Raw genomic sequence first — 57,671 nt, 5'->3', positions numbered from 1 at the left:
TCGCCCTGGACATCGCCACCCCAACCAGCGCGGGTCTGTCGGTCACCGCGGTAGTGGGGAGTGCCCTGACCTTGGTTGCCGTCGGCATCGCCACCCGCTCGCACAGCTGACGCCGATCGAGTGGCACACGGTGGCGAGCAGCGCTCGTCGTGGTGTGCCACTCGCGCACCTGGATGCGCGTGCCGTTAACTCAGCTTGCGCGACCGCAATTCGTGACCCTTCGACGTCTTGCAACGTCCCGATTCCAGATCCCACTGCCAGCCGTGCAGGTTGCAGGTAAGCGTATTACCTTCCACCACACCGAATTTCGACAAATCCGCCTTGAGGTGCGGGCAGCGGCGCTGCACCTCCCAGCCGGCCAGCTCGGTCGAGGCGGAATCGTCGTGCGCCTCGGAGAACCAGCCGTCGGCGTAGGCGATGCGCTCGTCGGTAAGACATTTGAAGAAGGTGTAGAGGAATTCGTTGTAGCCGCCGATCCGCCACGCCTGGAAACGGGTGGACAGGAAAATGGTGTTCACCCAGTCGGGTTCGTTGTCCCGCAGCACGGTACGCACCAGTTCGGGGGCGATGCGGAAACCGTAGCGGTACTTGCCTTCTCCCTCGATGGCCCCGCGCACCACGCGCTTGGGGAAGTCGAGCACCACGGTTTCGTCGCCGATCACCAGGCCGACGGGATAGCCGATGCCGTCGCAGATCAGATCGCTCTGCGCCATGATCGGCTCGAACAGTTTCTGCAGCGGACCCAGCAGCGGCCCGTCACCTGCAGGAGCGGAGCCTGCGGAGCGACCAGCAGGCCATGCCCAGGATTCCTTTTCTTTTGCGAGCACCGGCGCGAGACGCTGCGCCATCAACTCGATGTATTCGGCCTTGTTGTCGTAGACCAGCCCTGGCTCGAACGGATGGGTCAATTCCAGCTCGGCCCCGCGCACGTCGGCGACGGATCCGGGGATCATCAGGATCCCGCCCTCGTTGCCGTGGATCCGCATCTGATCCAGGAACACCATCTGGTCCGGGAAGATATTGCCCTCGTCGCCGCGATCGTCGTTCAGGTAGCGCAGCTCGTCGTCCAGGAACACCGGCGGCCCGGCCGACGGCACCACCCAGGTGGCCCCGACCTGCTCGATGTAGCTGCGGCACCGGTCCATGCCGCGCTGTCGTTTCTGCTTGCCGAAGTTCGACTTGGTCCGGCTCGGGATGTCGTAGACCATCGGGTACCAGATGGCGCCCGAGTACTGCAGCAGGTGGATATCGATGTGGCCGAACGAGTCGTGCAGCACGTCCATGTCGACCGGGCGGGCGTCGTTCATGTTGAAGCAGGTGGTCTCGCCGTCGGAGACGACCAGCCCGGAGTCGCCGATCGGCCCGTCGGCGGGCGCGCGCAACGCGATGATCATGATGTCGAGCTCGGCGCCGTTGCCGGTGATCGTGTGCTTGACCGAGTCCTCGGTCTCGAAGAACTTGTGGAAGCCGAGCTTCTCCAGCTCGCGCTTCAGATCCGGCACCGGGTAGTCCGGCAGCAGCACCGTCGCGTCCTTGTTGACGTGCTCGGCCAGGTTCGCCGCGTCGAAGTGGTCGCGGTGCAGATGCGAGACGTAGAGGAAATCGCAATTGCCCAGCTCGTCCCAGTCCAGCTGGGTGTTGTCGGGAAACGGGAACCACGAACCGAAGTACGCGGGGTTGACCCAGGGGTCACAAAGGATCGACCCCGCCGCGGTGCGGATGTGGAATCCGGCGTGTCCGACGCTGGTGATCTGCACGAGCTGCTCCTCCTACCGTTACCAGCCATCCAGGGTAATGGCTGTATGGAACTACCAGGCGCTCGCGGTGCCCATGCCGAGCGCGGTTTACGGGGAGACGTCGCCGATGCAGTAGCCCTGCGTCCCGGAGATCAGGGTGAACGTGCGGGTCTGGGTTGCCCCCGCGGCGTTGGTGACCGGAACAAAGACGGCGATGTAGTCCCCGCGCAGTGGTTCGGACCGGATCTCCTGGTCGGCGAACTTGGTGACGCCGGTCAGCTTGCCCGGGTTGTCGGCCAGCGGCGCGGCGATCGACTTGCCGGTGCCGGTGGGATCCCAGCTCGCCGGGGCCGCCTTGCAGACCAGCGGGTAGGTGCCCTCCTGGTCGGCGGCGTCCAGCGGAGCGCCGACCAAGCGGGCCAGGTAACGCCGCACCGTGTGCCTGGCGTCGGCGTCGTCGTACTCGATGTCCGCGCCCGCCGTGGCGACTCGGGGGCAGGCGTAGCCGGTGTCGAGCGCGGCCCGGTCGACGGCGACGGTGGTGGTCCGGGACTTCCAGGTGATGGCGTCCGGCGTCGCGGTGCCCGGCTGGGCGAGGGCGGCCAGGATGGGCTGGTCGTCGGCGTACATGGTGGCCACGGTCTTCGGCGCGATGGTCCAGCACTTGGCCTGCAATTGAGCGACGGTGCTCGTCTTCAGGTCGGCGGCCCAACGCTGCACGGCGGCAGGCAGTTCGGCGACCGGGCCGACCGAGGGACTCGCCGAGGTGGTCGGTGCCGGAGTGCTCTGGGTGGACGGGACGGCAGTCGCCGGTGTTCCGATCGAGGCCGTGGCCTTTACCGGCTCTTCGTTCGGAATGCCGACCGCCGAGTCGCATCCCGCAAGCACCAAGGCCCCGGTGATCGCCAAGCCGCCGGCCAGTACCCGCCGACCAAGTGCGCCCGGCGTCCGCTCTGGTCGCGAGGTAGTAGCACGAATCGCGGCCGAAATCGGGTGGCTGATTCGAGGGGAGGCGGGCGCTGTCCTGCCGAGGTGATCCGGTGTTTTCCGGTCGCGTCCAGGTGGATTCAGATGGGCGCTTGGCACTTCGACGATCCTCTTCTCTACAGCGTGCGACGGGCCGATCGAGCCGCCCTAACCCTGATGTGACCCTATAAAGCAGCGGCCCACTGCCGGATGGGACAGTCAGCGACTACGCTAGCGGAATTGTGGAACCCGTCTACCGGACGATCATCGGCCTTGCCCGTACCGTCTTCTTCGTCGAAGGCCTGAAGTTCACCGTCAAGGGCGCTGAACATATCCCCGCGCAGGGTGGTGCCGTGCTCGCGGTCAACCACACCGGATACATGGACTTCACCTACGCGGGCCTACCGGTGCGCACGCCCAAGCGCTACATCCGGTTCATGGCCAAAAAAGAGGTCTTCGACGACAAGATCTCCGGCCCGATCATGCGCGCGCTCAAGCACATTCCGGTCGATCGGGGCGCGGGCGCTGACTCCTATAAAGCCGCGGTCGAATACCTGCAGCGCGGCGAGCTGGTCGGCGTATATCCCGAGGCGACCATCAGCCGCAGCTTCGAGATCAAGGACTTCAAGTCCGGTGCCGCGCGGATGGCCATCGAATCCGGCGTGCCGATCATCCCGATCGTCATCTGGGGCGCGCAGCGGGTGTGGACCAAGGGCTTCCCGAAGCGGCTCGGCCGCACCAACACGCCGATCTCGATCGCGGTCGGCGCGCCGATCCCGCCGTTCGAGCCCGCATCCGAACTGACCGCCAAGCTGCGCTCGACCATGCAGGAAATGCTGCTCGACCTGCAAAAGGACTACACCCACGAGCCGGGCGCGTACTGGGTACCGGCCCGGCTCGGCGGCAGCGCTCCTACCCTGGAGGAGGCCGACGCGCTCGATGCCGCCGAGGCCGCGGAAAAGGCAGCACGGAAGAAGACAGCCTCGTAGTAGCGGAGATTCGGATGGCGCGGGAACCGGTTTACGACATCCTCACCGGCTTGGTTCGCGCCATTTTCCGGTTGCAGGGGCTGCGGATCGACATCGCCGACCAGCACCGGATTCCGAGTGCGGGCGGCGCGGTGCTGGCCGTGAATCACACCGCGTACCTGGACTTCATGGAGGTCGGGCTGGTCGGCCGCAAGTCCGGCCGCAACGTCAGATACATGATGAAGGCCGAGCTCGAGCACGGGATCGTCGGCTTTCTGATGAAGCACTGCAAGGCAATCGGCGTCGACCGCACGGCGGGCGCCGAATCCTATAGTCGCGCGGTACAAGCGCTGCGCGACGGCGAGCTCGTGGTGGTCTATCCCGAGGCGACCATCAGCCGCAGCTTCGAACTGAAGGACTTCAAGTCCGGCGCCGCCCGGATGGCGATCGAAGCCGGCGTCCCGATCATCCCCGTCGTCATCTGGGGCGCCCACCGCGTCTGGACCAAGGACATCCCGAAACAGCTCGGCCGCCACAAGTTCCCGATCAACATCCGCATCGGCGACCCCATCCCACCGGCCGAGCCCCCGGAAACCCTCACCGCCACCCTCCGCACCCACATGGCGGACCTGCTCGCTGAGGCCCAACACGACTACCCCATGGAACCCGGCGCCCGCTGGGTCCCGGCCCGCCTCGGCGGCACCGCCCCCACCCTCGCCGAAGCCGCCGTCCTCGAACAGGAAGAACTAGCCCGCCGCCGAGCCAAGTCCCCACGCCCGAACCCCTGAGCTCGCGCGGTCAGATGCGGTCGAGCGGGCGGCAGGGGGAGGGGGTGGGGACGGCGCCGCGGAGGAATGCGCTCGGCGGGACGCCCATGAGGGTGCGGAAGTCGGCGGTCAGGTGGGATTGGTCGTAGTAGCCGTTGTCTGCGGCGAGTTGCGCGAGGGAGTGCGCTGGCTCGTAATCGACTGTGCTGGCAGGGAATTGAGCTGACGGGGTGTTTCGCGCTTGCGCCAGAATGCGGCGCAGCCGATCGATGCGCGCGAAATGCTTGGGGGAGACGCCTACTCCGGCGGTGAACAGGTTGCGGAGTTGGCGTTCGCTGACGGCGAGGTCGCTCGCCAACGCACGCACCGAACGCCCGTGCGGATCCGCCGACAGCGCCGCGACGGCCGAGCGGAGTACCTCGCGTTGGGTGCGTCGGGTCGCATCCTCGGAGATGCGTTGTGGCAGATTATCTTCCAGGAATCCGAAGACTTCGTCGGCGCTCAGCTCGATCAGCTCGTCGGCGAGATCGGCGGCGACGCCGGGCAGCTCGGCGAGGCGGACGACTCGATCGGTGAGCAGCATCGCGGGCACGCCGAACAGGGGCCTGGCCGCGCCGTGCGTCAAGCGCAGTCGCAGGCAGGACGCGGGCTTACTCGGATGGGAGTAGAGCGCCTTGGTCTGCGGCCCGATGACGAGCGCCTCGCGCGGCCCGCCCTCCTGCGAGCGCAGCACGATCGTGGTCGCGGCCTGCGGGACATGCGCGAACGATTCGGCGAGGTCACGCACCGTCGGAATGCGTCCGAGTTCGGTGAACCACGGCCGCAACGACTCCGGCGCGGGGACCGTCGTCTCGACGAGGTCGGCGGTCACGACGGGCGCCGTGCGCAGCATGGTGGTCACCGAATCCACTGTAGGCACTCGGCGGCGCGGCGGCTGTGCCGAAATCTCCTAGAGAACCCGGTGGTCCGCACGGCAGCGTTGGGCTCATGATTCTGATCACCGGTGCCACGGGCACCATCGGCAGCGAAATCGTCCGGCAATTGGTGGCGCGCGGCGAGCAGGTCCGGGCCGTCACCCGCGACCCGGCGCGGGCGCAACTGCCCGCAGGTGTCGAGGTGGTGCGCGGCGACTACCACGACCCGGCCTCGATCGAGGCGGCCGCGAAGGGCGTCGACGCCGCGTTCATCGTCGGCATCCTCGGCCCCGAATACGTCGACGCCGATCGAACCTTGATCACCACCGCGCGGGACGCCGGCGCCCAACGCATCGTGAAGCTCTCCGCCATCGGCACCGGTGCGGACGCGGTCGGCCGGATCGGGACCTGGCATCTGCCCGGCGAACAGGCGGCGCGCGCGAGCGGCGTCGAATGGACCATCCTGCGCCCGAGTTCGTTCGCCTCGAACACCCTGAGCTGGGCCGACGCTATCCGCAACGGCCAGCCCGTGCCCAGCATGACCGGCAGCGGTCAGCAGGGCGTCGTCGATCCGCGCGATGTCTCCGCGGTCGCGGTGGCGGCCCTGACCTCGTCCGATCACGCGGGACAGATCTATACCCTCACCGGCCCGGAGCTGCTGACCAGCGCGGACCAGGTGGCCGTGCTGGCCAGGGTGCTCGGCCAACCGCTCGAAGTCGTCGACGTACCGGAAGCGGCCGCCCGCGAGCACCTGCGCGGCGCAGGACTGTCGGAGGCCTTCATCGACGGCGCCCTCGCCGGTCAGGAGTATGTCCGCAGCGGCGGCAACGCCATCGTCACCGACGATCTGCGCCAGGCCCTCGGCCGCGCACCACGCACCTACGCAGAGTGGGCCGCCGACCATGCCGCGGCGTTCCGCGAAGCGCCGCCGGCGGGTTCCCGTGGCCGAGGAACTATCGCGTAGCTGCGCATTGTCTGCGCCGAATCGCCGGCTGTGAATCGGCTGGCAATTGCGCGGGAGGTTGCCGAGAGTTCCGCGGCGACCATTGTGGAGTGCTGTTGGGCGGCAGTAACTTTCGCTTGCCGATCAATGGCTCGATGGAAGGTCGAAATCATGCTTGCTCTGCTTGCCCTATTGGGTGCGACTGGTAGCGCCGCCGCGGCGTGGGGTACTGGAAGTGCCGCAATGGCATTGGGAAACAGCGGCGTCCTGCAGTAGCCCGAAACGCCGAACGGGACGGCACCTTTGGATGCCGTCCCGTCGGGTTTCCCAGCGTTACCGCGCGGTGGAACGGAACGTGCGCAGCCGCAGGCTGTTGCTCACCACGAAGACCGAGGAGAACGCCATGGCGGCGCCCGCGAGCATCGGGTTGAGCAAGCCGGCCATGGCCAGCGGGATGGCGGCGACGTTGTAGGCGAAGGCCCAGAACAGGTTGCCCTTGATGGTGCCGAGGGTCCGGCGGGACAGCCGGATCGCATCGACCGCGGCGCGCAGATCGCCACGAACCAGCGTGAGATCGCTGGCCTCGATGGCCACATCGGTGCCGGTGCCCATGGCCAAGCCGAGATCGGCCTGCGCCAGGGCCGCGGCATCGTTGACGCCGTCACCGACCATCGCGACGACCCTGCCCTCGGCTTGTAACCGCTTGACCGTATCGACCTTGTCCTGCGGCAGCACCTCCGCGATCACCTCATCGATGCCCACCTGCGCGGCGATCGCCGCGGCGGCGGCCGCGTTGTCACCGGTCAGCATGATCGGCGTGAGCCCGAGCGCCCGCAGCTGCGAAATCGCTTGGGCCGAGGTCGGTTTCACCGCATCGGCGACGACGAGCACGCCGCGCGCCTTGCCGTCCCAGCCCACCGCCACCGCGGTCTTGCCCTCGGCCTCGGCGGCCCGCATGGCCTGTTCCAACTCGGCGTCCAGGTGCTGCGCCCAGTCGGCGAGCAGCCTGGCCCGCCCGACGATCACCGCGTGACCGTTCACCACGCCCTGCACCCCGAGGCCCTCGACATTCGCGAAGTCCTCGACCGCTTGCAGCGCACCGACTTTGTCACTGGCACCCTTGGCGATCGCCTGCGCGATCGGGTGTTCGGACGAATCTTCCAGCGCCCCAGCGAGAGCGAGCACCTCGCCGCTGTCTTCACCAACGGCCGCAACGACATCCAGCAGCGTCATCCGGCCGGTGGTGACGGTGCCCGTCTTGTCGAGCACCACGGTGTCCACCCGCCTGGTCGATTCCAGCACTTCCGGCCCCTTGATCAGGATGCCGAGCTGCGCGCCGCGACCGGTGCCGACCATCAGCGCGGTCGGCGTGGCCAGCCCGAGGGCGCATGGGCAGGCGATGATCAGCACCGCGACCGCGGCGGTGAAGGCCGCCGCGACGGAACCGCCGGTGCCGAACCAGAATCCGAGCGTCGCGACCGACAGCGCGATCACGATCGGCACGAAGATGCCGGAGATCTGGTCGGCCAACCGCTGGGCCTGCGCCTTTCCGGTCTGCGCGTCCTCGACCAGCTTCGCCATCTGGGCCAGCTGGGTGTCCGAGCCGATCCGGCTGGCACGCACCACGATCCGCCCGCCGACGTTCACCGTGGCGCCGACCACCGCGTCGTCCGTCCCGACCTCTACCGGCACCGACTCACCGGTCAGCATCGAGGCGTCGACCGCCGAGGAGCCCTCGACCACTACACCGTCGGTGGCGATCTTTTCACCGGGACGAACCACGAACTGATCGCCAACGGCCAACTGCTCCACCGGTATCCGCTGCTCGGCCCCGTCCCGCAGCACGGAAACCTCTTTGGCGCCGAGCTCCAGCAGGGCTCGCAGTGCCGCACCGGCCCGCCGCTTGGACCGCGCCTCGAAGAAGCGTCCGGCCAGGATGAACGTGGTGACGCCCGCCGCGGCCTCGAGGTAGATGCTGCCGGTGCCGTCCATCCGGGAGATGGTGAACTCGAACGGGTGCTTCATGCCCGGCATGCCCGCGGTGCCCCAGAACAGCGCGTACAGCGACCAGCCGAATGCGGCGAGCGTGCCCATCGACACCAGCGTGTCCATGGTGGCGGTGCCGTGGCGCAGATTGGTCAGCGCGGCCCGGTGGAACGGCAGCGCGCCCCACACCACGACCGGCGCGGCCAGCGTGAGCGACAGCCACTGCCAGTTGGTGAACTGCAGCGCGGGGATCATCGCCATCGCGATGACCGGCACCGTCAGCACCAGCGAGACGAGCAGCCGGGTGCGCAACGCGGCGGTCGGATCACTCTCGGCGGCAACGGTTTCCGCGACCTTCGGGGTGGGCAGCGTCGCACTGTATCCGGCCTGCTCGACCGTCGCGATCAGTTCCGCCGGCGAGACATCGCCGGTGACATTCACCCGAGCCTTCTCGGTCGCGTAGTTCACCGTCGCGGTGACACCGTCGAGCTTGTTCAGCTTCTTCTCGATGCGATTGGCGCAGGACGCGCAGGTCATGCCGCCGATCACCAGTTCGACCTGCCCGATGCCGGGTGGTTGTGCCGTGGTGGTCATCATGAGCTCCGTTCTGTGCGGCACGGTAGTGGATGCGGGGCGGCCCCGCGACGATCAGTGGCTGTGCGCCGGTTCCGGTGCGGGCGCGCCGTGTCCGGTGTGCGCCGGCTCGGGAGTGGGTGCGCCGCCGTGCCCGTCGTGTGTCACGGGCTCGGCCGCCGTGGTGTCCTGGCCGACGGTCAGGGTGAATTCGGCCGTGCGAACCACTCCTTCGTGCTGGAAGTCGAGGAACAGGCGGTAGTCGCCCGCGCTCGGCGCGGTGACATAGAAGGTGATGCCGGGTCCGGCCGGGGTGACGCCGTCGCCGGGGTGGCCGTCCGGGTGTACGTGCAGGTAGGCGAGGTCGGCGGTGCGCAGCGCGACCAGGTGACCGTACGCCGCCAGGTAGGGCTGCAGGTCGGTGACCGGCTTGCCGTCCCGGCTCACCGACAGCGTGACCTTCGAGGCCCGGCCGGCGGCGACGGTGCCGTCGAGGGTGACCGTGTAGCCGCCGACGGTTGTGGTGGTCGACGCGGCAGGCAGCGGCTGCGGGTCGTAGTTGCCCGCGACGCGCAGATCGGCGCCGAGGGTCAGGTTCCGACCGCCCTCGGGGATGAAGTCGGCGAACACTCGGTAGTCACCCGCGCGGGTGAGATCCAGTGGGACGCTCCAGGTTCCGTCGTCGCCGAGGACCGGGTGCACGTGCTGGAAGGCGACCATGTCGCGCCGGACCACGATCAGGTGCAGGTTCTTGTCGTGGTTGGGCTGGTAGTGGGTGACCGGTGTGCCGTCCTGGTTCAGGATGCGAAAGCGCAGCGGGACATTCGGCGCAGCGGTGGTGCGCGCGGTGTCGAGCTGCAGGGTGTATCCGCTTTCGGTGGTCATCGTTCCTCCGGGTGTCTGGTCGGGGCGGGCGCTGGGCTCGTCCTCGTGAGCGGGTGATTCAGGGGCGGCGGGATCGGGGCCGATCGCCGCGCCGGTGGCAATGGCGATCCCGAAGACGGCGGCCAGGCCGAGGGCGAAGCCGGCGAACTTGGTGGATGCGTTCATCGGATGCTCGGTTTCCGGGTGGTCGCGGCGTCAGCCTGCGACGGCATAGCCGGCCTGGTCGATGGCGGCGACGATCGCGTCGCGCTCGATCGTGCCTGCGGCTTCGACGGTGACTCGGCCGGTGGGCAGGTCGACCGTGACGCCGTCGACGCCATCGATCCGGCCGATCCCGTCGCGCACTCGGTTGGCGCAGCCGCCGCAGGTCATTCCGGTAACGGTGACGGTGATCGCGGTGCTCATGGTGTCTCTCCTTCTGCGGCGACGGCCTCCGCCGTGCTCATGACAGTTACCATACCCCCCTAGGGTACTTCGTCAAGACGGAGTTTCGCGGAGATCGGAGTGCGCCTGCTCACAGTCGAGAGAAAGGGCTGGTGGGGCCCATCGGCGGGCGATTCGACGACATGAAAAAGCCGCCGCCCTGCGGGATCAGGGCGACGGCTCGTGCTGACGGTGGTCGGGTCAGCCTGCGTGCAGCTTTCGTGCAGTAGGGGAGGCTTCGGTGTCGGCCGGGTCGGGGTGGGTGCCGAAAAGACGGTCGGCGGTGCCGGAGGTGGTGACGGTGAACCAGTAGTGTTCGTTCTTGTAGTGGTGGTGGCGGTGGTTACGCCAAACCGCGCGGTACAGCGAGCCTTTCGGCTTGTAGTCGGTGTGGATGAGGTAGTGGGTCCACTCATAGCCGAGGCCGAGGACCGTGATGGCGAGCAGGAAGGTCAGGCCGAGGCCCAGACGCGGGAAAGCAAAGGCGGCCAGCGTGATCAAGACGACCACCAGCACCGACAGCGTTCTGGTCGGGATGAAGATCAGCGGGATATCGCGCGGATCGACGTGGTGCTCGCGATGTTTACGAGCCAGCTCGCTGTCGATCGGGATCGGGCCGAGTTGCCTCGGCCGCCAGTGCAATACGGTAACGTGCACGATCCATTCGAAGACCGGGAACACCGCGAGCATCGCCGCGGGCACCAGTGCGTCGGTCAAATGCCAGTCGCCGACCAGGATTCGGCCGATCAGCGCCGCGATCAAGGTGAGGCCGATGAGCCATGGCGAGGGATGGCGGAGGAACTCGCGGAAGGCCGCGTCGAGGGTGAGTCCACGGCGCAGTGCCCGTTCGTCGTTGCGCACCCGCGCACGGGCGTTCGTCTCGACCGAATCCGGTTGGGAGGAATGGGATTTCGTCATGGTTTTCCTAGGTGAAGCGTGATCAGTGTCCGCCGAGGACCTCGATCAGTGCGGTGGTCGCCGGTTCGAGCAACGCCCGAGCGAGATCGGCGGCCTCTTGCGGCCGGCCCGCCACAATGGCGGCGGTCAATTCGCGGTAGGCCTCGACATTGCCCACCTCGGCGGACATGATCGGGGCCAGCGCCGCGAGCGCTGGTTCATAAGCGGCGCGCAACATGTTGAACATCAACCGGAACACGATCGAGTCGGCCGCGTCGACGACGTGATCCCAGAACTCCATCGCATGCCGCTGCTGCGCCACCGGATCTCGTTCCGCGGCAAGCGCTTCCACGCTCTCCGTCAATGCGGTGCCAACCGTCGCGGAATCTGTCGCCCCGAGTCGGACGGCAGCAAGTTCGGCCACCTTCGGCCCGTTGTGCAACCGCGCCTCCAGAATGCTGCGCGCCACACCCGGATCCAACTCCCCGGCCTGCACCAGCAACCGAGGCAAAACCTCCAGACCGGCCCCGCGCCGATAATCCAGCACGGTCGTCGCATCCCCCTGCCGCACCGCGACCAACCCCGCCGCCGCCAGCCGCTGCAACGCCTCCCGCACCGCAGGCCGCGACACCCCCAACGCCTCGGCCAACTGTCGCTCGCTGGGCAACGTCGCCCCCGGCGCCAACTCCCCACTCAACACATCCGCCGCGATCTGCTCGAAAACATCCCCCGACACCGACCGCTTGACCACAGGTTGCAACGCCATACCCCACTGTGTGCCCAAATAGGTCAGGAGGTCAAGTGGTCAGACCAATTCAGTTCGACGGGCACTCGCCTCCGCACCCCGTGAGTGGTCTAGGAGCGGTTGGGCCAGGTACGCCACGGCAGCAACAGCGAGCTGCTCAGCAGGGCGACCGCCGCGCAGCCGATCGCGAAACGGACGCTGGTAACGGTGGCCAGCGTCGCGAAGCACAGGAGGTTCGTGCCGATCATGACCGGACGTTTGCGGCGGAATTCGACAAATGGGCTGAGTGGCACCGCGACAGCGGCGCTGACCACGGCCGACAATGCCGCGAGCAGCGAGACTCGAAAGTCGGACGACCTCAGCACAATGATCGCGATCAACGGCAATGCGCCGGTACTGAGCGAACTTCCGAGCTGACTGACCGTGAACGCGCCCCACAGCCGATGAAAGTCCTTGGGGAGCTTCGCCTCCGTCAGCGTGGACTGTGCGATCAAGGCTCAGCTCGGATCGGAGCCGCGGATTGCGGAGAGCCAGAGGGCGGTGGCGGCCGCGACGCAGGTGGCGGCGAGGAAGGTGGTGAAGTTACCGCCGTCGATGTAGATCCACATGAGCGCGGCGAACGGGGCGGCGACGGTGGATTGTGCATCGAGCAGCAGGCGTCGGGGTGTGCGCGTCGCGGTGGTGGTGAGCGCGGGGGCAGCCGGGTCGGGGCGGGATGGATTGTCGATAAGCCGGCCCGGTGGTTCTGTGCTGCGGATGCGGCCGGCTGGATAGAGGCGATGGCCCGCGACGTGGACTGTTCGGTCGGTGAGTTCAGCTCGCGTCTCGGTCATGCTCATCAATGCCGAGTCGAAATAGACCGGGAGCCAACGAGGTCGCCCCGTTCCGCTTATCTCCAGCCACGACCGGCTGACCAGCCGATGCTGTTGGCGAATCCGCGAAATCCCCACGGCGCGTGCCGATCCCGAGGGCCAGAACGCGAGAAGCCCTTGCGCGACAGCGATCCGATAACCCGAGTATCCGATGATCCCCAGCGCCACCGTCGCCAACGCCGCCACCTGGTCCACATCGCCGAACGGCGCCCAGGCGAGGCATACCGCCAGGGCGCCGATCGTCACGCTGATCGGATAGGCCAGGGGATGGCCCGATCCGAAACTCACTTCAAGAAGCCGATTTTCGTGTAGTCGTAGGTGGCCAGGCCCGCCGCACCGAAGTTCGCCAGGTTGTCGCGGACCGCGATATTGCCCGGTGACTGCGTGAGCGGCAACGAGTGCCCCTCCTCGAAGATCTTGCGGTCGACCTGATTGGCCAGTTCGATGGCCTTCTTCGGGTCGAGTTCCGACACCGCCTGCTCGATCAGGGCGTTGAGCTCGGGCGAGCCGATCCGGCCGTAGTTGCCCTGCACGTCATCCGGGTTGTAGCCCCAGATCTGCGAGAGGCTGCTGAGCGGGAACGGGTCACCCACCCAACTCCACTGCCCGACATCGAAGTTGCCCGGAATGATCACGTCGGTGAAAAGGCCGTTGCCCGGCTTGGTCTCGATGTTCAGCTTGACGCCGACCTGCGAAAGGTTCTGCTGGATGATCTGGGCGATCTGGACCCAGACGTCCTGGTTGTACATGACGTCGCGGATTTCCAGCTTGCGGCCGTCCTTTTCCCGGACATTACCGTTGAGCTTCCACCCGAGATCGTCCAGTTCCTTTGCCGCGGCGGCCGGATCGAAGCCGAGGCTGTTGTCCTGGTAGCCCTCTTGGCCGTTCAGGTAGACGTGGTTGTTCATCGGCTTCGGGTTCTCGACCAGGCCGTTCTGGGTAGCGGTCGCGATGGCCTGCCGGTCGATGGCCTTCGAAATCGCCACGCGCAGTTTGGCGTCGGCGAGGATGGAGCCCGGTGCGCCGTTGAACGTCAGATGCGACCACTGGTTGCCCGGCGCGCGGCGCAGCGCGATCCCCGCGGTGTTCTGTGCGGTTTTCAGTTCATCTCGGCTGGCGATGCCGACGGCGTCGATCTCGTTGTTCTGCAGGGCGGGCAGCTGCGCCGAGTTGTCGAGGACGCTGAAGGTGATCGTGTCGAGCTTCGGTTTGTCGCCCCACCACTTCGGGTTGCGGCCCAGCACCACCCGGCCCTGGGCCCGGTCGACGGATTGCACGATGAACGGGCCCGCGCTCGGCCCCGGATCCTGCAGCAGGCTCTTGTTGAAAGCCTCCGGTGTCGCGGTGACCGACTTGGGGTAGAAGAACGTCGTGCCCGCGAATTGTCCACGCCAATCGGCGTAGTGCTTATTGAAGGTGATGACCGCTTGTCGATCGTCTACCCCGCGTTCGACCTTCTCCACCCGGTCGAAGCCGGCATTGGCCGCGATCAGGAACGACTTGTCCACACCGCTCATCGCGTGTGCTTGCGACTGAATATCTTCCCAGGTGATCGGGGTGCCGTCGGACCAGACCGCCTTGGGATTGATCGTGTAGGTGACCACCTGTTTCGGTTCGGTGCTGGTCAGCTGAATATCGGTGAAGTAATCGGTATTCACCGAAAGATTGGCCGCCGCATCGGTCTTGAATGCGCGCGGCATAGTCGGCCGCAACAGAGCGGAGGTGTCGGCGTCGTTTCCGTCGTTGTTGAGCCCGTTCCAGTTCTGCGGGAGCGAGCTGAGCGACAGCCGTAGGTTCCCTCCGTCACGCAGCTCGCTGACATCCTTCGGATTGATGTCGTTCGTAGTCCCGAGCGCATCGGTGGAACCCGCAGGCGCACTGGTGTCGTCGGAACTGCATCCTGCCGCGATCAGCCCGATGGCGACCAGCGGGATCGCCAATCGCGTTGTCCATGAACGAACCCGCATGTTTCGCTCCTTCCCGCAGGGATCCTGCGTAATCACTTGACGAAACCGATTTTGGTGTAGTCGTAGGAGGCCGGCCCGGCCGCCCCGTAATTGGCGAGCTCGGCACGGACACCCACATTGCCCGGCGTTTGATACAGCGGCAGCGAATGCTCTGCTCGGATCGGCATCGTGGTCTCCTTCTATCGACTGACGGCCGGAACCGGGACTGCGTCGATCAGATCGCGCGTGTACCAATGCTGAGGGTCGGCGAAAATCAGTTCCGCCGGGCCGGATTCGACGATCTTGCCGCGATACATCACCGCGATGTCGTGGGCCAGATTGCGAACCACGGACAGGTCGTGCGAGACGAACAGGTAGGACAGCCCACGCTCGATCTGCAAGTCGCGCAACAGGTTCAGCACGCCGGCCTGGATGGACACGTCCAGCGAGGACACCGGTTCGTCCAGCACGAGAATCTCCGGATCCAGCGCCAGCGCGCGGGCAATGCTGATGCGCTGCTTCTGCCCGCCGGAGAAGTCGGCGGGATAGCGTTCGGCGTGATCGCGACGCAGGCCGACCTGTTCGAGCAGTTCCGGTACCCGGCGGGCGATCTCGTCGTGTGGGCGGCCGTCGATGCGCATCGGCTCGGCCAGCGCGTCGAAGATCGGCAGGCGCGGGTCGAGCGAGGCGGTCGGATCCTGGAAGACGATCTGCATCTTCCGGCGGATGTCGCGTTTCTGCGCCTTGCTCAGGGTCGCGACATCGCTGCCCATGATCTCGATGGTGCCCGATTCCGGCTTGACCAGATCGAGAATTTGGCTGAGCGTGGTCGATTTGCCGGAACCGGACTCGCCGACCAGGGCCAGCGTGCGGCCCGCGCGGATCTCGAAGCTGATGCCGTCGACCGCGCGGATCTCGCCCTTGCGGCGCTTGAACAGGATGCCCGCGGTGATCGGAAAGGTCTTCACCAATTCCGAAACCCGAAGCACCACTTGGTCGCTGACCTCGGCCTCGACGCTCGGTTCGGTGACTTCCTGCCGATAGGCCTCGAACAGCGCGTCGCTGCCGACCTCCGCGGTACGGATGCAGGCGGCCGAATGCCCGGGGTTGGTCTTCTCCAGCGGTGGCTCGGCGACCCGGCATTCATCGATCGAGATCGGGCAGCGCGGCGCGAACGAGCAGCCCGGCGGCAGCGCGTGCATGGCGGGCGGTGCGCCGACGATCGGGATCAGCGGCTGGCGGGGCGGGCGGTCCATCCGCGGGATGGAGCCGAGCAGGCCCACCGTGTACGGCATCCGCGGTGCGCTGAAAAGCTCGGTGGTGGTGGCGGTTTCGACGATCTTGCCCGCGTACATCACCGCGACCCGGTCGGCCAGGGTGGCGGCGATACCCATGTCGTGGGTGATCATGATGACGCCCGCGCCGGTGATATCGCGCGCCTTGCGCAGCAGGTTCAGGATCTGCGCCTGCACCGTCACGTCGAGCGCGGTGGTCGGCTCGTCGCAGATGATCAGCGCGGGATCGTTGGCGATCGCCATGGCGATGACCACCCGCTGGCGCATGCCGCCGGAGAACTCGTGTGGAAAAGCCTTGGCGCGCACCTCGGGTTCCTCGATGCCGACCAGGGCGAGCAGCTCGATTGCCTTGGCCGCCGCCTCGGACCGGCTCATCTTGCCGTGTGCCAGCAGGGCTTCGGCGATCTGCTCGCCGACCCGGTACACCGGGGTCAGCGCCGAGAGCGGGTCCTGGAACACCATGCTGATGGAACTGCCACGCAGCCTGGACAATTCGCGATCACCGAGGCCGAGCAGCTCGCGGCCGCGCAGGCGGATCGAGCCGCCGATCCTGGCCTGCTCGGGCAGCAGGCCGATCACCGCGAGCGAGGAGACCGACTTGCCGGAACCGGATTCGCCGACGATGGCGAGCACTTCGCCGTCGGACACGGTGTAGTTGACACCGCGCACCGCCTCGATCCGGCCCTCCTCGCTGGGGAACGAGACGCGCAGGTCGGTGACCTCCAACAGCGGTGCGGTGAAGTTCTTCTCGACCACGACCTTCTCGGTGGGGTCAGCGCCCGTCATACCTTTGCCTTCTTCTTCGAGCGCGCCCGCTTGGCGCTGGGATCGAACGCGTCGCGCAGTCCGTCACCAACCAGGTTGGCGCACAACACGATGGTGATCAGCAGGCCACCGGCGAACAGGAACAGCCACGGATAGGTCAGCGCCGACTTGGTGCCCGACGCGATCAGCGAGCCGAGCGAGACGTCCGGCGGCTGCACGCCGAAACCGAGGAAGCTGAGCCCGGTTTCGGCCATGATGGCCGCGCCGACCGCCAGCGTGGTGTCGATGATCAGGATCGAGGCGATGTTCGGCAGGATGTGGCTGATGATCACGGTGCGCGTCGGCGCGCCCATATACCTTGCGGCTCTCACGAATTCACGGTCGCGCAGGCTGATCGTCAGGCCGCGCACGATGCGCGCGCTGATCATCCAGCCGAACAGACTGAGCAGCAGGATCAGCAGCACAATCGAACTGTTGCCCTTGGTGCGCGGCGCGAACAGCGCGACGATGATGAAGCTCGGCACCACGAGCAGCAGGTCGACCAGCCACATGAGCGCGCGGTCGGTCCAACCGCCGAGCAGGCCTGCGGTCGCGCCCGCCGTCGCGGCGATGGTGGTGGAGATGAGCGCGACGCACAGGCCGATCACCAGCGACTTCTGCATGCCGCGCAGGGTCTGGGCCAGCACGTCCTGGCCGATCTGGGTGGTGCCGAACGGATGTCGGCCGCTCGGCGGTTTCAGCAGGGCGGTGTAGTCCAGCTGCTGGTAGTCGTATTTCAGCAGCGGCGGCAACGCGAAGCTGGCGATGAAGAGCAGGATCAGGATCACCGCGCCGATCACCGCGGGCTTGTTCCGCAGGAAACGGCGCAGCACCAGCTTGCTCCGGCCTGCCGCGGCGGGCTCGGGGGCGCCCTGGACGATGATTTCGGCTTCGGTCATCGGACACGCACCCGGGGATCGAGAAGGGCCAACACGACATCGGAGAGCAAGCCGGACACCAAAACCACCAGTCCGGCGAACGCGGTCACCGTCACCACCGGGTACAGGTCCTGGGCGTTGATCGAATCGACCAGCCACTCACCGACGCCGTGCCAGCCGAAGATCTTCTCGGTGAACGTCGCGCCGGTGATCAGGCCGAGCAGGCTGTAGGCGAACAGCGTCGCCATCGGGATCAACGCGGTGCGCAGGCCGTGCTTGTACAGCGCCTTGCTGCGGGACAAACCCTTGGCGCGGGCGGTGCGAATGAAATCGCTCTGCAACACGTCGAGCATGGCGTTGCGCTGATAGCGGCTGTAGCCCGCCATGCCGCCGAGGGCGAGGCCGGCCGTCGGCAGCACGAGGTGCTGCACCCGATCGAGCAGCTGCGGCCAGAATCCGTCGATCCGATTCGCCGAGGTCTCCCCGGTGTAGAGGAAAATCTGCGACCCGGTGAGCGAATTGATTTCCAGCGCACCGTATTTCAAGAGTGTCGCAAGAAGGAACACCGGGGTACTGAGCACGAGCAACGAGATGATCGTGGTGAAGTAATCACTGAATTTGTACTGCCTGATCGCACCAGCGGCGCCGATCAGGACGCCGAGCACGGTGCCGATCAACGAACCGATGATCAGCAGTCGCAGACTCACCGCGACCCGGCGCGGCAGCTCCTCGCGCACCGGCTGCCCGGCGAGAGTCGTCCCGAAATCCCCTTGCGGTATCCCTTTCAACCAGGTGATATAGCGCTGCGGGATCGGGTCGTTGAGGTGTAATTCCGCCGCCTTGGCATCGATCACCGCCTGCGGTGGGCGCGGATTGCGTTGTTCCAGACTCTCCAGCGGATGGAACGTCAGCGACGCCAAGCTGAAGGTCAGGAACGACGCCAGCAGCAACAGCACGACATAGTGAAGCGCGCGTCGTAGCAGGAAGCCGGTCATCAGTCCTCGTGGTCTTTCGGCTGGACGGACCAGCGTCGAGTATTAGCCCCTGATCATAAGGACGAAGACCCGGACGCGCGTGTCACGCGGGGCTCGGGCATGTCCTTTATTCTTGCGGCACACGCGTACGCGGTCGGTTCGACGCGACGAAGGGGGAGTCATGAGAGAGCGTCAGCGAGTGAAACGAAGGCACAGCACGCTTTTGCGAACGGCGGAGCGGACTGTCGGCAAGGGGGACACATGAGTTATCCGCAATATCCGGGCGGGTACAACCCGTATCCCGCGTATTCGCCCGGAATGTCGGCGCCGAGCGGGGCCACCGCGATCACCGCCGGGGTGCTGGCCTGTGTCGGTGCCGTCGGTGAATTGTTCAGTGGCGGAATCAGTGTGGTGTTCGGGATCATCGGCACGCAGCTCGGTGAATACGACAAGACCGGGCTGTTTTCCAAGGGGTGGTTCCAGACGTGGGCCATCGTCACCGGTGCGATCGGGCTGCTGGCCGCGGTCCTACTCGGGGTCGGTGCGGTCGCGATGTTCACCAGGAAATCGTTCGGCCGGATGCTCGTTGTCGTCGGCTGTGTCGTTGTGGTCATCGCGGGCATCGTTGGGTCCGTGCTCTTCCACTCCCTCGACACGTCGACGAACAGCTTGAACTCCATGAGCGGGCGAGTCGGCGGCCTGTTCAGTCTCATCTTCCCCATCGCCACGGCAATACTCGCCCTACTTCCCCAGACCAGCCGCTGGCTGGCATACACCCCCGTCGCCGCCGTCCCGCAGCAGTACGGCTACCCCTATCCGGGCGGGGCACAGCCCGGCACGGCCTGGCCGACGCAACCGGGTGCCGCCGGTCAGGTCGACGGACAGCCGCAACCCGCCTGGGGCCAGCCCGGACAAGCCGGTGGCTCGGTGCCCGCTGGTCAGGCCACGTGGCAGCAGGCGCCGTCCGCGCCCCCAGTCGCCGGAAGCCCGGCCGCTCCGGCCTGGCAGCAGCCCGGACAAGCTGGTGGCCCGGTTCCTGCTGGTCAGGCCACGTGGCAGCAGGCGCCGTCCGCGCCGGCCGTCGCAAGCCCGCCCGCGCAGCCTGCGCACGCCTGGCAGCAACGGACCACCGACGAGGCCGACAAGCAATCGGCCGCACCACAACCCGCCTGGGGCGTACCCGCACAGCCAGGTCCCTCGGCACCGGATCAGCCGCAACCCGCCTGGGGTACACCTGCGCAACCGGCCGTCGCACCGAACGGCCAAGCCACGTGGCCGCCGCCGCAGGGCGCCTGGGGCGTACCCGCACAACCGGCCATCGGACGCAACGACGAGACGGTGCTGCGGCCACCAACCGCAGTCCCGTCACCTGAACCCGTGGTCCCGCCGCCTGCGGACGACACCGTTTGGCGTCCGCCGCCTGCGTAGTTGCGAGGCATCGGATGGCTGAGTCGCATTGCCTGCCGCCGGTGCGGCAACCCGCCTGGGTCGCGCCGGCAAAAGCGCACTGCCGTCAGGTGCGCCGATGTGGCGGTTCTGCGGCCACCTCTTTCGATAACGCAGCCTGCGGATGACGCTGTTTGGCGTCCGCCACCTACGAGGCATCGAGTGAGTCGGTCGACGGGCCAGCCGTCGCTCCGATGTCGGGGCTGTCGACACGCCACCGCGTCGCATGGGACGACGGAATTCTGCGGGTCCGCCTGACGGCTCAGCTCGGCCGATGCGCATCTTCCTGGCGATACCCCCGGCACTGCGAGACGGTTGTCCGGCAGGATGGAATGGGTGACCCTCCTGCACCTGCCCAAGCCGAAGATGGTGGCGACCGACGTCGACGGCACCCTCATCGATCATGACGAGCGGGTCACCGCGCGCACCAAGGCCGCGGTGGACGCGCTGATCGGCGACGGTGTGCCGTTCGTGCTCGCCACCGGACGACCGCCGCGCTGGATCGATCCGGTCGTCGACGGGCTCGGCTACGCGCCGCTGTGCGTGTGCGGCAACGGGGCGGTCATCTACGACAGCGCTACCGATCGGGTGCTGGCCAGCATGACGTTGGACGTGGCGACGCTGTCCTGGATCGCGGACCTGGCCGAGGAGGCGCTGCCCGGATGCGGGCTGGCGGCCGAACGGGTCGGCGAGAGCGCGCACGACGCGGTAACCCCGCAGTTCGTGAGCTCACCGCTGTACGAGCACGCCTGGCTCAATCCGGACGACACCACGGTCGCCCGCCACGAGGTCATCGACGCCCCGGCGATCAAGATGCTGATCCGACTACCCGGCGCGCGCAGTTCCGACATGCGCGCCGTGCTCGCCCCGCTGCTCGGCGAGCGCGCCGACATCACCTACTCCACCGAGCACGGACTGATCGAACTGTCCGCACCCGGCGTCACCAAGGCGTCGGGTCTGTCGATCGTCGCGCAGCGCCTCGGCGTGGAGCCCGCGAATATCGTCGCGTTCGGCGACATGCCCAACGACGTCCCCATGCTCACCATGGCGGGCCACGGCGTCGCGATGGCCAACGCCCACCGCGAAGCCATTGCCGCCGCCGACGAGGTCGCCGAATCCAACGCCGACGACGGCGTAGCCCGCATCCTCGAACGCTGGTGGCTCTGAACCACCGCCACGTCAACCCCATCAGTTCCGTTCCCCATGATCTTGGTGCCGATCCAGGATGCCGAACCTCACCGCCGCTGGCTGGCCCCCGCGCATGAATTCGCTTGCTGCGCAGGGATTTGCCAGCTGTCGTGCGCGCGGCGGGCTAGGAGGTGCGCGGCCTGCGGTGTGAGCGCGATTGCTGTCTTAGCGCCTCAGTGGCCGCACCGTGTGTGCGGCGCATTGGGACGGGCTGGCTTTTGCGCGCGAATTTGCTTGGTGCGCGCGAATTGTCAGCTATATCGTGCGCGGCGTGCGGGAAGTGCGTGGGGGTAAACGTAATCGGAGCTCGCGGCCGTTGGCTGCGAGCTCCGATGGAGGGCTGGGTTTGGGTCAGCCTGCCGGTTCGGGAGCGGGGGTTGGGAGGAAATCTTCGGGTGCGGGGAACTCGAGGGCGTCAGGGGCTGGGTTGGGAAGATCGGCGGGAGCCGGTGCCGCTGCGGGGGCCGGAACCTCGGCGGGTGCCGGAGCTTGGACGGGTGCGGGAACCTCAGCGGGAGTAGCGGATTGGGCTGGGGCGGGTGCCTGGCCGGGGCGGGCCGCGTCCTGCTGGTAGGTGTCGTTGTAGGTCTTCCACACCGTGGTGACGATGCCGGTCGCCTGGTTGAGGATCAGCGAGCCGTATTGGAAGTCGGAGCGTTGGCCGTTCGGCACGTTGTAGGCGTCGCTGGTCGGGAGGCCGAGCACGCCCGCGTCGCCGCCGAGTTGCAGGAAGCGGTCGAGGATCTTGCCGAGCACCTCGATGACCTTGCCGTCCGGTGCGGTGTAGACGTAGCCGTTGGCGAACTTGGCGTACTGCTGGCCCTGCGCGGCGGGCATCGGCTCGGTCTGTACGGCGCCGAGTGGTCCACTGGGACCGCCCTTGTCGGCCCAGTGCTTGGCGATGGGGTTCTCGTTCACCATGCCGAGCAGCTTCTTGGTGAGTGCGGCCAGCGCGCTGAGGTCGGGCTTGTTGCGCGGCGCGGGCTGCGGGGCCGGACTGTTGGCGGTGCCGTCGGTGCCAGTGCCGGTCCCGTTGTTGGGGTTGCTGTTGGTACTTTCGCTGTTTCCGCTGTTCGCGGCGCCGGCGCCGCCCGCGACACTCGCGGCGATTTCGCGGATTCGATCCATTTCCGCATAGGCGGCATCGCCGGGGCAGGCGGTGTTGCCGACGTCGCGATGGGCGAACACGATCGGCAGGTTCACCGCCTGACCCATGGCATAGGAGGTGTACTCCGTGCCCTCGGAGTACATGATGGTTTTCCCTTGCGGGTTGAGATGGGCGATCTCGGCGCGCCAGCCGATGAAGTTTCCGATCGCCTCGATCGCCTCTTCGGTGGGCGGTTCGGAGGTGTAGTTGCCCATCAGCGCGACACCCGCGGTGTTCTCGTTGAACCCGCCCGCGTGCGCGCCCTGCACCGCGCGATCGAGACCGCCAGCGCGGCCCTCGAAGATCTGGCCGTACTTGTCGACCAGCGCGTTGTAGCCGATGTCGCACCAGCCCAACGTTTGTGCGTGATACGTGTAGATCGCGCGGACGATGCCTGCGGACTCTTCCGGGGTGTAGTCGTTGCGTCCGGCCGTGTGGTGCACGGTGATACCGCCGAGGCCGTCCTTGCCGGGGCCGTCGTCGTAGGTGGGTTCTTCGCAGCGGATGCTCTCGTCGGCGCCCCAGCCCTCGCGCGAGATCACCTTGGGTCCGCCGCCGGGTGCGGGCGCGGCGACCTTGTGCAGCGCGCCGTCGATGGCGCCGCGGCCCGGATCGATCAGCACGGCGGTCAGGTCGACGCCCGACAGCTGGGCGGGATCGTCCGAGCGCGGCGCGGGCCGGCTCGCCGGGTCCGGTGCGGTCGCCGCGGCGTTCTTGCGGGTCACCAGCATCTGCACGGCGTTGGTGGTGCCGACGTAGAGCGGCTCGGTGCCGGTCTTGCCGCCTGCGGCAGTGCGATCGGTGCGGCGGGTGTCCACCGGTTCGGTGTTGAACCACGGGCCCCAGCTGCCGTCGGGTTGGCGGGCGCGCAGCGTCGCCTTGGTGTTCGTCAGATCGGCGGCGGTGAGGGCGACGACGCTGAACGGCGTTTCCCGGGACAGCTCTTTGACCTGCGCGCCGACCTGGTCCGCCAGCTCGGGCGGGACCGCGCCCGGCGTCAGCGCGGGTGTGTCGGGTGTGGTGCCCGGTTCGAGTCGGCTGGGATCGGCGACGAAACGCGTGCCGCCCGGGACCGATTGGGCGGGCGCCGGTGCGGTCTGTGCGGAATTGGGAACCTGGCCCGGAATGGTGTTCTGGCTCGATGCGGTGGCCGGGCCGGGAATGTTGTTCTGGGTCGGTGCGGTGACCTGGCCGGGAATGGTGTTCTGGGTTGGTGCGCTGGCCTGGCCCGGAATTCTGTTTTGGCTCGGCGCGACGGCCTGGCCGGGAATGCTGTTTTGATTCGGCGCGACGGCCTGGCCCGGAATCGGGTGCTGAGTTGGCGCGCCCGCCTGCCCGGGGAATGGTGTCTGCCCTGGTACGAGGCCTTGCCCGGGAGTGGCGTTCGATCCAGGCGTGGTGAGCTGACCTGGCGCGCTCTGCTGGCCGGGGGTGGCCGGATGTGGACCATTCAACTTCGGTAGCGGAATTTCTTTGGGTAGTTGCACACCCGGCGGCAGCGGTAGTCCATCGGGAATGGGAATTGACGCTGGTAGCGGCAGCATCCGGAGATCCGACAGGTGCAGATCCGGCAGATCCAATCCGGTGAGTTCGCGCAGCGGCAGCACGATATCGGGCGCCGAGTTCAGCACCACCTCGGCCAGCTGCGCCGGTACGGCGGCGAGCTCGGAGCCGGTGGTGGTGCGGTAGTCGGGCGAGTCGCTCATCGTGAGCGCCGCGAGCGGGGCCGCTACCGCAAGCGTGGTGACAACCGGGAGGACGTAGGAACGTTTCGGTTTGCGGTAGGGCACGAGCGTCTCCATTCAGGTCGAACCAGTGATCGTGTGCAAAACCAGGGTTGCTTCCTGATGTATCAACGATCACAATAGTCACAACTGTCACATATCTAAACCTCTGGTTGAGGATTATGTGATTGCTCGAATGTAGCTCTCGGAATGCGGCCGGATGGAACGACATGCCGACAGGTATCCAATCCGCCCGGCCCCGGAATACCGTGGGAGTGAACGGATGCGACGCCACATAGCACCGGAACGAAAGAGCACGGGGGGAGCACAAATGCGGGTGAAATCTGCGCGCAGAGCAAAACGAGCGGCTCGTCGGGGGCAGCGTCGGCGCGGGCCGGGACAACCTGCGCTATCCGTGCGTTCGGTGCTGGTCACGGGCGGTGCGACGCTGACCGCCGGTGCCGTGCTGGTGCTGTGGGTGTGGCCGGGAGAAACGCCGTACCTGACGGCGGCGGGGCCGGGCCACGGGCGCGGGATGAGCCAGCTCGGCGCGTTCGCGAGCGCCCAGGAGGGGCAGACCGCGGAAAACATCCTGGCGCACTACTACCCGGGTGCCACGCTCGGCACAGTTCCGGCAAACACCGTCGGGATCCGGCTGACCGCACAGGACGACTCCACCCTCGACACCTTCGCGCCCGCCGGTCTGCGCGTGGCCGGCCAGCTGGTCGAGGCCGGGCAGGCCGCGCATCTCACCCCGCTGCCCAATGGTGGCGCGAACGTGGTGGTGACGGTCGGCTGCGACGGTGACGTGCTGTGGCAGGCGGCGACCGACGATCCGTGGGTCTACCCGATCGACCCTGGACCGAACCGCCCCGCCGCGGAACACCTGACTCTCTGCGGTGGTTCGGCGTATCGCGGCGCGCTCGGGGTGGCGACGGAAAACGGTGCGGCACGCACCGTCAACCGTGTCGACGTGGAGGACTACCTGCTCGGCGTCATCCCGGCCGAGGTGCAGGCCAACTGGGCGGACAAGGGCGGGGCCGAGGCATTGAGGGCGCAGGCGATCGCCGCGCGTTCGTATGTCCTTGCCGAGCACCGCTATTCGTACGCGCAGAGCTGCGACACCACTGACTGTCAGGCGTATCCCGGCACCGTGAAGGAGGATCCGCGCTCGGCCGCCGCCGTCGTCGGGACCGCGGGGATCGTGCTGCTGCGCGACGGGCGGATCCTGCGTTCGGAGTACTCCTCCGCACCCGGCGGTGGTGAACCCGCCGACATCTACACCTTCGACGTCGGACCCGCGCTGAGCGATCTTGCCCCCAATGCGCCCACCGCTCCGGTGGATCCGCGTACGAAGGTCGCTGTCGGCGAATCGCCGATCGACGTCGAATATCGCCGAATCGGCGGCGCGGCAAGCAAAGTCGGTCAGCCGCTCGGACCGGAGATGGCACTACCGGAACACGCCGGGACGTATCGCATGTTCACCAACGGCGTCATCATCTCGACGGCAACCCTCGGCGCGCAGGTCGTCGACTTCACCACGCTGCTGCAATTGGTGCCCGATCCGCAGACCCCGAAGGGCGGTCCGTCGAAGGCGAGCGTGCCGTCCGCTCCATCGGGTGCCGTTGTGCCAGAGCAGGTTCCGTCGGCCGCGGGCGTTCGGCCGGTCCCGTCCGGCGCGAGCGCGTCGCCGGCACCTGCGTCGGCTCCGCCTGTTGCCGATGGATCCCCCATGGCTCGATCGGACCCGTCCAGTGCGAGCATGCCGTCCGGGCTGTCGGGTGCCGTTGTGCCAGAGCAGGTTCCGTCAGACAGAAGTGTTCCGCCTGCGCCATCCGGTGCCGCCACACCGCCGGTGCCCGAGTCGGTCCCGTCTGGTGCGAGCATGCCGTTGCCTGAATCGACGCCATCCGGTGTCAAGGCCATGCCGGAACCCCCGCCGTCAGCTGCGGACACGCCTCCCGTGCCCGCGTCGCCTACCGACGTGGTGCCGATGCGGTCCGATGCCAGCGGAGCGCCTGTCTCCGAGCGGGTTCCGACTGGTGCGAGCGTTGCGCTGGTGCCTGAGTCCGCTCCGCACGCTGCTTCGCAGGTGTCAGAGTCTGTCCCACCCGGTGCGAGTGTGCTGCCAGTGAGTGAAGCTGCGCAGTCCAGCAAGGGGGTGCCGTCTGCCGCAGGGCTTACATTTTTCGGAGCCGGTGCGCCGCCGGTGCTTGAATCTGTGCCCGGTACCGGCGTGCCGCCGGTGTCGGAATCGGTTGAGCCCATTGCCGATACGTCGTGGGTGGCGGAGGTGGCTCCGTCCGGTGCCGGCCTGCCGCCGGTGCATGAGCCGGCCCCGTCCACCGTCGGCGCACCCCAGGTGTCGGCGCCGGTCTTGTCTGATGTCGGCGTAGCGTCGGTGCGGGAGTCGATTTCGCCTCGTGTGAGCATGTCGCCGGTGCACGACTCCGCGTGGTCGGGTGTTGGTGGAGTGCCTGTGTCCGAGTCGATTCCGTCTGCTGTGAGTGTGTCGTCGGTGACCGAGTCCGCCCTGTTTGGTGCGACCGCGGTGCCGGTCTTCGACCCCGTTCCCGCCGAGGCAGACGTGCCTTCGGGTCTCGAGTCCGAGCCGCCGAGTGCCGGTGTGCCGTCGTTGCCGGAGTCCGTGCCGTCCGGTGTCAGCCCAGTGCCGATGCCCGAGTCGGTTCCGTCCGGTGTGCGGGTGCCGCCGGTATTCGAGTCCGCGCCTCCTGTCGGCTCCGTGCCGCCCGCGAATTCGGTGACACCGGGCAGCACGATTGCGCCGACGACTGCGGCTACGCCGACACCGCGTCCGACGCCGGGGATTCCGATCCCGTCGGGTGGTGCCACGAGTAGTCCGCTGGCACCCGGATCATCGGGACCTGCCGGGGCGCGGCGATGATGGACGGCCGGGTCTGCGTCGGTGACCCGGCGGTGGCGGTCTAGGCGGACATTTTTCGTTGCGCCGCAACGATCGAAGCCTGTCGAGCACCGAAAGTGTCCAGCCAGGCCGGGCTTTCGGGATACGTAAGTCAGTCCGGCACACCGTCCCCGAGCGACTCCGCGAGCGTCCGCAACAGCCCCGCGAGCTGCTCGCGCGATTCCAGGTCCAACGCCGCGAGTATGCGCTGCTCGTTCGCCATATGCTTCGGCAGCACGTCGTCGATCATCTGGCGCCCCGCCGCGGTGAGCCGGACTCGGATCACCCGGCGGTCCGACGGGCACGGCATGCGTTCGACCAGGTCCTTGGCCACCAGCCGGTCGATCCGGTTGGTGATCGCGCCCGAGGTCACCATGGCCACCTTGATCAGCGCGCCCGCGGTGAGTCCCTCGTCGCCGCCGGAGCGGCGCAGCGTGGCGAGCACGTCGAACTCCCAGAACTCCATCCCGTACTCGTTGAAGAACTGCTTGAGCTCGTGCTCGAACAGGCGCGACAGCCGTTGGATGCGGCCGATCACCGCCATCGGCGAGACGTCGACCTCCGGGCGTTCCCGATTCCAGTGCTGGGTGAACAGGTCCACCGCGTCTGCCATGACCTCTCCTCTCTACGCTAAGAATCTTAACATTGATCTACTTGACGTTGAGGCACTTGGGCGAGTAGATATTTCAACGTTGAGATTATCAATGAGGAGCGAACGACATGACCACAAGCACCACCCCGCGCATCGGGAACTCGTATGCGGGCACCCTGGCGCTCACCGCCCTCACTCCCATTGTCTGGGGCTCTACCTACGCCGTCACCACCGAGTTCCTGCCGCCGGACCGCCCACTGTTCACCGCGCTCATGCGCGCACTGCCCGCCGGTCTCGCGCTGCTCGCGATCACCAGGGTGCTGCCGCGCGGCATCTGGATCGGCCGCGCCGCCGCCCTCGGCCTGCTGAATATCGGCGCCTTCTTCCCCCTGCTGTTCCTCGCCGCGTACCGGCTGCCCGGCGGTGTCGCAGGCGTGCTCGGCGCGGTCGCGCCGATGTTCGCGCTCGGTCTGGCCACCGTCGTACTCGCCGAGAAGCCCAACGGGCGCAAGGTGATTGCCGGTCTGATCGGCGTCTTCGGCGTCGCGCTCGTGGTGCTGCGAGGCAATGCGCAACTCGATACCGTCGGTGTCATCGCCGGACTCGCCGGTGCCGCGTCCATGGCGACGGGCACCGTGCTCACCCAGCGGTGGGGACGGCCGGAGGGGGTCGGCCCGCTCACGCTGACCGGTTGGCAGCTCACCGCGGGTGGTCTGTTCATCCTGCCGCTCGCCCTGCTCATCGAGGGCGCACCGCCGGCGCTGGGCGGCGACGCGATCGGCGGCTACCTGTACCTCGGCGTCATCGGCACCGCCGCGGCCTACTGGCTCTGGTTCCGCGGGATCTCCAAGGTGCCCGCCACCTCGGTCGCCTTCCTCGGGCTGCTGAGCCCGGTATCCGCGGCCGTGATCGGCTGGATCGCACTCGGTCAGGCGCTGAGTCCACTGCAGATGATCGGCCTGGTCATCGCGCTGGCCGGCACGGTGTTCGGTCAGCTGGCGGGGAAGCCGAAGGCGGTCGCGGTTGCGGAACCGGCGGTGCCGGTCCCGGCGCCCGCACGTTGAACTGCCGAAAAACAGGGTTGACCTTGACGTAGCGTCAACTTGCATGCTGGTTACACCGACGAGATGAGAAGGGAGAACGGGATCGTGGGCACCGAATGGTCCATCCAGGATCTGGCCAAGGCGGCCGGTACCACCAGCCGCACGCTGCGCCACTACGGCCAGCTCGGGCTGCTGCCGCCGAGCCGGATCGGCGCCAACGGTTATCGCTACTACGACCAGGACTCCCTGGTGCGGTTGCAACGCATCCTGCTGCTGCGAGAACTCGGCCTCGGCCTCCCGGTCATCGCCGAAGTTCTTGCCGGTGCACAGGACTCCGGTACCGCACTGCGCACGCACCTGGAACTGCTTCGGCAGGAACAGGATCGGATCCGGCGCCAGATCGAGTCGGTGCAAACCACGCTGCAGAAGACGGAAAGAGGTGAACAACTCATGGCCGCGGAAGTTTTCGACGGGTTCGATCACACTCAGTACAAGGATGAGGTGATCGAACGCTGGGGCAAGGATGCCTACGAAAGCGGCGACAAGTGGTGGCGCTCGATGAGCGAAGCTCAGCAGAAGGCGCACCTCCAGACGCACCTGGACATCGCCGCCGACTACGGCAGGGCGCACGCCGCCGGGCTGACGCCCGATAACGACGAGGTGCAGGCCATTGCTGCCCGGCACCGCGCCTGGATCGGCGACGGCTGGCAGGGCAAGGCCGTCGTGAAGGAGGCCTTCATCGGCCTCGGCGAGATGTACGTCGCGGACCCGCGGTTCGCGGCCAACTACGACGTGCACGGCGCCGGGACCGCGGCGTTCGTCCGGGACGCCATGAAGGTCTACGCCGAGACACAGCTCTAGATCACGCCCAAACCACGGCCGGTACGCATACTGAATGCGTGCCGGCCGTCGGCGGAGAGAGGGCATCCGAGCAATGACATACGCCAGTGATAGTCCGCGAGCGACCCCGCCCGCGGAGCCGAGCGGAGTGATCGCGACCAGCGCGGCAGTGCTGGCCCTGCTCGCCGGGCTGTGCAACCTGTGGGGCGAACGAACCGTGCTGAACGCCCTCGGCGCCCGCCCGCACCTCGACAAATCCTTCGCCGCATTGTCGATCCTCGGCGCCCTGCTCGCCGCGATCGCCCTCATCTACGGCGCCGTCCAACTCCTTCGCCGCGACGAAACCGCTCGCTACATCCTCATCCTCACCTCGGGCCTGCTCACCGCCTTCGCCTTTATCGCCGTCGTCTGCTCCCTCACCGGCTACCAGCCCGACTACGGCATCGATTGGCTCCCGAAGCAGCGGCAGACCCACGAAATCCTCAACGGCACGTTCGACGGCTTGATCGGCACCCTCACCGCCCTGCTCCATCGCGCATGGATCGCGTCACTGACCGCCGCGATCCTGCCGCTCGCCGTCTTTCTCCTCGCGTCCTCCCGCTACACCGCCCGCTGGATCGCCTACCCGCCGCCACGTTTCCGCGCCGGAATTCCGGACAGCCGAACAACTTTCGGATCTGTCGACGCTTAACCGGCCCGCAACGCTGCCGACAAACGCCTCTGATCGGCTCGATCGACCGCCCACCACGCGGTAAGGTTCGCCCCGAAACCTAGAGGGGGGTTCGATGAGTAATCCATATGGTGGGCCAGGTAATCCGGTTCCGACGTCTGCGCAACGCGGTCTATCCGGCGTGATCGCCATCGTGTCGGCGTGGCTGGGTGCGTCGGGCGTCGGCTTCGGCTCGATCTCGGCCTTCGAGTTCTTCCGAACGGTCGACTCAATCCGTAAGCCGAGCCTCACGGACGACAAGTACGACGCCTGGAAACTCGCGTCGGAGTTCCACAAGGGGCTGGAAGCCTTGCTGATCGTCTCGGTTCTGATGGCACTCGTTCTCATCGTCGGCAGCTTCCTGTCCATGATCGGCAAGCCGTCCGGTCGCCCACTGGAAATCATCGGCAGCGCTTGGGTTTTCATCGGCGGTCTGTTCAGCGTGACCTTCGGCGGCGAGCACGGCCTTGCCGCCGAATCATTCGCCCATTGCTACATGATCGTCATCGGCGCAGCCCTGGGCTTGATCTCCCTCGTACTCACAATGACCCGCCCTACCACCCCGCAAACCCAGCCCCAATACGTCCAATACCCGCCCACCCCAATGCTCTACCAAGCTCCACGCCCGTGAGCTACGACCGGTTGTCTTCGGGGGCGATGGTGGCGGCTTCTTCGGCGATGCGGCAGTCCTGTGCGTGTGAAGCTGAGAGCCCGGCCAGGTCTCCCTCGAGGTCCACGCAGACCCGCCGCACTGTTCCACGCCGACATGCTCGACTTCGTCGCGTCCCTGGCCACACCGACTAGTAACCCCGTTGGCCGCCCGCGCGAGCCTCGCCAGGCTCTGCGCGAGCCTCGCCAGGCTCTGCCGCGTACGCATTCGCCCGCCGCGTATAAAAAGGCTGGCTAATTCGTCCGCTGCCCGTGAAAACAGACGCGGCGACCGAGAACTGTGCATTCAATCGGGTCCCGATTGCCGTCAAGGCCACTGGCGGCAAACTTCGGGCGAAATCGGGATGGCTCGGACACGAAAACGTGCCTGGAGCGGGTGCTGGGATGTGCCCCGCGCGACTCCACCCAGACCTCGCGCGGACTTCCGATACTCTGGGCTCCCGTGACCGTCGCATCGTCCCCGGGTAACTCCGCCAACTCCACCTCACAGTTCGATCTGATCGTCGTCGGCTCCGGATTCTTCGGGCTGACCGTCGCCGAACGCGCCGCTACCGAGCTCGGCAAACGCGTGCTGGTGATCGATCGTCGCTATCACCTCGGCGGCAACGCCTACTCGGAGCCGGACCCGGACACCGGGATCGAGATCCACAAGTACGGCGCGCACCTGTTCCACACCTCGAACAAGCGGGTCTGGGATTACGTCACCAAGTTCACCGAGTTCACCGGGTACCAGCACCGCGTCTTCGCGCTGCACAAGGGGCAGGCCTACCAGTTCCCGATGGGCCTGGGCCTGATCTCCCAGTTCTTCGGCCGCTACTTCACGCCGGACGAGGCGCGCAAGCTGATCGCCGAGCAGTCCGCGGAGTTCGACAGCAAAGACGCGCAGAACTTCGAGGAGAAGGCGATCTCGCTGATCGGGCGCCCGCTCTACGAGGCGTTCATGCGCGACTACACCGCCAAGCAGTGGCAGACCGACCCGAAGGAACTGCCCGCAGGCAACATCACCCGCCTGCCGGTGCGCTACACCTTCGACAACCGCTACTTCAACGACACCTACGAGGGCCTGCCCAAAGAGGGCTACACGAAGTGGCTGGAGAACATGGCCGCGTCGGAGCTCATCGAGGTCAGGGTGAACACCGACTGGTTCGACGTGCGCGACGAACTGCGCGCCGCCAACCCGGACGCCCCGGTCGTCTACACCGGCCCGCTGGACCGCTACTTCGACTACCAAGAGGGCGAACTCGGCTGGCGCACCATCGATTTCGAGACCGAGGTGCTGGAGACCGGTGACTACCAGGGCACCTCGGTGATGAACTACAACGACGCGGACGTGCCGTTCACCCGCATCATCGAGCCGCGCCATTTCCACCCGGAGCGCGACTACCCGAAGGACAAGACGGTCATCATGCGCGAGTTCTCTCGCTCCGCGCAGACCGGCGACGAGCCGTACTACCCGATCAACACGCCGGAGGATCGCGCCAAAGTGGCCGCGTACCGCGCGCTCGCCAAGAAGGAAACCGCAACGGACAAGGTCCTTTTCGGTGGCCGCCTCGGCACCTACCAGTACCTGGATATGCACATGGCCATCGGCAGTGCGCTCAGCATGTTCGACAATGTGCTGCGCCCGCACTTGGAGTCCGGTGCGCCGCTCGCTGATGAAAGTGCAGAATGACCTCCCAATCCATTTTGGAAGACATGACCACCGAGACCCGCGCGAAGTCGCTGCTCCAGCGGATCATCCTGCCCCGGCCGGGTGAGCCGCTCGACGTGCGCACCCTCTACGTCGAGGAATCGAAGACCAACGCCAAGCGCGCGCACGCGGCCACCCGCACCTCGCTGTCCATCGGCGCGGAGTCCGAGGTGTCGTTCTGCACCTACTTCAACGCGCTGCCCGCGAGTTACTGGCGGCGCTGGAGCATCCTGGGCTCGGTGGTGCTGCGCCTGGAACTGGCCGGTCACGGCCGGGTGGACGTCTACCGGTCGAAGGCGGACGGTTCGCGAATCCACGTGCAGGGCAAGGAATTCGCTGTCGCGCCGGGGACGGAGTCGGTGCACGTCGAGTTCGAGGCCGATCTCGGCCCGTTCGAGGACGGCGGCTGGCTCTGGTTCGACATCACCACCGACACGGCGGTCACATTGCTGTCCGGCGGCTGGTACGCACCGGTCGAGGCGCCCGACGAGGGCAGCATCGCGGTGGGCATGCCGACCTTCAACCGACCCACCGATCTGGTGAAAACCCTTGCCGCGCTTGGCTCGGACCCGCTGGTGCTGGCGAAGATCGCCGCGGTGATCGTCGCGGACCAGGGCAACCGCAAGGTGGTCGACGAGCCCGGCTTCGCCGAGGCCGCCGCGCCGCTCGGCGACCGGCTCGCCATCCACAACCAGCCCAACCTCGGCGGCTCCGGCGGCTACAGCCGGGTGATGTACGAGGCGCTGAAGACCACCGCCGCCGAGTACATCGTCTACATGGACGACGACATCGAGATCGAGCCCGACTCGATCCTGCGCGCGCTGGCCTTCGCCCGGTTCGCCAAGTCGCCCATGCTGGTCGGCGGGCAGATGCTCAACCTGCAGGAACGCTCGCACCTGCACAGCATGGGCGAGGTCGTCGACCGCGGCATCTTCATGTGGACCTCCGCGCCGAACGTCGAGTACGACCACGACTTCTCGAAGTACCCGCTCAAGGACCGGGACAACTCCAAGCTGCTGCACCGGCGCATCGACGTCGACTTCAACGGCTGGTGGACCTGCGTGATCCCGCGCCGAGTCGCCGAGGAGATCGGTCAGCCGCTGCCGCTGTTCCTGAAGTGGGACGACGTCGAATACGGGCTGCGCGCAAGAGATCACGGGTACTCCACGGTCACCCTGCCCGGCGCCGCGGTGTGGCACATGGCGTGGAGCGACAAGGACGACGCGATCGACTGGCAGGCGTACTTCCACCTGCGTAACCGGTTGGTCGTCGCCTCGCTGCACATGCCGGGCAACGGACGCGGCATGGTCGTCAACACGGTCAAGGCGACGCTGAAACACCTGCTGTGCCTGGAGTATTCGACGGTCGCCATCCAGAACCTGGCGATCGAAGACTTCCTCGCCGGCCCGGAGCGGCTGTTCCAACTGCTGCCGAGCGCGCTCGGTGCGGTGCATGCGCTGCGCAAGCAGTTCCCTGACGCGGTGATCCTGCCGTCGTCCACCGAACTGCCGCTGGCCAGTCACCTCGAGGTCGGCGCGGTCGCTGAACCGGCCAATCCGATCGCCAAGGTGGTCCGGCTGGCCAAGGGCGTGGTGCACAACTTCCGCCCGGCGCATACCCAGCACCACGAGACCCCGCAGCTGAACGTCCCGACGCTGGACGCCCGGTGGTTCCTGTTGTCGCAGGTCGACGGGGTTACCGTCACCACCGCCGACGGGCGTGGCGTCGTCTACCGCAAGCGCGACCCGCGCCAGGCCCTCGGCCTCTTCAAGGAAGCCCTGCGCCTGCGCAAGGAACTGGCCGCCCGCTTCCCCGAGATGCAGCAGCGCTACCGCGCCGCCCACCCGCAGCTGACCAGCACCGCGGCCTGGGAAAGTGCCTTCGGCATCGGTACCGACACGAAGGGTGATCAGCAGTGAGCGAGCGCCAGCGAGCGAACCAAAAACACAGTGTCCCCAGACGAACGGCGGAGCCGAGCGCTAGCGAGGCGGAGTCGTGAGTTTGGCGGACAACACCGCGGTCAACAAGCCGCTGCAGAGCACGAACGGCCATGGCGGACCGGTGTCCGCGGTGCCGTCGACCGAGCCGGCGCCGCCCGAGGTGAAGATCATCAACGCGGTGCAGGCCAGGATCGCCACCCCGGAGGTGATCAAGGCGGCCCGCGGCATGTCGCACTTCGGCGAGCACGCGCTCGGCTGGGTCGGCATCGCCGCCGCGGGCTGGCTCGTCGACAAGCCGCGGCGCAGACAGTGGGCCGGGGTCGCGGTCGGCGCGGTCGGCGCGCACGCCGCCTCGATCGTGATCAAGCGGGTGGTCCGCAGGCCTCGCCCGAACGATCCGTCGGTGCAGGTCAACGTGTCGACGCCGAGCAAGCTGAGCTTCCCGTCCTCGCACGCCACCTCGACGACCGCGGCGGCGGTGTTGCTCGGCAGATTGACCGGGCTACCCTTGCCTGCGGTGCTCGTCCCACCGATGTTGCTTTCCCGGGTCGTCCTCGGGGTGCACTATCCCTCCGATGTGCTCGCTGGTTCGGCGCTCGGTGCCGCGTCCGCCGCCGTTGTGCTTGCCGCCGAAAAGAGACTCGATGACCGCCACAGAAAGAGCCTTGGTTGACATGAGTGAAGAGCCGACTGGTGCCGATCTAGCTGAAGCGGTCGTCAAGGGCCCGCCGAAGACGTTGGCAGGCGGCCTGATCAAGGCTGTCCGGCCGCGGCAGTGGGTCAAGAACGTCCTCGTGCTGGCGGCCCCGCTGGCCGCGGGCACGGCCAACGAGGTCGACGTGCTCGCACACGTCGGCATCGCGTTCGTGGTGTTCTGTCTGGCTGCCTCCGGCATCTACCTGATCAACGATGCGCTCGACGTCGAAGCGGACCGGGCGCACCCGACCAAGCGGTTCCGGCCGATCGCCGCGGGCGTCGTCCCGGTGAACCTGGCGTACACGCTGTCGATCGTGCTGCTCGTCGCCTCGATCGCCGGCTCGTTCGCCGCGTCCTGGCACCTGGCCGTGGTGATGGCGATCTACATCGGCATCCAGCTGGCCTACTGCTTCGGCCTCAAGCACCAGGCGGTGCTCGACATCTGCATCGTGTCGTCGGGCTTCCTGCTGCGCGCCGTCGCCGGTGGTGCGGCCGCGAATATCGTGCTCTCGCAATGGTTCCTGCTGATCATGGCGTTCGGTTCCCTGTTCATGGCGGCGGGCAAGCGTTACGCCGAACTGCAGATCGCGGTGAGCACGGGCGCGAAGATCCGCAAGTCGCTGGAGTACTACACGCCGACCTACCTGCGGTTCATCTGGACCCTCGCGGCCACCGCTGTCGTGGTGTTCTACGGTCTGTGGGCGTTCCAGCAGGACAACCTGAAAGACACCAATTGGTTCGCAATCTCGATGATTCCGTTTACCATCGCAATCCTGCGTTACGCGGTCGACGTCGATGGCGGCGAGGCCGGTGAACCCGAAGAGATCGCACTGGGGGACCGAGTCCTTCAGTTCCTCGCAATCGCCTGGATCGGAGCGGTAGGTGTCGCTGTCTATCTCACCTGACGAGATGTTGGTAGCGGGAGTGGAGCAAGACGAATACGCGAACGAGGGGCCGGCTGTGCAGCCGGCCCGCTCGGCGTCGCGGTACGCCTTGCTATCCCGTGCCACGTTCGTCGGTGGGATAGCGCTCACCGTGGTCCTTTTCGCCGTCGGCGGCTGGCAGCGCCGCTGGATCGCCGACGACGGCCTGATCGTGCTGCGCACGGTGCGCAACCTGCTGGCAGGCAATGGGCCCGTCTTCAACGAGGGCGAGCGGGTCGAGACCAACACCAGCACCGCATGGACCTACATCGTCTGGTTCTTCAGCTGGCTCACCCAGGCGCGACTCGAGTACGTGGTGCTCGGCATCGCGTTCACGCTGTCGATGGCCGCGGTGGTGTTCGCCATGCTCGGCGCGAGCAGGTTATGGGGCGGCCCGAAGTCGGTGCTGCTGCTGCCCGCCGGGATGCTGGTCTACATCGCCATCCCGCCGGCCCGCGACTATGTCACCTCGGGGCTGGAGAGCTGCCTGGTGATCTGCTGGCTCGGCCTGCTGTGGTGGCAGCTGATCCGCTGGAGCCAGGCGGAGCGGGTCAAGTTGCCCGGTCTTTTCGGCCTGGTGTTCCTCGCGGGGTTGGCCCCGCTGATCCGTCCGGAGATGACGCTGGTCGGCGGGCTCGCGCTGCTGATGATCGTCATCGCGCCGATGCCGGAGTCCCGGCTGCGTCCGATCGTGTTGCGCGGCTTGATCGTGCTGGCCGCGGGCCTGGTGCCGATGGGTTATCAGATCTGGCGGATGGGCTACTACGGCCTGCCCTACCCGAACACCGCGGTCGCCAAGGACGCGGGCGGCGCCAAGTGGCATCAGGGCTTCATCTATCTCTGGGATCTCGTCGGCCCGTACTACCTGTGGGTGCCGCTGCTGGTGCTGCTCATCGCGGGAGTCGTTGCGGCACGCGGCAAGACGGCTGAGCCCGCGGACCCGGCCGGGCGGCCTGCCGCACTGGAAGAGCAGTCTCGCTGGAACGCGCGCCGGATTAGGGAGTGGCTGCGCTCGCCCGCCGCGGTGGTCACGCTGGTGCTGCTCAGCGGATTCATCCTCACCATCTACGCGCTGCGCGTCGGCGGCGACTTCATGCACGGCCGCATGCTGCTGGCGCAGCTGTTCCTGCTGCTGCTGCCGGTCGCCGTGGTGCCGATCCGGTTGCCGGCCGGCGGGTTCCGGGCCGCGACCGCCGCCGACTGGTCCTTCGCGGTGGTGCTGTTCGCGTTGCTCGGCACCGCGGGCTGGGCGCTGTTCGCCGCCAACACGACCGCGATCAAGTCCGGCACCAAGATCACCTCGACCGGCATCGTCGACGAGCGGGTCTACTACGTCCTCAACACCGGCCACGATCATCCGATCCTGGCCGAGGACTACCTGGACTACCCGCGCATCCGGCCGATGGTCGACAACATCACCGAGACCCCGAACGGCGGCCTGCTGCTGAACTCGCCGTCGTTCATGTTCTGGTACATCGCGCCACCGCCGCAGCCGATTCCGGCGGGCGGCGCGGGACACACCGTCTACTTCCTCAACCTCGGCATGACCAGCATGAACGTCCCGCTGAACGTGCGCGTCATCGATCAGATGGGCCTGGCCTATCCGCTCGCCGCGCACACCGAGCGACTCACCGACGGCCGGATCGGGCACGACAAGGCGCTCTACCCGGACTGGGTCGTGGTGGACACCGGCATGGTGGACAAGAAGCCGTGGATGCCCTGGTACCTGGACGAGAAGTGGGTGACCCAGGCGCGCACCGCGATGTCCTGCCCGGCCACCGAGGCGCTGCAGATCTCCTACCGCGACCCGCTCACCTTCGAGCGCTTCCGGCACAACCTGCGCCACGCACTGACTTTCGCCAAGTACCGGATCGACCGGGTGCCCAAATACGAGATCGAACGATGCGGTTTGGTCGACCCGTTCCCGAAGCCCGCACCGGCACCGCGTTGAGTCGAGTTACGCAGACCGGCTGAGCCGAATACCAATGATCAACACGCACACCGGGTTCCCTTCACAGGGTGCCCGGTGTTCGCTTTGGGCAGGTTTCACAAAATTCGTGTACACCCCTCTGTCTCGGTTCGATAACGCCACAGTCACGATGACGCGCTAGGCTGCGAAAGTACGCCCGTCATGACGTCAACTAGTTGTGGGCATCGGCGGGTCATCGTGAGACAACGGCCGATGCTGTTGCATGAACGAGAGGTCGAAACTGATGCGAGGCGTGTTCGGGCGTCTGAATACTCGAAAAGCCGGATCTTGGCTGAAGCGTTCGGCGTTGGTGTCCATGGCGATTCTGCTGCCGCTCGGGGTGTCGGTGGCAGGCCCGGCCGGACCGGCGTCCGCGGCCTTCAATCCGGACGGCTTCGATTTCTGGGTCGACTCGGAGATGGGCCCGATCAAGAACCGGGTCTTCCGCGCCGCCGACGGCAACACCAGCCGCGTGGTCTACGCGCTGGACGGTATGCGGGCCCGGCCGGATCTGAGCGGCTGGGAAGTCGACACCGAGGTCGTGCGTGAGCTGACCAAATGGAACATGAACGTCGTCATGCCGGTAGGCGGTCCGTCCAGCTTCTACGCCGACTGGACCGGGCCGAGTAACTTCTTCGGTCTCGGCAGCGCGGGTTCCTCCTCTACCGGCTCCGCCAACTCCGGCTCCGGACTGCTCTCGGGCTCCGCGGGCATGGGCAAGTCGAATACCTACAAGTGGGAAACCTTCCTCACCCAGAACCTGCGCAACGCGCTGCGTGATCGGCTCGGCTTCAATCCGAACGGTAATGCGGTGTTCGGCCTGTCCATGGGCGGCAGTGCGGCGCTCACCCTGGCGGCCTACCATCCGGACCAGTTCCGTTATGCCGGTTCGTATTCCGGCTACCTGAACATCTCGGCGCCGGGTATGCGCGAGGCGCTGCGAGTGGCCATGCTCGACGCGGGCGGCTTCAATATCGACGCGATGGCGCCGCCGTGGGGTCCGCAGTGGCTGCGGATGGATCCGTTCGTCTTCGCGCCGCGGCTCAAGGCCAACAACACCAGGCTGTGGGTCTCGGCGGGCAGCGGCCTGCCCAGCGGTGCCGACGGGCTGAGCTTCAACACCGTCAACGCGATGGGACTCGAGGCGCTGGCACTGGCCAACACCCGCGCGTTCCAGGTCCGGATGGCCACGCTGGGCGCGGGCAATGCCACCTACGACTTCCCGGCCGTCGGTGTGCACAACTGGACCTACTGGGCCGATGAGGTCTACCGGATGATCCCGGACATGTCCGCCAATATCGGGTGATTTACGGGTAAGTCTGTTCGACAGACCGCCCGATGCCGAGCGCATCGGGCGGTCTTTTCGTTTGCCAGTCGTCCAACCGGCGTTTGGTAACGAATGTGAAGGGGTAGCGGTAGGCGAGTTGTGGCATGAGTCACTTTCCAGCAACATATAAGCTTCCGATGCCGATTGATACACGAAGAACATGCACGGAGGTCGATTCGTCCGTTTTCGGTGGACGGCGGCACTCAGTGTCCGCACAGGGGGCCGGTAGAGATCGCCAGCTATTTGCCCTCCGGTCGCCCGAACGAAAGGTCGAGTTTGATGCGAATTGCCCGCTGGAAAGGTAGATCCGGTACGTCCGGAGCGACTGGTTCGTGGGTGAAGCGATCCGCACTCGGGGTCGCCGTGGCACTGTTGCTGCCCTTCGGCGTCGCGGCGGCGGGAAGCGGTGCCATCGCATCGGCGGGCATGGACCCCGGGGCGTTCGACTTCTGGGTCGACTCCGGCATGGGGCCGATCAAGACCCGCGTGCTGCGCGCCAGGGACGGCAACACCAACCGGGTCGCCTACGTGCTCGACGGCATGCGTGCGCCGGAGACGCTGAACGGCTGGGAGATCGAGACCAACGTTCCCGCCGTGCTGGCCGACGCGAACATCAACGTCGTCATGCCGGTCGGCGGCATGTCCAGCTTCTACGCCGACTGGAACGCGCCGAGCGAGCTGGCAGGCATCCCGGCGGGCACCGGCTCGTCCTCCGGCTCCGGCGCGCTGAACATCTTGGCCGCGGGCCCCGGCAAGAGCTACCGGTACCAGTGGGAGACCTTCCTGACCCGCGACCTGCGCAACGCACTGCACGACCGGCTGGGCTTCAACACGACCCGCAACGGCGTGTTCGGCCTGTCCATGGGCGGCAGTGCGGCGCTCACCCTGGCCGCCTACCACCCGGACCAGTTCAGCTTCGCCGGCTCGTACTCCGGTTACCTGAACATCTCCGCGCCGGGCATGCGGGAGGCGATCCGCATCGCCATGCTGGACGCGGGCGGCTACAACGTCGACTCGATGGCACCGCCGTGGGGCCCGCAGTGGCTGCGGATGGATCCGTTCGTCTTCGCGCCGAACCTCGTCCGCAACGGCACCCGCCTGTGGATCGCCGCGGCCAGTGGCCTGCCCACGGCGAACGACGGCCCGAGCTTCAACACCCTCAACGGGATGGGCCTGGAGGCGCTGGCGCTGGCGAACACCCGCGCGTTCAACGTGCGGATGGCGACGCTGGGCGGCGGCAACGCGGTCTACTCCTACCCGGCCTACGGCATTCACGCGTGGAACAACTGGACCGATGAGGCCTACCGGATGATTCCGGACATGTCCGCCAATATCGGCTGACGAATTCGTTGTAGACAGACCGCCCGGCACTACCAAGTGCCGGGCGGTCTGTTGTTTCTGCCCCGCCCGCGGATATAACACGGCATGATTGGCTGGTAGATCGCTGGCAAACGAATTGCGATCTTGTCGCTGCCGGTCATTGCGGTAAACCCGGTAGGTCGGCAAATCTTTGGTTTTCGTCACGATCCGGCATCGCAGCGTGTTTACGACGGGTACAGCTCGAATAACTGCCTATAGAAGAGGGATAGGCCCGAGGGCTTCGCGCTGGAAGCCATCGATGCCGAGTGTCGATCTACATGCGGTCAACGGCGAGCGCACGGGCGAAAGGTCGAATCGATGCGATCAGGCGGAGTACGCGGGACGGTTGCCAGCGTGCGTGAGTCGTCAGATCGCCGCTGGTTTCGGCGTTCGGTCGCGGGGCTGGCCGTCGCACTCGTGCTGCCGTTCGGTGCCGCTCTCGGCGGATTCGCCGCGACCGCACAGGCCGGTTTCGACCCGCGCGGCGTCGACTTCTGGGTCGACTCCAGCATGGGTCCGATCAAGTCAAGGATCTTCCGTGCCGCCGACGGCAATACCCGGCGCGTGGTCTACGCGCTGGACGGCCTGCGCGCCCGCAACGATCTGAGCGGCTGGGAGGTCGAGACGGACATCTCCCGCGTGCTGCCGCAGTGGAACATCAATGTGGTGATGCCGGTCGGCGGCCAGTCCAGCTTCTATTCGGACTGGATTGCGCCGAGCAATACCAACGGCCAACAGCAGCCGTATGCCTGGGAGACCTTTCTCACGGAGAATCTGCGCTGGGCGTTGCGCGATCGCCTCGGCTTCACTCCGCGCGGCAACGGCGTGTTCGGCCTGTCCATGGGTGGCAGCGCGGCGCTCGCGCTGGCCGCTTACCATCCCGACCAGTTCCGTTATGCCGGTTCGTATTCCGGCTACCTGAACATCTCCGCACCCGCCATGAAGGAGGGGCTGCGGCTGGCCATGCTCGACGCGGGCGGCTTCAACATCGATGCGATGTGGGGTCCGCCATGGGATCCGCGCTGGTTACGCAACGATCCGTTCATGTTCGCGCAACTACTGCGCGACAACGGAACTCGCCTGTGGATCGCCTCCGGCAACGGCCTGAACGGACCGCGCGACGTGATCAACGCGCCGATCGACGTCTATCACCTCGGCAACGCGATGGCGCTGGAAACGATCGCGCTCGCCAACACCCGTGCCTTTGAAGCTCGGATTAACAGTCTCGGACCCAGCAACTCGGTGTTCGTCTACACCCCGGTGGGTGTGCACAGCTGGAACTACTGGCAGGACCAGGTGTTCCAGATGCTGCCCGACCTCAGCGCCCATTTAGGCTGAGCTGACACTTCCGGCCATCAGGGTGAAATTTTGGTGTTCCGGCACGACAATCACCGGGGGAACGCGATAGGGTCACCGCACCATCACAGATTGCGTACGGGCGGATTTCGGCCACCTGGTTGCCTCGGCCTTGCTAAGGCCACGGGTGTCGAATATCGTCCAGCGAGCGCAAGTGTGACCAGATCGTTGTTTCGCAGTCGCCTGCGCCGGAATGTCGGGGTCCGGTGTGGCGGTGTGCGTCTCGTTGGCAGCACTGGTGCGGTTGCGCCCTCTCGGGGTCGCGGACGGCACCACAACAGGCAGAAAAGCAGAAAGAGAGCAGGATTCATGCGTTTCGGCAGGGCGGCCGCGCCGATGAGAACGAAATCGGGACGGCGAGGCGCACCTCGTGGTTGGCGTAATCGAATTCTGGCTGTCGGTGCCGCTGCATTGGCGCTACCGATCGCCGTAGGTGTGGCGGCCCCGATCGCCACCGCGGCGCCGGTGCACGCACCGGTATTGCGTTCCCCGGCAGGTGGATTCGAAGATCTGATGGTCCCGTCCAGCATGGGCCCGATCAAGGTCCAGGTGCAGTGGGCATCGCGCGGCGGCAACGCGGCGCTGTACCTGCTCGACGGACTCCGGGCCCGTGACGACCGCAACGCGTGGTCGTTCGAGACGAACGCACTGCAGCAGTTCGGCGGCGACAACATCTCCCTGGTCATGCCGGTCGGTGGTCAGTCCAGCTTCTACACGGACTGGTACACGACCAGCAACACCAACGGCCAGAAGACCACCTACAAGTGGGAGACCTTCCTGACCAAGGAGCTCCCGGCCTTCCTGGAGGGCTACGGCGTTTCCCGCACCAACAACGCGGTCGCCGGTCTCTCCATGGGTGGCAGTGCCGCACTCGCGCTGGCCGCGTACCACCGCGACCAGTTCAAGTACGCCGCCTCCTACTCGGGCTACCTGAACATCTCCGCGCCGGGCATGCGTGAGGCGATCCGCGTCGCGATGCTGGACGCGGGCCGCTACAACGTCGACTCGATGGCCGCCCCGTGGAGCCCCGCGTGGCTGCGGATGGACCCGTTCGTGTTCGCGCCGCAGCTCAAGGGCCTGCCGATGTACATCTCGGCGGCCAGCGGCCTGCCGGGTCAGTACGACAGCCCGAACTCGGCGGTCGGCGTGTTCAACACCGGCAACGCGATGGCGCTCGAGGCGCTCTCACTGGTCAACACCCGCGCGTTCCAGGCTCGCCTGTCCTCGCTCGGCATCCCGGCCACGTTCGACTTCCCGGCCCAGGGCACCCACTCCTGGAAGTACTGGGAGGGCGAGCTCTTCAAGTCCCGCAACGGCATCCTGGACGCCACCGGCGCCTGGTGATCGCTGCTTGACCCACTCAGGTCGTACCCCGCGGGGTACGACCTGAGTTGCGTTTCGGGGCAGGTGGTTTCAACGGGTATCGGGGGAGGTATCTATGTATTCACAAATCATTTGTCCCGGTAAGACCGCTTCGGCGCCGCAGCTTCCAGTACGGAAGCGGTGGCGCCGGATGCGTTGCGCGAGGCCGCAAAACGAAGATGGCGGTTTTCTTATCGTGCGTGTCCTCCCCGGAACGCGGCACACACCGGGGTAGAAAGCTCTTGTGGCAGGGATTCGGCGCGGCAGATGGGGGAGACGCGAGCGTCGTGGCGCTCGTCCGGCTCGCGGGCGGTTAGTGCTGCTCGCCACCGCGATGGTGATCCCGTTGGCGGCCGGCATCGCCCCGGCCTACGCGCAGCCTGCCCTGGCACCGGCACCCGGCCCCGCCCCGGAGGCGGTCGCCCCGGCGACCGTGCAGAAGGTGATCTGGCTGACCGACCGCAGGGTCGCGCTGTGGATCAACTCGCCGTCGATGGCCACCCCGGTCCAGGTGCAGCTGCTGCTCGCCAAGGACTGGAACACCCGGCCCGACGTGCGTTTCCCGGTGCTGTACCTGCTCGACGGCCTGCGCGCCCAAGACGACGAGAGCGGCTGGACCAAGGACGCGGGCGCCGTCGACTTCTTCGCCGACAAGAACGTCACCGTGGTGCTGCCGGTCGGCGGCCAGTCCAGCTTCTACTCCGACTGGATCCAGCCGAACAACGGCAAGACCTACAAGTGGGAAACCTTCCTGACCAAGGAGCTGCCGCCGCTGCTCGAGGGCGACTGGCGGGCCACGGATGTCCGTGGCATGGAAGGCCTTTCGATGGGTGGCACGGCCGCGATGTTCCTGGCCGCGCGCAATCCCGGCTTCGCCAAGTACGCCGCCTCCTACTCCGGCTTCCTCACCACCACCACGATCGGCATGCCGCAGGCCATCCAGTTCGCCATGCGCGACGCGGGCGGCTACGACGTCGGCGCCATGTGGGGCCCGCCGACCAGCCCGGAATGGGCCGCGCACGACCCGTACACGCAGGCGGAGAAGCTGAAGGGCGTCTCCCTCTACGTCTCCAGCGGTAGCGGCGCCACCGGCCCGTTCGACCAGGCCTCCGGCATTCCCGGCGTCAGCACCAACTACGCGGGCATGGGCCTGGAGATTCTGTCGCGGCTCACCTCGCAGAACTTCGTCACCAAGCTCGGCAGGCTGGCGATCCCCGCGCAGGTGAATTACCGCCCGTCCGGCACGCATTCGTGGCCCTACTGGGACTTCGAGATGCGGCAGTCCTGGACCCAGGCCGCGACCGCGCTCGGTATCGATCCCGGCAAGACCGGCTGTACCGTCGGCGGCCAGATCGCGACGGTGGCCGCGGCGAACAACTGGCTCGGCGACTGCCTGTCCGCCGAATACCCGGTGGCAGGCGGTGTGGCGCAGGACTTCCGGTCCGGCCGCGTCTACTTCACACCCGCCGGCGGCGCGCACCCCGTCGGCGGCATGATCGGCGGCGGCTACCAGGCCGCCCAGGGCGCCGCCGGCCCGCTCGGCCTGCCGACCGGTGACGAACGCGGGCTACCCGACGGCAAGGGCCGCATGCAGACCTTCCAGAACGGCTCGCTCTACTGGACTCCACAGACCGGCGCCCAGGTGGTGCGCGGCGCGATCCTCGACGAGTGGGGCAGGCAGGGCTACGAGGGCGGCCCGGCCGGCTACCCCGTCGCACCCGAGGTGAAGACCCCCAACCGGGACGGCGCCGTGCAGTCCTTCGAGAACGGCCCGTTCTACTACAGCGCCAAGACCGGCGTGCACCGCCTGCAGGGCATGATCCTCGGCAAGTACGCCCAAATGGGTTACGAGAACAGCTGGCTCGGCTTCCCCGCCACCGAGGAGCAGCCGACCAAGGACCTGGGCCGCTACAGCCGCTTCGAGGGCGGCAACGTCTACTGGAGCCCGCTGTCGGGCACCTGGGCCGTGAAGAACGGCCCGATCATGGACGCCTGGCAGGTACTCGGCTACGAGAACGGCAAGCTCGGCTACCCGATCAGCGACGAGTTCCCCGTCCCCGGCGGCACCCAGCAAAACTTCCAAACCGGCTTCATCGTCATCAAAGACGGAAAACCAGAAGTACACGGCCTGTAATAGTTTGGTCGCGCCTACTACTGGTTAACACCAAGCGAGACTTGCCCACTCAACTCACGCACCACGGAGCGAGTCTTACGAGCGACCCCGTTCGCGGCCCGTCCCGCGTCCAAGCTGTCGAAGCGCATGCACCGCAGGCGCGAGTCTCGACAGCTCGGACGCGGGACATCCGGGGGCCGCGAACACGCCGCGGCCACGCGGCCAACAAACACCGCTATGTTGGGGGGCGACCTCCCCCGTTTGCGAACAGATCGAGGACAGAATTCATGCAGAGGACCCGTGGCAAGGTATTCGGCGTTGTGGTGGCGATCGCCGCGACCGGCCTGCTCGCCGCCTGTGGTGGCAACGACTCGACCGCGTCGAGCACGCCGACGCTGACCCGTACCACGGCGGCGACGCAGCCGCCCGCCGCGTCCAGCACCAGTGTCGATCCCGGCCAGCAGGCGCCCGCGCCCGCGCCGGCTCCGGCTTCTGAGCAGCAGCCGCCGGCCGAGACCGTGGCGCCCGAACGTCCGCAGCCGATCGACACCCCGCCGCCCGCGGATACCTCGAAGCTCACCGACAAGGACAAGAAGTATCTCGACGCGCTCAAGCAGCAGGGCGTCACGCCATCTACCCCTGATATCGCGTTGAGCGTGGCGAATTACGTGTGCCAGGGCACCGCTTCGGGTGCTTCCGATCAGGATCTGATGACCTTCGTGACCGCGATGGCCGGTTCCGATCCGTCCTTCGATCCGGCGAAGATGCCGGTGGAGAAGGCCGGGCAGGTCTACATCAGCGCCGCTAAGCAGACGTACTGCAAGTGAACGCCCGCAGCGGTTCGGGAGCTCGCCGGTCGAGGCCGGCGGGTTGTCTGCTGTTGATCGGAATCCTGATTCTGATCATCATCGTGGTGTTGCTGCTCTGGTATCTGCTCGCCGGACTGCTGAAGCAGCCGAAGCCGGGACCCAAGCCGCCGAAGGAGCCGACCTCGCAGTCGGCAGATTGCCCGGACGTGCAGATGATCGCGGTGCCGGGCACCTGGGAGTCGAACAGCAACGACGATCCGCACAACCCGACGGCGAACCCGAATTCGTTGATGCTCAACGTCTCCAACCCGGTGGGCCGGCAGTTCCCGAAGGAACGGCTGGACGTGTACACCGTCCCGTACGTCGCGCAGTTCTCCAATCCGATCGCGTTGCCGCCGGATGGTCAGGCCTCCTACAACGACAGCCGATCCGAGGGCACCCAGCGGATGGTCGACGCGATGGCCGCGCGCTACCGCGACTGTCCGCTGACCACCTATGTGATCGCCGGGTTCTCGCAGGGTGCGGTGATCGCGGGCGACGTGGCCGCCGACATCGGCCAGGGCAAGGGGCCGGTGCCTGCGAACAAGGTGCTCGGCGTGAGCCTGATTTCGGATGGCAGGCGCACCGGTGACACCGGACCTGGCGAAGCCGTCCAGGTCGGCGCGGTGCCGCAGGGCGTCGGCGCGGAAGTCGCGCTGAAGGGTCTCAACGTTCCCGGCATCACGATGACCGGTCCGCGGCCGGGTGGCTTCGGCGAGCTGGCCCCGCGGACCTTCACCATCTGCGCGCAGGGCGACCTGATCTGCGACGCACCGCGACAGGCGTTGAGCCCGTTCAACATCATGGGCAGCGTGGGCGCGCTGGTGCGTGCGGCGGGCAATCCGGTGCACGCGCTGTACAACGGTTTCGTCGTCGAGGACAGCGGGGCGACGTCCACCCAGTGGACCGTCAACTGGGCGAACGGGCTCATCGAATCGGCGCCGCATCCGGCTCATTCGTGACAAGTCACAGCCTTTGGTCCGGTCGGCAGGCAGTACACCTAGAACTGCTCCGACAAGCGCGACTCCCGTTGGGCAGGACGCTGTAAAGTGCCGCTGGTGATCGCGACGCAGGCAACACCGACTTCGTGTTCGGGGTGGGACCGCCCTGCACCGTCGCGCCCGAATTTCCTTACAGCCAGGAGCATGAGTTCATGACAGAAGCCGCCGCACCAGCCGGTGAGTCGACCGCGCTCGGTACGCCGCTGCGCAGCTTCCGCTTCGGGGCAGCGGGCGAGGGAAACAAGCAAGAGGGTGGCGCCCGCAAGTTCATCCAGACGGCGCAGCAGGCCGAGGAGTACGGGTTCGACACCTTCTTCGTGCCGGATCACCTCGGTGATCAGATCGGCCCGATCGCCGCGCTCGGCGCGCTCACCCAGGCCACCGAGAAGATCCGCCTCGGAACCTCGGTGCTGGCCAACGGTTTCCGGCATCCCGTGGTGCTGGCCAAGGACCTGGCCACCATCGACGTGCTGTCCAAGGGCCGCCTCGAGGTCGGCGTCGGCGCGGGCTGGAAGCAGGACGAGTTCCTCGCCGCCGGCCTGCCCTACGAGACGCCCGGCATCCGGCTGGAGAAGCTGGACGAGACGTTGACCATCCTGGACGTGCTGCTGCGCGGCCAGGAGTGCAACTTCGAGGGCAAGTACTACCAGGTGCGCGGGATCAAGGGCACGCCGCGACCGCGGCAGGGGCCGCGCCCGCCGATCTGCACCGGCGGCGGTGGCCCGAAGATGCTGCGGCTGGCCGCCAAGCACGCCGACATCATCTCGATCGTGCCGGTGACCACCAAGAACGGTAAAGGCCTCTTGTCGGGTATCACGCTCGAGAAGACGATCGAGAAGGTGAACCTGATCCGCGAGGCCGCGGGCGACCGGTTCGCCGATATCGAGCTCAACTGGGCCATCACCGCCATCGTCATCACCGACGATCGCGAGAAGACCGCTGAGATGGCGCTTTCCGCGATCGAGCGTGGTCTGCACCCGGATCTCGAAGTGGACGTGAAGCTTTCGGTCGAGGACATCCTCAACTCGCCCTACGTGGCGATCGGCAGCTTCGAGGAAATCGCCGAGCAGATCCGTCGTGTGCGCCAACTCACCTCGATGTCGTATGTCGGGGTGTTTCCCACCCAGATGGACGCATTCGCCCCCGTTATTCCCCTGCTGCGAGACGAGTGAGCCGGGCTTCTCTGTAACATGACTCTGGTTTGAGTACATCTAGCCGATAGCGGTCACCGCGCAGACCGCCCAATAACTGCAGGCTGACTCGGGCACTTGGAGCCACCCGCGGGCGAAAGCGAGTCGGGGCCTCACAGGTAACAACGGCGTTGTCGCCGTCTTGCTGCGTGTGCCTCGGAGGAGAAGAAGGAATGGAAGAGACTTTCGACGACTACCTGGACGAGACCGGGAACATCCGAATTCCCGAGGATCACACCCTGGTCGATCACGTCGAGAAGCACACCCGGAACGACGCGAACACCCTGGCGTACCGCTACATCGATTACTCGCGTGAGCGTGATGGCGAGGCGCAGGAACTGACGTGGCGTGAGTTCGGCATTCGGCTGCGCGCGGTGGCCGCTCGACTGCAGCAGGTGACCAACCCGGGCGACCGGGTCGCGATCCTCGCGCCGCAGGGCCTGGATTACGTGGTCTCCTTCTTCGCCGCGATCTACGCGGGCACCATTTCGGTGCCGCTGTTCGATCCGGACGAGCCGGGGCACACCGACCGCCTACACGCCGTGCTGGGCGACTGTGAGCCCGCCGCCGTACTGACCGCCAGTTCGTCGGCGGCCGGGGTGCGGCAGTTGTTCCGCTCACTACCCTTCGCTCAGCGACCGCGCATCATCGCAGTCGACGCGATCCCGGACACCGTCGGTGAAAGCTGGGTACGTCCCGACATCGCCATCGATGACATCGCCTACCTGCAGTACACCTCGGGTTCGACCCGTACCCCGGCCGGCGTGGAGATCACCCACCGCGCGGTCGGCACCAACCTGCTGCAGATGGTCGACGCGATCAACCTGGACTGGAACTCGCGCGGCGTCACCTGGCTGCCGCTGTTCCACGACATGGGCCTGCTGACGGTGATCTTGCCCGCGGTCGGCGGCAAGTACATCACCATCATGTCGCCGAGCGCGTTCGTGCGCCGCCCGTACCGCTGGATCAAGGAACTCGCCGCGCAGTCCGACGGCGCCGGAACCTTCGCCGCCGCACCGAATTTCGCGTTCGAGCACGCCGCGGCCCGTGGCCTGCCGAAGAACGGCGAGTCGCTGGACCTATCGAACGTGATCGGCCTGATCAACGGCAGCGAGCCGGTCACCACCTCCTCGATGAAGAAGTTCAACGAGGCGTTCGCGCCCTACGGCCTGCCCAAGACGGCGATCAAGCCGTGCTACGGCATGGCCGAGGCGACGCTGTTCGTGTCGGCGACCAAGGCCGAGGACGAAGCCAAGGTCACCTACGTCGACCGCATCGAGCTCAACGCAGGCCGCATGGTCAAGGTCGAGCCGGGCACGGAGAACGCCATCGCGCAGGTTTCCTGCGGTTACGTCGCGCTGTCGCAGTGGGCCGTGATCGTCGATCCGGAGACCGTCGAGGTCGACGGCGGGCGCGAGCAGCCCGACGGCCGGGTCGGCGAGATCTGGTTGCACGGCAACAACATGGGCATCGGGTACTGGGGCCGACCGGACGAGACGTCGGCGACCTTCCAGAACAAGGTGCCGCACCGGTTGGCCGAGGGCAGCCACGCCGAAGGCACCGAGCGCGACGCGAACTGGATGCGCACCGGCGACTACGGCGTGTACCTGGACGGCGAGCTGTACATCACCGGGCGGGTGAAGGACCTGGTGATCGTCGACGGCCGCAACCACTACCCGCAGGATCTCGAATTCTCCGCACAGGAGGCCTCGAAGGCGCTGCGGCCCGGCTTCATCGCCGCGTTCTCGGTGCCCGCGAACCAGCTTCCCGCGCTCGTCTTCGACCAGGGCAGCCATTCGGGCCTGAAGTTCGACGCCGACGACGCCTCCGAGCAGCTCGTGATCGTGGCCGAGCGCGGCCCGGGTGCGGGCAAGGCGGATCCACTACCGATCGCGGACGAGGTGCGCGGCGCGATTGCGTCACGCCACGGTGTCACTGTTCGAGACGTACTGCTGGTGCCCGCGGGTTCCATCCCGCGTACCTCCAGCGGCAAGATCGCCCGGCGGGCCTGCAAGGCCGCCTACCTCGAGGGAACGCTGCGGGGTGGTTACACCCAGCAGGCGTTCCCCGATGCACCGGAAGAGTAATTGCCCAGGGGTGGCCTCGGACAGCCGACATGTCGTCCAATGTCCCAAGCGCGGCACGCCCGGTTCGCAGACAGGTAGCTTGAGGAATTGATGGCTGACAACGAGGGCTCGTCCACCCCGACGACCGAATCCCTGCCCGCCGGCGCGGATGCCGACCAGGCTTCCGCGCAGGTGGCCGCCGCCTCCACCCCGGGCGGCGCACAGACCGACATGACGGTCGCCGAGCTGCGCGACTGGCTGCGCAAGTGGGTCGCCGACGCGATCGGTCAGCCGGTCGAGCAGATCACCGTCGACCGGCCGATGGAGGAGTTCGGGCTCGCCTCGCGCGACGCCATCGCGCTCGTCGGTGACATCGAGGACCTGACCGGCGTCGTGCTCACCGCGACTGCCTACTTCCAGCATCCGACGATTGCCTCGCTGGCCGAGATGGTCATCAACGGCGAGCCGGAAACCGTCGAGGAGGCGTCCGGCGACGCCTTCTACACCGACGGCTTCACCCCGGGCGATTCGCACGATATCGCCATCATCGGCCTGTCCACCCGGCTGCCCGGCGCGGGCGATACCCCCGAGTCGACCTGGGACTTCCTCATCGGCCGCGGCGACGCCATCCGGGAACTGCCGCAAGGCCGGTGGGAAGAGTTCACGAGCAACCCGGCTGCCGCCAAGGCCATCGCCGACGGCAACACCCTCGGCGGCTACCTCGACCAAGACGTGGTCAAGGGTTTCGACGCGGAGTTCTTCGCGATGTCGCCCATCGAGGTCGAGCGGGTCGATCCGCAGCAGCGCCTGATGATGGAGCTGACCTGGGAAGCGTTGGAGCACGCCCGGATTCCGGCGAGTGAGCTCAAGGGGCAGCCGGTCGGCATGTTCATCGGCTCGTCCACCAGCGACTTCATGCTGATCGCCGCGCTCGGGCTCGGCGCCGATCAGGGGCCGAACGTGCCCGCGTCCGCGCAGGCGTACGGGATCAGCGGCAGCTCGAACGGCATCATCGCCAACCGCGTCTCCTACTTCTACGACTTCCGCGGCCCCTCGGTCACCGTCGACACCGCGTGCTCGTCGACCCTGGTCGCGGTGCACCAGGCGGTGCGCGCGCTGCGCGAGGGCGACGCCGACGTGGCGCTGGCCGGTGGCGTGAACATGATCCTGGCGCCGATGGCCACCCTCGGCTTCGACATGGGCGGCGGCGTCGCCAAGAACGGCCGGGTCAAGGCCTTCTCGTCCGACGCCGACGGCATGGTCCGTTCGGAGGGCGCCGGGCTGTTCGTGCTCAAGCGGCTCGCCGACGCCGAACGTGACGGCGACCGAATCATGGCCGTGATCAAGGGTTCCGCGGTCAACAGCGACGGCCGCTCCAACGGCCTGTACGCGCCGAACCCCGATGCCCAGGCCGACGTGCTGCGCCGGGCGTACCGGGACGCGGGCATCGTGCCGTCCACCGTCGACTACATCGAGGCACACGGCACCGGCACCCCGCTCGGCGATCCGATCGAGGCCGACGCGCTGGCCAAGGTGGTCGGGCGCGGTCGCGACGAGGACAAGCCCGCGCTGCTCGGTTCGGCCAAGACCAACTTCGGCCACCTGGAGTCCGGCGCCGGCGCGGCGAGCCTGGCCAAGGTGGTGATGGGCCTGCAGCACAACGTCATTCCGCCGAACATCAACTACGCGGGCCCCAACCCATACATCCCGTGGGATCAGTCGCACCTGAAGGTGGTCGTCGAGCCGACGGAATTCCCGCGCTACAGCGGCACCGCCACCATCGGCATCTCCGGCTTCGGCTTCGGCGGCACCAACGCGCATGTCGTTGTGCAGGAATACGTTCCGGCTTCGGCCGAGGTCGCGGCCGTTGAGCCGGTGGCCGTCGAGGCCGCGGCGGACTCCGCCGTCGCCGATCTCGACGACGAGACCACCGACGTGATCGCGGAAGCGGACGCGGTTGTCGAGGACGTCACCGAAACCGCCTCTCCTGCGGTGGAAGCTGCCGCGCCCGTCGCGGAAACCGTTGCCCCCGTTGCCGAATGGACCGCCGAGCGGACCGAGCCGCTGCCGGTGATCCTGCCGGTCTCCGGCTACCTGCCCTCGCGTCGCCGCCGGGCCGCCGCGGAACTGGCCGACTGGCTGGAATCCGAAGCGGGCCGCGATGTTTCGCTCGAGGATGTGGCACGGTCGCTGGCCAAGCGCAGCCACTGGCGTTCGCGCGGGGTGGTGCTGGCCAGCACCCACGAGGAGGCCGTCACCGGTCTGCGCGCCATCGCGGCGGGCAAGCCGGGCGCCGGTGTGTTCACCGCCGACGCGCCCGCCGTCATGGGCCCGGTCTGGGTGCTCTCCGGTTTCGGTGCGCAGCATCGCAAGATGGCCAAGCGGCTCTACCTGGAGAACTCGATCTTCGCCAAGGCCGTCGACGAGGTCGACGAGCTGGTCGAGGACGAGGCCGGGTACTCGATCCGTGAGCTGTTCCTCGACGACAGCCAGGACTACAACGTCGGCACCTCGCAGGTCGGCATCTTCACCATCCAGATCGGCCTGGCCGCGGTGCTGCGGGCGCACGGCGCGCAGCCCGACGCGGTGGTCGGCCACTCGATGGGCGAGGTCGCCGAGGCCTACATCGCCGGTGGCCTGCCGCTCGCGGACGCGGTGCGGGTGATCTGCGCGCGCTCGCGGCTGATGTACGAGGGCGAGCAGATGATCACCGACGACGACGTGCGCAACATGGCACTCGTCGAAAAGAGCGCCGAGGACATCGAAGCGCTGCTCACCGACTACCCGGACGTCGAGGTCGGCGTGTACGCGGCGCCGACCAACACGGTGATCGGCGGCCCGCAGGCCCAGGTCGAGGCGATCGTGGCGCGGGTCGAGGCGGAGGGCAAGTTCGCGCGGATCCTGCAGACCCGCGGTGCCGGCCACACCTCGCAGATGGACCCGCTGCTCGGCGAGTTGGCCGCGGAGCTGGCCGGTATCGAGCCGACCAAGTTGAAGACCGGCCTCTACTCGACGGTGCACAAGGGCGAGTTCTACCGTCCTGGCAGCGATCCGGTGCACACCGAGGACTACTGGGTCAAGAACCTGCGCGGCAGTGTGTATTTCACCAATGCGGTGAAGCTCGCGGTGGATGCCGGGCACACCACGTTCCTGGAGCTCGCGCCGAATTCCGTTGCGCTGATGCAGGTGCTGGGCACCACCTTCGCGGCGGGCCTGCACGACGCGCAGCTCATCCCGACGCTGAAGCGCAAAGAAGACGAGGCGGCCGGCGTGATCGGCGCGCTGGCCCAGCTGTACGTGCACGGCCACAAGGTCGACCTGTCCTCGCTGCTGACCGCGGGCGACTACGCCGACATTCCGCGAACCAAGTTCGTGCGCAAGGAGTTCTGGCCGAAGGTCTCGCTGGCCGCGACCGGCAACACCGGCGCACCCGGCGCACATGTGGCACTGCCGGACGGCAGGCACGCGTGGGAGGTGCAGGCCGAAGCGGCAGGCGATCTCGCCGCGCTCGTGAGTGCCGCTGCGGCACAGGTACTCAGCGATATCTCGCTCGGCGCCTCGATCGCGCACGCCGCCGTGCCCGCCGCAGGCACCCTCACCACCACGCTCACCCCGCACCCAGGTGGCGCGTCGGTGCAGGTGCACGCCAAGGAGGGCGCGAGCTTCCGGCTGCTGTTCGACGCGGTGGTCACCTCCGGCGCGCCGCTGTCCGAATCCGTTGCGGCCGAGATCGTTCCGGCCACCCGCCCGGCGATCGAATCGGCGGGTGAGGCCGACCTGGAGGTCGTGGAGACCTTCGGTGATCGATGGGACCCCAACGGCAACCAGTCACTCGACGCGCGGCTCGCGCTGATCGTCGCCGAGTCGATGGGCTACGCGGTCGAGGACCTCCCGATGGAGATCCCGCTGATGGAGCTCGGCCTCGACTCGCTGATGGCTATGCGCATCAAGAACCGCGTCGAATACGAATTCGACATCCCGCAGCTGCAGATCCAGGCCGTGCGCGACGCCAACCTCAACGAGGTCGGCAAGGTGCTGCGCTACGCCGTCGAACACCGCGAAGAGATGCAGGCGGTGGCCGCACGCCAGGCCGCGGGCGAGGAGATCGTGGTCGACAGCGAGTTCATCGCCGCGGCCCGCGCTGCGGTCGAGGCCGGTGCTGACCCGGCCGCCGCGGTCGCGGAAGCTGCTGCCGCCGAAGGTGTTTCGCTGGACATCGAGAGCACGTCGGTAGCAGCCGAAGCGGCGGAGATCGTCGCCGAGGCCGAGACTGCCGCGGGCATCACCGGTGCCGCCGCCGGTACGGCGACGCCCGCACCGGTCTCGACCGAGCAGGCCGCCGCGGCGGAAGCGAAGGTCGCGGCGATCGAGCAGTCGCTCGACAACGTGGACACCACCGCAGTCGGTGCGGCCGAAGCGGTTACCGCACAGGCGGCTACGACGGAGTCGGTCTTCGGTGCGCCGGCCTCGGCCGACGAAGACGATGTCCCGCCGCGTGACGCCGCCGAGCGACTGACGTTCGCCACCTGGGCGGTCGTGACCGGGAAGTCGGCCGGCGGCATCTTCAACACCCTGCCGATCCTCGACGAGGACACCGCCGAGAAGCTGGCGGCCCGGCTCACCGAGCGGGTCAAGGCGGAGGTCACCGTCGACGACGTGCTCGACTGCGAGACCATCGAGCAGCTGGCCGACATCGTGCGCACCTTGCAGGACAGTGGTGCAGACGTCGACGGTTTCGTCCGCCCGCTGCGGGCGCGTCCGAGCGGCTCGAATGCGGTGCCGGTCTTCGTATTCCACCCGGCCGGCGGTAACACGCTGGTGTATGAACCGCTGCTCAAGCGGCTGCCCGCCGACACCCCGATGTACGGCTTCGAGCGGGTCGACGGCGAAATCGAGGAGCGGGCCCGCCAGTACGTGCCGGAACTGCGCAAGCTGCAGGGCGACGGACCGTTCGTGCTCTACGGTTGGTCCCTCGGTGCCGTGCTCGCCATGGCCTGCGCGCAGCTCCTGCGTGCGGACGGCGCGGACGTCCGTGTGGTCGGCCTGATCGACCTCGCTATCCCGAAGGAGCCCGAGGACAACAGTCCTGAGGAGCGGGTACGCCGCATCGAGCGGTACCAGGCTTTCGCGAAGAAAACCTACGGTGTCGATGGCGAACTTCCGCCGGAGCAGCTGCATGAACTCGCGCAGGCGTCCGACGAGGATCAGATGAAGATGATCGCGGATCTGGTCAAGCTCAGCGGCACGAAGATCCCCGGCGGTGTGCTCGAGCATCAGCGCACCTCATGGATCGAACAGCGTGCGCTGCAACAGGTCCGGCCGACCCAGTACGACGGCGACGTGGTGCTCTATCTGGCCGATCGCTACCACGACGGTGCGATCGAGCTGGAACCGCGTTATGCCGACCGGCTGCCGAATGGTGGTTGGGACGAGTACCTTTCCAACCTGGAGATCGTCCACATTCCGGGCGATCACTTGCAGATCATCGATGAACCGCGGATCGGAAAGATCGGAGCCGACCTCGCCGCGAAGCTTGCGGTGATCGCCCCCTAGGGGTGAACCTGACGAAAGGGGCCACGTGAGCGAGCGCAGCGAGCGAACCATAGGCACAGTGCCTGTGGGCACAGCGAAGCCGAGCGCCAGCGAGGTGGAGCTGTGAGCACGACTGCCGAGAAGCTTGCCGACCTGCGCAAACGGATGGATCTCGCGCAGGAGCCTGCGGGTGAAGCCGGAGTGGCGAAGCGGGCGAAGAAGGGGATCCCCAGCGCCCGCGAACGGATCAACATGCTCCTCGATCCGGGCACCTTCGTGGAAATCGGTGCACTGGTGCGCAAGCCGGGTGATCCGACCGCGCTCTACGGCGACGGTGTGGTCACCGGGCACGGCCTCGTCGAAGGCCGCCCGGTGGCGGTGTTCTCGCACGACCAGACCGTCTACGGCGGTTCGGTCGGCGAGATGTTCGGCCGCAAGGTCGCCGGGATCATGGAGTACGCGGCCAAGGTCGGCTGCCCGGTGGTCGGCATCAACGACTCCGGCGGCGCGCGCGTGCAGGAGGCGGTGACCTCGCTCGCCTGGTACGCCGAGCTGGGTCGGCGCCAGGAGCCGTTGTCCGGTCTGGTGCCGCAGATTTCGATGATCCTGGGCAAGTGCGCGGGCGGCGCGGTGTATGCCCCGATCAACACCGACGTGGTGGTGGCGACCGAAGAGGCGTACATGTTCGTCACCGGTCCCAAGGTGATTCGCGAGGTCACCGGCGAGGACGTCAGCCTCGAGGAGCTCGGCGGCGCGCAGAGCCAGGCCGAGTACGGCAACATCCATCACGTTGCGCCGGACGAGAAGTCGGCGTTCGAGTGGGTGCGCGACTACCTGAGCTTCCTGCCGACCAGCTGTCAGGAGCTGCCGCCGATCGTGAACCCCGGCTTGGAGCCGGAGCTCACCGACAGCGACCGGGAACTGAATTCGCTTGTCCCGGACTCGGATAACGCCGCGTACGACATGCACGACATCCTGCTGCGCATCTTCGACGACGGCGGCTTCCACGAGATCGGCGCCACCGCGGGACGCAATATCATCACCGGCTTCGCCCGCGTCGACGGTCGTCCCGTCGGCGTGGTGGCCAACCAGCCGATGGTCTACGCGGGCGCGCTGGACGCGCGGGCCTCGGACAAGGCGGCGCATTTCGTGCGCCTGAGCGACGCGTTCGAGATCCCGCTGGTCTTCGTCGTCGACACCCCGGGCTTCCTGCCCGGCGTGGAGCAGGAGAAGATCGGCGTGATCAAGCGCGGCGGCCGGTTCCTGTTCTCCTACGTGGAGGCGACCGTGCCGAAAGTGACTGTGGTGATTCGCAAGTCGTACGGCGGCGGCTACGCGGTGATGGGCTCCAAGCAGCTCGGCGCCGACGTGAACCTGGCCTGGCCGACCGCGCGCATCGCGGTGATGGGCGCGGAGAGCGCGGTGAGCCTGATCGGCGGCAAGCAG

44 protein-coding genes (2 of these 44 cut by a window edge) are annotated in these 57,671 nt (G+C 67.1%); 27 read left to right on the top strand and 17 right to left on the bottom strand.

Annotated elements, in window-relative coordinates; genetic code table 11:
• Positions 1 to 110: the end of a DMT family transporter gene (locus ABZ942_RS08375; protein ID WP_357380036.1), read on the top strand. 835 nt of this gene lie to the left of the window's left edge; 110 of the gene's 945 nt are visible here — the last part of the coding sequence; its start codon lies off the left edge, out of view; its stop codon occupies positions 108 to 110.
• A 75-nt stretch (positions 111 to 185) separates the two neighbouring features.
• Here the strand turns inward: ABZ942_RS08375 and ABZ942_RS08370 are convergent, their stop codons facing one another.
• Both ABZ942_RS08370 and ABZ942_RS08365 read right to left on the bottom strand, forming a co-directional pair.
• Entirely contained in the window at positions 186 to 1,757 is a 1,572-nt protein-coding gene (locus tag ABZ942_RS08370) for a Rieske 2Fe-2S domain-containing protein (protein WP_357380035.1), read from the bottom strand.
• An 87-nt stretch (positions 1,758 to 1,844) separates the two neighbouring features.
• Entirely contained in the window at positions 1,845 to 2,645 is an 801-nt protein-coding gene (locus ABZ942_RS08365; RefSeq protein WP_357380034.1) for a hypothetical protein, read from the bottom strand.
• Positions 2,646 to 2,944: 299 nt separating this feature from the next.
• On the opposite strand from ABZ942_RS08365, the gene ABZ942_RS08360 reads away from it, so the two are divergent.
• Both ABZ942_RS08360 and ABZ942_RS08355 read left to right on the top strand, forming a co-directional pair.
• Positions 2,945 to 3,691 carry a lysophospholipid acyltransferase family protein gene (locus tag ABZ942_RS08360; protein WP_357380033.1) on the top strand — a complete coding sequence of 249 codons (747 nt, stop codon included), beginning with the start codon at positions 2,945 to 2,947 and terminating at the stop codon, positions 3,689 to 3,691.
• A 14-nt stretch (positions 3,692 to 3,705) separates the two neighbouring features.
• Positions 3,706 to 4,458, top strand: a complete 753-nt coding sequence (locus tag ABZ942_RS08355) for a lysophospholipid acyltransferase family protein (RefSeq protein ID WP_357380032.1) — start codon at positions 3,706 to 3,708, stop codon at positions 4,456 to 4,458.
• A gap of 10 nt (positions 4,459 to 4,468) precedes the next feature.
• Here ABZ942_RS08355 and ABZ942_RS08350 read toward each other — a convergent pair whose 3' ends face one another.
• Positions 4,469 to 5,329 carry a helix-turn-helix domain-containing protein gene (locus tag ABZ942_RS08350; protein ID WP_357380371.1) on the bottom strand — a complete coding sequence of 287 codons (861 nt, stop codon included), beginning with the start codon at positions 5,327 to 5,329 and terminating at the stop codon, positions 4,469 to 4,471.
• A gap of 95 nt (positions 5,330 to 5,424) precedes the next feature.
• Between ABZ942_RS08350 and ABZ942_RS08345 the strand changes: the two genes are divergently transcribed.
• Positions 5,425 to 6,315, top strand: coding sequence for an SDR family oxidoreductase (locus ABZ942_RS08345; protein WP_357380031.1), 891 nt, complete (start codon positions 5,425 to 5,427; stop codon positions 6,313 to 6,315).
• Positions 6,316 to 6,627: 312 nt separating this feature from the next.
• Here ABZ942_RS08345 and ABZ942_RS08340 read toward each other — a convergent pair whose 3' ends face one another.
• The 12 genes from ABZ942_RS08340 to ABZ942_RS08285 form a co-directional block, all read right to left on the bottom strand.
• Positions 6,628 to 8,874, bottom strand: a complete 2,247-nt coding sequence (locus tag ABZ942_RS08340; RefSeq protein ID WP_357380030.1) for a heavy metal translocating P-type ATPase — start codon at positions 8,872 to 8,874, stop codon at positions 6,628 to 6,630.
• A gap of 54 nt (positions 8,875 to 8,928) precedes the next feature.
• Entirely contained in the window at positions 8,929 to 9,903 is a 975-nt protein-coding gene (locus ABZ942_RS08335) for a hypothetical protein (RefSeq protein ID WP_357380029.1), read from the bottom strand.
• A 30-nt stretch (positions 9,904 to 9,933) separates the two neighbouring features.
• On the bottom strand, positions 9,934 to 10,143 hold the full coding sequence (locus ABZ942_RS08330; protein WP_357380028.1) for a heavy metal-associated domain-containing protein: 210 nt from the start codon (positions 10,141 to 10,143) through the stop codon (positions 9,934 to 9,936).
• 219 nt (positions 10,144 to 10,362) lie between these two features.
• Positions 10,363 to 11,079, bottom strand: coding sequence for a sterol desaturase family protein (locus tag ABZ942_RS08325; RefSeq protein ID WP_357380027.1), 717 nt, complete (start codon positions 11,077 to 11,079; stop codon positions 10,363 to 10,365).
• 22 nt (positions 11,080 to 11,101) lie between these two features.
• Positions 11,102 to 11,824 carry a GntR family transcriptional regulator gene (locus ABZ942_RS08320; RefSeq protein WP_357380026.1) on the bottom strand — a complete coding sequence of 241 codons (723 nt, stop codon included), beginning with the start codon at positions 11,822 to 11,824 and terminating at the stop codon, positions 11,102 to 11,104.
• A gap of 89 nt (positions 11,825 to 11,913) precedes the next feature.
• Complete coding sequence (locus ABZ942_RS08315) at positions 11,914 to 12,297, bottom strand: hypothetical protein (RefSeq protein WP_357380025.1); 384 nt, start codon at positions 12,295 to 12,297, stop codon at positions 11,914 to 11,916.
• 3 nt (positions 12,298 to 12,300) lie between these two features.
• Positions 12,301 to 12,963, bottom strand: a complete 663-nt coding sequence (locus tag ABZ942_RS08310) for a hypothetical protein (protein ID WP_357380024.1) — start codon at positions 12,961 to 12,963, stop codon at positions 12,301 to 12,303.
• Positions 12,960 to 14,642: an ABC transporter family substrate-binding protein gene (locus ABZ942_RS08305; protein WP_357380023.1), complete on the bottom strand. Its 1,683-nt coding sequence runs from the start codon at positions 14,640 to 14,642 to the stop codon at positions 12,960 to 12,962. Before ABZ942_RS08305 ends, ABZ942_RS08310 begins: the two co-directional genes overlap by 4 nt.
• A 32-nt stretch (positions 14,643 to 14,674) precedes the next feature.
• Positions 14,675 to 14,809: a hypothetical protein gene (locus ABZ942_RS08300; RefSeq protein ID WP_357380022.1), complete on the bottom strand. Its 135-nt coding sequence runs from the start codon at positions 14,807 to 14,809 to the stop codon at positions 14,675 to 14,677.
• 12 nt (positions 14,810 to 14,821) lie between these two features.
• Positions 14,822 to 16,702, bottom strand: coding sequence for an ABC transporter ATP-binding protein (locus ABZ942_RS08295; RefSeq protein ID WP_357380021.1), 1,881 nt, complete (start codon positions 16,700 to 16,702; stop codon positions 14,822 to 14,824).
• Positions 16,699 to 17,619 carry an ABC transporter permease gene (locus ABZ942_RS08290; protein WP_357380020.1) on the bottom strand — a complete coding sequence of 307 codons (921 nt, stop codon included), beginning with the start codon at positions 17,617 to 17,619 and terminating at the stop codon, positions 16,699 to 16,701. The genes ABZ942_RS08295 and ABZ942_RS08290 overlap by 4 nt, the downstream gene beginning before the upstream one ends.
• Positions 17,616 to 18,593 carry an ABC transporter permease gene (locus tag ABZ942_RS08285; protein ID WP_357380019.1) on the bottom strand — a complete coding sequence of 326 codons (978 nt, stop codon included), beginning with the start codon at positions 18,591 to 18,593 and terminating at the stop codon, positions 17,616 to 17,618. Before ABZ942_RS08285 ends, ABZ942_RS08290 begins: the two co-directional genes overlap by 4 nt.
• Before the next feature lie 240 nt (positions 18,594 to 18,833).
• Between ABZ942_RS08285 and ABZ942_RS08280 the strand changes: the two genes are divergently transcribed.
• Positions 18,834 to 20,000: a hypothetical protein gene (locus ABZ942_RS08280; protein ID WP_357380018.1), complete on the top strand. Its 1,167-nt coding sequence runs from the start codon at positions 18,834 to 18,836 to the stop codon at positions 19,998 to 20,000.
• Between the two features lie 345 nt (positions 20,001 to 20,345).
• Positions 20,346 to 21,185 (top strand): HAD family hydrolase, encoded by an 840-nt coding sequence (locus ABZ942_RS08275; protein ID WP_357380017.1) that lies wholly within the window; start codon positions 20,346 to 20,348, stop codon positions 21,183 to 21,185.
• Positions 21,186 to 21,557: 372 nt separating this feature from the next.
• Here the strand turns inward: ABZ942_RS08275 and ABZ942_RS08270 are convergent, their stop codons facing one another.
• Positions 21,558 to 24,143 (bottom strand): N-acetylmuramoyl-L-alanine amidase, encoded by a 2,586-nt coding sequence (locus ABZ942_RS08270; protein ID WP_357380016.1) that lies wholly within the window; start codon positions 24,141 to 24,143, stop codon positions 21,558 to 21,560.
• 349 nt (positions 24,144 to 24,492) lie between these two features.
• Between ABZ942_RS08270 and ABZ942_RS08265 the strand changes: the two genes are divergently transcribed.
• Positions 24,493 to 26,982 (top strand): SpoIID/LytB domain-containing protein, encoded by a 2,490-nt coding sequence (locus ABZ942_RS08265; RefSeq protein ID WP_357380015.1) that lies wholly within the window; start codon positions 24,493 to 24,495, stop codon positions 26,980 to 26,982.
• Positions 26,983 to 27,112: 130 nt separating this feature from the next.
• On the opposite strand, the gene ABZ942_RS08260 is transcribed toward ABZ942_RS08265, so the two are convergent.
• On the bottom strand, positions 27,113 to 27,613 hold the full coding sequence (locus ABZ942_RS08260) for a MarR family transcriptional regulator (RefSeq protein WP_357380014.1): 501 nt from the start codon (positions 27,611 to 27,613) through the stop codon (positions 27,113 to 27,115).
• Positions 27,614 to 27,720: 107 nt separating this feature from the next.
• On the opposite strand from ABZ942_RS08260, the gene ABZ942_RS08255 reads away from it, so the two are divergent.
• From ABZ942_RS08255 to ABZ942_RS08160, 20 genes are all read left to right on the top strand, one after another.
• Positions 27,721 to 28,656 carry an EamA family transporter gene (locus ABZ942_RS08255; protein WP_357380013.1) on the top strand — a complete coding sequence of 312 codons (936 nt, stop codon included), beginning with the start codon at positions 27,721 to 27,723 and terminating at the stop codon, positions 28,654 to 28,656.
• A gap of 63 nt (positions 28,657 to 28,719) precedes the next feature.
• Complete coding sequence (locus ABZ942_RS08250; RefSeq protein ID WP_357380012.1) at positions 28,720 to 29,496, top strand: MerR family transcriptional regulator; 777 nt, start codon at positions 28,720 to 28,722, stop codon at positions 29,494 to 29,496.
• 73 nt (positions 29,497 to 29,569) lie between these two features.
• Entirely contained in the window at positions 29,570 to 30,166 is a 597-nt protein-coding gene (locus ABZ942_RS08245; RefSeq protein ID WP_357380011.1) for a hypothetical protein, read from the top strand.
• A gap of 94 nt (positions 30,167 to 30,260) precedes the next feature.
• A complete protein-coding gene (locus tag ABZ942_RS08240) occupies positions 30,261 to 30,815 on the top strand; it encodes a hypothetical protein (protein ID WP_357380010.1) in 555 nt (184 codons plus the stop codon).
• A 480-nt stretch (positions 30,816 to 31,295) separates the two neighbouring features.
• On the top strand, positions 31,296 to 32,525 hold the full coding sequence (glf, locus tag ABZ942_RS08235) for a UDP-galactopyranose mutase (RefSeq protein WP_357380009.1): 1,230 nt from the start codon (positions 31,296 to 31,298) through the stop codon (positions 32,523 to 32,525).
• Positions 32,522 to 34,462: a glycosyltransferase gene (locus tag ABZ942_RS08230; protein WP_357380008.1), complete on the top strand. Its 1,941-nt coding sequence runs from the start codon at positions 32,522 to 32,524 to the stop codon at positions 34,460 to 34,462. Before glf ends, ABZ942_RS08230 begins: the two co-directional genes overlap by 4 nt.
• A 142-nt stretch (positions 34,463 to 34,604) precedes the next feature.
• Complete coding sequence (locus tag ABZ942_RS08225; protein ID WP_357380370.1) at positions 34,605 to 35,156, top strand: phosphatase PAP2 family protein; 552 nt, start codon at positions 34,605 to 34,607, stop codon at positions 35,154 to 35,156.
• A gap of 1 nt (position 35,157) precedes the next feature.
• Complete coding sequence (locus ABZ942_RS08220) at positions 35,158 to 36,084, top strand: decaprenyl-phosphate phosphoribosyltransferase (RefSeq protein ID WP_357380007.1); 927 nt, start codon at positions 35,158 to 35,160, stop codon at positions 36,082 to 36,084.
• A 4-nt stretch (positions 36,085 to 36,088) separates the two neighbouring features.
• Positions 36,089 to 38,053 (top strand): flagellar motor control protein ZomB, encoded by a 1,965-nt coding sequence (zomB, locus tag ABZ942_RS08215; RefSeq protein ID WP_357380006.1) that lies wholly within the window; start codon positions 36,089 to 36,091, stop codon positions 38,051 to 38,053.
• A gap of 262 nt (positions 38,054 to 38,315) precedes the next feature.
• The gene (locus tag ABZ942_RS08210) at positions 38,316 to 39,377 is read left to right on the top strand and encodes an alpha/beta hydrolase family protein (protein ID WP_357380005.1); all 1,062 of its coding nucleotides are present in this window, start codon (positions 38,316 to 38,318) and stop codon (positions 39,375 to 39,377) included.
• A gap of 300 nt (positions 39,378 to 39,677) precedes the next feature.
• Positions 39,678 to 40,739, top strand: coding sequence for an alpha/beta hydrolase family protein (locus ABZ942_RS08205; protein ID WP_357380004.1), 1,062 nt, complete (start codon positions 39,678 to 39,680; stop codon positions 40,737 to 40,739).
• A 372-nt stretch (positions 40,740 to 41,111) separates the two neighbouring features.
• Positions 41,112 to 42,095, top strand: coding sequence for an alpha/beta hydrolase family protein (locus ABZ942_RS08200; RefSeq protein WP_357380003.1), 984 nt, complete (start codon positions 41,112 to 41,114; stop codon positions 42,093 to 42,095).
• A 354-nt stretch (positions 42,096 to 42,449) separates the two neighbouring features.
• Positions 42,450 to 43,457: an alpha/beta hydrolase family protein gene (locus ABZ942_RS08195; RefSeq protein ID WP_357380002.1), complete on the top strand. Its 1,008-nt coding sequence runs from the start codon at positions 42,450 to 42,452 to the stop codon at positions 43,455 to 43,457.
• Between the two features lie 352 nt (positions 43,458 to 43,809).
• The gene (locus ABZ942_RS08190; RefSeq protein ID WP_357380369.1) at positions 43,810 to 45,609 is read left to right on the top strand and encodes an alpha/beta hydrolase-fold protein; all 1,800 of its coding nucleotides are present in this window, start codon (positions 43,810 to 43,812) and stop codon (positions 45,607 to 45,609) included.
• A 266-nt stretch (positions 45,610 to 45,875) separates the two neighbouring features.
• Positions 45,876 to 46,415 (top strand): DUF732 domain-containing protein, encoded by a 540-nt coding sequence (locus tag ABZ942_RS08185; RefSeq protein WP_357380001.1) that lies wholly within the window; start codon positions 45,876 to 45,878, stop codon positions 46,413 to 46,415.
• On the top strand, positions 46,412 to 47,398 hold the full coding sequence (locus ABZ942_RS08180) for a cutinase family protein (RefSeq protein ID WP_357380000.1): 987 nt from the start codon (positions 46,412 to 46,414) through the stop codon (positions 47,396 to 47,398). Before ABZ942_RS08185 ends, ABZ942_RS08180 begins: the two co-directional genes overlap by 4 nt.
• A gap of 191 nt (positions 47,399 to 47,589) precedes the next feature.
• Positions 47,590 to 48,609, top strand: coding sequence for an LLM class F420-dependent oxidoreductase (locus tag ABZ942_RS08175; RefSeq protein ID WP_357379999.1), 1,020 nt, complete (start codon positions 47,590 to 47,592; stop codon positions 48,607 to 48,609).
• Between the two features lie 191 nt (positions 48,610 to 48,800).
• Positions 48,801 to 50,714 carry a long-chain-fatty-acid--AMP ligase FadD32 gene (fadD32, locus tag ABZ942_RS08170; RefSeq protein ID WP_357379998.1) on the top strand — a complete coding sequence of 638 codons (1,914 nt, stop codon included), beginning with the start codon at positions 48,801 to 48,803 and terminating at the stop codon, positions 50,712 to 50,714.
• A gap of 90 nt (positions 50,715 to 50,804) precedes the next feature.
• Positions 50,805 to 56,246, top strand: a complete 5,442-nt coding sequence (pks13, locus tag ABZ942_RS08165) for a polyketide synthase Pks13 (RefSeq protein ID WP_357379997.1) — start codon at positions 50,805 to 50,807, stop codon at positions 56,244 to 56,246.
• A gap of 144 nt (positions 56,247 to 56,390) precedes the next feature.
• Positions 56,391 to 57,671: the 5' portion of an acyl-CoA carboxylase subunit beta gene (locus ABZ942_RS08160; protein WP_357380368.1), read on the top strand. The gene runs 222 nt beyond the window's last position; only the first 1,281 of its 1,503 coding nucleotides appear in the window; it begins with the start codon at positions 56,391 to 56,393; its stop codon lies beyond the right edge, outside the window.

The sequence above is a fragment of the Nocardia sp. NPDC046473 genome (genome assembly GCF_040645995.1).
GTDB lineage: Bacteria > Actinomycetota > Actinomycetes > Mycobacteriales > Mycobacteriaceae > Nocardia.
This window is presented reverse-complemented; position numbering and strand designations above follow the sequence as displayed.

Bases quoted from the DNA above. Each gene is read 5' to 3' on its own strand.
- ABZ942_RS08355 (WP_357380032.1), top strand. From the start codon at position 3,706: ATGGCGCGGGAACCGGTTTACGACATCCTCACCGGCTTGGTTCGCGCC.
- ABZ942_RS08350 (WP_357380371.1), bottom strand. From the start codon at position 5,329: ATGCTGCGCACGGCGCCCGTCGTGACCGCCGACCTCGTCGAGACGACG.
- ABZ942_RS08345 (WP_357380031.1), top strand. From the start codon at position 5,425: ATGATTCTGATCACCGGTGCCACGGGCACCATCGGCAGCGAAATCGTC.
- ABZ942_RS08340 (WP_357380030.1), bottom strand. From the start codon at position 8,874: ATGACCACCACGGCACAACCACCCGGCATCGGGCAGGTCGAACTGGTG.
- ABZ942_RS08335 (WP_357380029.1), bottom strand. From the start codon at position 9,903: ATGAACGCATCCACCAAGTTCGCCGGCTTCGCCCTCGGCCTGGCCGCC.
- ABZ942_RS08330 (WP_357380028.1), bottom strand. From the start codon at position 10,143: ATGAGCACCGCGATCACCGTCACCGTTACCGGAATGACCTGCGGCGGC.
- ABZ942_RS08325 (WP_357380027.1), bottom strand. From the start codon at position 11,079: ATGACGAAATCCCATTCCTCCCAACCGGATTCGGTCGAGACGAACGCC.
- ABZ942_RS08320 (WP_357380026.1), bottom strand. From the start codon at position 11,824: ATGGCGTTGCAACCTGTGGTCAAGCGGTCGGTGTCGGGGGATGTTTTC.
- ABZ942_RS08305 (WP_357380023.1), bottom strand. From the start codon at position 14,642: ATGCGGGTTCGTTCATGGACAACGCGATTGGCGATCCCGCTGGTCGCC.
- ABZ942_RS08300 (WP_357380022.1), bottom strand. From the start codon at position 14,809: ATGCCGATCCGAGCAGAGCATTCGCTGCCGCTGTATCAAACGCCGGGC.
- ABZ942_RS08295 (WP_357380021.1), bottom strand. From the start codon at position 16,702: ATGACGGGCGCTGACCCCACCGAGAAGGTCGTGGTCGAGAAGAACTTC.
- ABZ942_RS08290 (WP_357380020.1), bottom strand. From the start codon at position 17,619: ATGACCGAAGCCGAAATCATCGTCCAGGGCGCCCCCGAGCCCGCCGCG.
- ABZ942_RS08285 (WP_357380019.1), bottom strand. From the start codon at position 18,593: ATGACCGGCTTCCTGCTACGACGCGCGCTTCACTATGTCGTGCTGTTG.
- ABZ942_RS08280 (WP_357380018.1), top strand. From the start codon at position 18,834: ATGAGTTATCCGCAATATCCGGGCGGGTACAACCCGTATCCCGCGTAT.
- ABZ942_RS08275 (WP_357380017.1), top strand. From the start codon at position 20,346: ATGGAATGGGTGACCCTCCTGCACCTGCCCAAGCCGAAGATGGTGGCG.
- ABZ942_RS08260 (WP_357380014.1), bottom strand. From the start codon at position 27,613: ATGGCAGACGCGGTGGACCTGTTCACCCAGCACTGGAATCGGGAACGC.
- ABZ942_RS08255 (WP_357380013.1), top strand. From the start codon at position 27,721: ATGACCACAAGCACCACCCCGCGCATCGGGAACTCGTATGCGGGCACC.
- ABZ942_RS08250 (WP_357380012.1), top strand. From the start codon at position 28,720: ATGAGAAGGGAGAACGGGATCGTGGGCACCGAATGGTCCATCCAGGAT.
- ABZ942_RS08245 (WP_357380011.1), top strand. From the start codon at position 29,570: ATGACATACGCCAGTGATAGTCCGCGAGCGACCCCGCCCGCGGAGCCG.
- ABZ942_RS08240 (WP_357380010.1), top strand. From the start codon at position 30,261: ATGAGTAATCCATATGGTGGGCCAGGTAATCCGGTTCCGACGTCTGCG.
- ABZ942_RS08230 (WP_357380008.1), top strand. From the start codon at position 32,522: ATGACCTCCCAATCCATTTTGGAAGACATGACCACCGAGACCCGCGCG.
- ABZ942_RS08220 (WP_357380007.1), top strand. From the start codon at position 35,158: ATGAGTGAAGAGCCGACTGGTGCCGATCTAGCTGAAGCGGTCGTCAAG.
- zomB (WP_357380006.1), top strand. From the start codon at position 36,089: ATGTTGGTAGCGGGAGTGGAGCAAGACGAATACGCGAACGAGGGGCCG.
- ABZ942_RS08210 (WP_357380005.1), top strand. From the start codon at position 38,316: ATGCGAGGCGTGTTCGGGCGTCTGAATACTCGAAAAGCCGGATCTTGG.
- ABZ942_RS08205 (WP_357380004.1), top strand. From the start codon at position 39,678: ATGCGAATTGCCCGCTGGAAAGGTAGATCCGGTACGTCCGGAGCGACT.
- ABZ942_RS08195 (WP_357380002.1), top strand. From the start codon at position 42,450: ATGAGAACGAAATCGGGACGGCGAGGCGCACCTCGTGGTTGGCGTAAT.
- ABZ942_RS08190 (WP_357380369.1), top strand. From the start codon at position 43,810: ATGGTGATCCCGTTGGCGGCCGGCATCGCCCCGGCCTACGCGCAGCCT.
- ABZ942_RS08185 (WP_357380001.1), top strand. From the start codon at position 45,876: ATGCAGAGGACCCGTGGCAAGGTATTCGGCGTTGTGGTGGCGATCGCC.
- ABZ942_RS08175 (WP_357379999.1), top strand. From the start codon at position 47,590: ATGACAGAAGCCGCCGCACCAGCCGGTGAGTCGACCGCGCTCGGTACG.
- fadD32 (WP_357379998.1), top strand. From the start codon at position 48,801: ATGGAAGAGACTTTCGACGACTACCTGGACGAGACCGGGAACATCCGA.
- pks13 (WP_357379997.1), top strand. From the start codon at position 50,805: ATGGCTGACAACGAGGGCTCGTCCACCCCGACGACCGAATCCCTGCCC.